The sequence below is a fragment of the Pseudomonas sp. AF32 genome, from assembly GCF_022342325.2.
GTDB lineage: Bacteria > Pseudomonadota > Gammaproteobacteria > Pseudomonadales > Pseudomonadaceae > Aquipseudomonas > Aquipseudomonas uvaldensis.
In genome coordinates this window covers 57672-114676 of sequence record NZ_RQJK02000004.1, presented here as the reverse complement: position 1 = coordinate 114676, position 57005 = coordinate 57672, and the positions used below count along the sequence as shown (strand labels likewise).

The window sequence follows — 57005 nt, the reverse complement described above, 5'->3', positions numbered from 1 at the left end:
GTCCACTGCCCCGTCCAAAGGAGGAACTGTCTGATGCGCGCATTGACCTGGCAAGGCCCCAACAAACTTCAAGTCGACACTGTCGACGATCCGACCATCCTCAATCCCCGCGACGCCATCGTGCGCGTGATGCTGTCCTCGGTCTGCGGTTCCGACTTGCATCTGCTGGGCGGTTACGTGCCGACCATGCAAGCCGGCGACATCATCGGCCATGAATTCATGGGCGAAGTGGTGGAAACCGGAGCGGCCGTCACGCAGCTCAAGAAAGGTGACCGCGTCGTCACGGTGTCGATTCTCGGTTGCGGCCAGTGCGAGCACTGCCAGCGCTCGGACTTCTCCTGCTGCGACAACTCCAACCCCAACCCCACAGCCACGGACATCGCCTATGGCCAACCGGCGTGCGGCATCATCGGCTACAGCCACGCCTTCGGTGGTTTCGCGGGCAGCCATGCGACGTACATCCGCGTGCCATACGCCGACGTGAACCTGTTCACGATTCCCGAGGGTGTGAGCGACGAACAGGCGGTGTTTGTCTCCGATGCGGTGCCTACCGGCTACTTCGCCGCCGATAACGCCAATATCCAGCGCGGCGACACGGTGGCGGTCTGGGGCTGCGGCGGGGTCGGTCTGATGGCGATTGCCAGTGCCTACCTGCTGGGGGCGGAACGGGTGATCGCCATTGACCGCTTCCCTGATCGCTTGCGCCTGGCGGAAGAAAAAGCGGGTGCCATCACACTCAACTACGAAACCACCGACGTGCACGCCGCCCTGCTGGAACTGACCGGTGGCCGTGGTCCGGATCGCTGCATCGATTGCGTCGGCATGGAAGCCCATGGCACCGAAGTCGATTACTACTACGACAAGACCAAGCAGATGATGCGCCTGCACACCGAGCGCGGAACCGTGCTGCGTCAGTCGATCCGCGCCTGCCGCAAGGGCGGCACGGTGTCGGTGGTCGGGGTGTATGGCGGCCTGCTGGACAAGTTTCCGATGGGAGCGATCGTCAACAAGTCCTTGACCGTGCGCTCGGGCCAGCAACCTGGGCAACGCTACGTGCCGAGGCTGTTCGAGCATATCCGCAACGGCCAACTCGACCCTTCCTATTTGCTGACACACCCCATGGGGCTGGAGCAGTCGGTGCAGGGTTACGAAATGTTCAAGGACAAGCGCGAGAACTGTTTGCGGGCCGTATTCCGGCCCGAGTGATGCGTTACAGCATGGGCCCAGGGTTGCCGGGCTGTCGGTCAGCAGCAAGGCAGCCGATGCCCGGCAGGGAATTTCCCGAGGTATTTTTTCCTTGCCAGGATCGACACTCTGTCGGATAAGACACAGCCTCATCCGCCTTCAAGAGTCAGTCCATGTCCCGCGCCGGTATCTCCCAGGGTTCGAGCGTCCGATTACTGGTTTACCTGTTGTTCGCGATCCAACTGGTGTCCATGGGCGCCATGGAGATGAGCGGGCCGTTCTGGCCCGTTCATCTGCGCCAGTTGACCGCTGATGACGCGGTGTTCAGTTTCGCCAGTACTGCGGTGTATGTCGGCCCGATGCTGGGCATCATCCTGACCAGCGCCTTTTGGGGCCGCATCGGCGATCGCTATGGTCATAAACTGATGATGATCCGGGCGTTGGCCGGGTTGTCCCTGACCCAACTGGGCCTGGCGCTGAGCAGTGACGTCTGGGTGATCCTGCTACTGCGCTTCCTGCAAGGTGCGTTCGCCGGTTACATCGCCCCGGCCCAGGCCTATGGCGTAAGCATCGAAGCGCCGTCGAGGCGGGCCCGACTGTTTGCCATCCTGCAGATCTCCACCAACGTCGGCTCGTTGCTGGGCGCGGTGATGGGTGGACTGATCCTGGACCATGCCACTTTTTTCTGGATCAACATCGTTGCGTCCGCCCTCTGCGCGCTGTGCACGCTGGTGGCGGCACTGACCTTGCCGAATGTACCGCCGATCAAGAAGGCCCCCGACACCGAGCGGCCATCCAGCTCACAGCCCGTAAAACGGTACAACCCGGCGGTCATTTCGTTGCTGGGTATCATGGGGCTTCTGTTGTTGGCGCGGATGCTGCCGCAGACGTCGTTTTCGCTGTATGTAAGCTCGACCTTCGAGGTGAGCAACGCGATGGTCGGGCTCTGCTACGGCTTGCTCGCTCTGGGGTTCATTCTTTGCGCCACGGCCTGGTCGCGTTATTTCGAACACCGCAACGCGACACAAACGCTGCATGCCATCACTCTGATCGTCATGGGGTGCATGGTATTGACGGCCGTGGCCGGTCTGACGCGCCAGCCGCTGGTCTTCGCCCTCGCCTATTTCGTCTGGGGCCTGCTGCTGGGCGCTACCACGCCGGTGCTGACGGCGCTCGTGTCCAAGAGCACCGACAACAGCCGCCAGGGCCAGGTGCTGGGGTTGGCGCAAAGCGTGTCGCAGACGGCCTCCATTCTCGGCATTTCCCTGGGCGCGTTGCTCAGCCAGGTCTATGGCCTGCAGTACACCTATCTTTATGTTTGCGTGGCCTATGGTGCTGTCCTGATCCCCCTGGTCCTGCTGCGCCATCGGCCGGCCGGGCTGGCTGCGCGCGAAGCGCGAACGGATTAGAGTCCGTCACTCCAGCCCGCCCCCTCTTTGCAAGAGGATCTTGCGTGAAGCCGAGCGCCTCCACTACCATTGGGAATAATTCTCACTATCAAAAAATCATAACCAGTCATGAGCGATCAAGGGTCAGCGGTCAACGATTGTCATCTGCGCACCGTCGCAGACCTCTACAGCGGTCACCATGGCTGGTTGTACAACCGCCTCTATCGAAAACTGGGTAACGCGCTGGACGCGGCGGACCTGGCGCATGACACCTTCATCCGCATTCTCGCCTCGAAGGTGGCGGTCATCGAAGAACCGCGGGCGTACCTGAGCTGCGTAGCGGGCGGCATCCTGGTCAACTGGTTCCAGCGCAAGGCACTGGAGCGCGCCTACCTCAAGGCGCTGGCGTTGCTGCCCGAGCCTGAAGCACCTTCGCCGGAACGACGCCTGCTGGTGCTGGAAACCCTGCATGAAATCGATGCCATGCTCGACAGCCTTCCGGGGCCGGTCAAGCGGGCGTTTCTGCTGTCACAGATCAGCGGCCTGAAATACGACGACATTGCCAGTCAACTGGGGGTTTCGCTGATCACCGTCAAGCGCTACATGAAACAGGCCTTCCTGCACTGCCTGATGCTGGTGGATTGAATGCTGCGACGCGATAGCCATACCCTCGATCCACACATCCTCAACGAAGCGGCCGACTGGCTGATGCGTCTGAGCGAAGGCAACGTCAACGATGCCGAACGCCATGCCTGGGAGCGTTGGCGCGCCAGCAGCCCGGCGCACAGCGAAGCCTGGGCACGGGCCGAGTTGTTGCTGAGCAAATTGCAAAGCCTGCCCCCAGCCCTTGCGATGCCTGCACTGGATCGTCCCGGCAATCCCGAGCGACGGGCCGCCATGGGCAAACTGGCCGCCCTGCTCGCCCTGGCACCTCTGGCCTGGGGTAGCTGGAGGCTGAACGAGTGGCAACAATGGACCGCCGATTATCGCGCACCGGTGGGTGAACGCCGCGACCTGACACTCAACGACGGCACCCTTGTCACGTTGAACACCGACACCGCAATCGACGTGTACTTCGATTCACACCAGCGCCTGCTGCTGTTGCGCCGCGGCGAGATACTGATCCAGACCGCGGCGGATCCTTCTCCGGTGCCCCGCCCGTTCAAAGTGCAGACCGAGCAAGGCCGGATGCAGGCCCTCGGCACCCGCTTCAGTGTGCGTGAAGAAACCGGGCATACTCGCCTCGCCGTCATGGAAGGCGCGGTGCGCATCGAGTTGAAGGGGCTCGAGGAAAAAGTTGTCAGCGCGGGCCAGAGCAGCGGTTTCACGGCGTTTGCCATCGACGCGGTCAAGCCCGTCGATAAGTCGGCATTGGCCTGGACCCGGGGCATGCTGATGGCGGACAACATGCGCCTGGCCGATTTCGTCAGCGAACTGGCCCGTTATCGCAACGGTGTGTTGCGTTGCGACCCGGCCATCGCCAACCTGCGGATCTCCGGCGCCTTCCCCATCAACGACACCCGCCGCACCTTGAACATGCTGGCCCAGACCTATCCCATCAACGTCACCTCCCGCCTCGGTGACTACTGGATCATGTTGGCCCCGGCGTGACCCTGAAAAAAATAATCACGCGCAGGTGATACTTTTTTCGATCCTGGCTGGCTAGAGAACAAAACCCTCTGAACAGGATCATCGCACCATGCCCGTTGCCCGCCTCCTGCGCTCGGATCGCAAGCTGAATCTGGCGATCCGCAGCGCAATGCTCAGCATTGCCATTTCGACCTCAAGCCCGGTTGTCTGGGCCGCAACGGGCAACACATTGGACAACGTCGCCAGTCAGTCCTACAGCATCCAACCCGGTCCATTGGGGCCGACGCTGTCGGCATTCGCCGTGCAGGCGGGTATCGCCTTGTCGTTCGAACCTTCGCTGACCCAAGGGCTGTCCAGCCCTGGCCTGTCCGGCCAGTTCACCGCGCGCGAAGCGTTTACCCGGCTGCTGGCCGGCAGCGGCCTCGACCTGGTGGCGCGTGAAGATGGCAGCTACACCTTGCAAAAGCGCGGCGCCAATGGCGAGCTGACCCTGTCGGAAACCACCATCAATGCCAGCGAGACACGCCCGGGAGACTTGCAGCCAGTCTACAGTGGCGGCCAGGTTGCCCGTGGCGGTCGGGTCGGCTTGCTGGGCAACAAGGATCTGATGGACACCCCGTTCAGTGTCAGCAACTACACCTCGACCTTGATGCGGGATCAGCAGGCGGTGACCGCCGCCGATGTACTGGAACGTGACTCTTCGGTGCGCTCCACCGGACAGACCGGGGGCATCGTCGATTCATTCTTCATTCGTGGCTTCCCGGTGGGCGAAGGCAACCTCGGCGAGCTGGCGTTCGACGGCGTGTATGGCGTGGCGCCCAACTACCGGGTGTTCACCGAATATGCCGAGCGCATCGAAGTGATCAAGGGTCCGGCGGCACTGCTGTATGGCATGTCCCCCAACAGTGGCGTCGGAGGCGTGATCAACATCGTGCCCAAACGCTCGCTGGACGAAGACCTGACCCGCGTCACCGCCAGCTACGCCATGGATACCCAGGCTGGCAGCCACGTCGATATCAGCCGTCGCTTCGGCGAGGAACGCCGCTTCGGCGTGCGAGTCAACGGCAGTCTCCAGGGCGGCGACACGGCGATCGACAAGCAGTCCCGGGACGTCGGGGTTGGTTCGATTTCCCTGGATTACCAGGGGGACAGATTCAGGACCAGCCTGGATCTGATCAGCCAGGAAGAAGAATGGGACGCGCCTTCGCGACCGTTCGTGATCACCAATGGCGTGGAAATACCGTCTGCCGCCAATGGACGCAGCAACGTCACCCAGGAATGGGCCTGGTCGAAAACCCGCGACAAATCCGCCCTGCTCAGCGGCGAATACGATCTGAACGACAACCTGACGGTCTTCGGTCATGCCGGTGGCGGCAAGTCCGATGTGGCCCGGTTGTCGGACCAGACGCCGATGATCCTCAACGACGCGGGGGACACTCGCTCGACACCCGGCTATTACAAATTCGAGGTGGAACGCTACACCGTGGACGCCGGTGCACGAGCCCGCTTTGACACCGGTCCGGTCAGTCACAGCACGACAGTGCAGGTCAGCCGTTATCGCGATGAACTGCGCCGGGGCATTAATTCCGGGGCCCCGGTGTTCTCGAACATTTACCACCCTGTGGAGCGTGATAAGCCCTCCATTGCCTCGCCGGATGTGGCGAAAGTCTCCGACACCGAACTGTCCGGGGTGGCGTTGGCCGATACGATGTCGATCCTCGACGAGCGCGCTCAGCTGACACTTGGTCTGCGCAAGCAAATCATCGAGTCCAATAACTACAACGCCGCAGGAACCGTTACCACCGCGTACGACGAAAGCGAAATCACCCCGTTGTTCGGCGCGGTCATCAAGCCCTGGGAGCACGTTTCCTTCTACTACAACTACATCGAAGGCCTGAGCAAGGGCGACACGGCACCCGCCACCGCCAGCAACTCCGGGGAGATATTCAAACCCTACATCTCCCGCCAACAGGAAGTCGGGGTCAAGGTCGACTACGGCACCTTCACCTCGACCCTGGCACTGTTTCAGGTCAAGAAGCCCAGCGGCGAGCTGGCCAATGGTGTGTTTTCGGTCCAGGGCGAACAACGCAATCGCGGCATCGAGTTGAACCTGTTCGGCGAAGTTAGCGAAGGCACCCGCCTGTTGGGCGGTGTCACCCTGCTGGACGCTGAGCTGACCAAAAGCGGCACCGCGGCCAATCGTGGCAACAAACCGGTGGGCGTACCGCAAGTGCAGGCCAACTTCTGGGCTGAATGGGACACCCCCTGGGTGCGGGGTGTGACCCTCACGGGCGGCGCGATCTATACCGGCAGCCAGTATGTCGACCAGGTCAACAGCCGGGAGCTCGCCCCCTGGACCCGTTTCGATGCCGGCGCCCGCTACAGCACCGTGCTCGATGGCCGACCCACGACGTTCCGCGCCACGGTGCAGAACGTCTTCGACCGCGAATACTGGTCCGGCGTCGCTTCCTACGGCGCCTTCTCCCAGGGCGCGCCCCGTACCTTATTGCTCTCTGCCACGGTCGATTTCTGAGTGTTCCCGGCCGCCAACAAGGTTTCGTACATGCTATCCAGAACCCGAACACGCTCGTCGTTCATCGCAGGATGCCTGGGGTCCGTTGCCCTGCTGCTGAGCGGCTTTGTCTTTTCCGCCACGGCCCCGGACACCGTGCAAAAAACCACCGTGACCGACCTTCAAGGCCGACAGGTCCAGGTTCGCATTCCCGTCCGACGGGTCATCCTCGGCGAAGGCCGCCAGCTGTATCTGGTGGCGGCCCTGGACACCGACAACCCGATCCGGCGCATCGTCGGTTGGCGCAAGGACATGATCCAGTCCGATCCGGACACCTACGGTGCCTACTTGCGGCGTTATCCGGCCATTGCCCAAATCCCGACATTCGGTGGCTTCGAAGACGGCACGTTCGACATCGAGCAAGCGATCAGCCAGCAGCCGGACGTGATCATCCTCAACGTAGAAGCCCAGCACGCGACCGAGGATGCGCGTTACATCGAGAAGCTCGACGCCCTCGGCATCCCCGTGGTGTATGTGGACTTTCGCAACAACCCGATGCAGAACACCGAACCGACCATGCGCCTGTTCGGGCAGTTGTTCGGTGAAGAAGCCCGAGCCGAGGCGTTCATCGCCTTTCGCAACCAGCAGATTCGTCGCATCACGGATGTGATAGAGGCCAGGCAGCCGCCCAGACCCAAGGTGTTCATCGAGCGCATCGGCGGCTATACCGAAGACTGCTGCCTGAGCTTTGGCAATGAGAATTTCGGTCGCTTCGTCGAACTGGCCGGTGGCCGCAACATCGCCAGCGCCATTATTCCCAACACCTTCGGCCAGTTGAACCCGGAACAGGTGATCGTTGCCGACCCGGAGCAAGTCGTGATCACCAGTGCCAACTGGGAAGCCTTCGCCCCCGGTGGACATTGGGTGGGAGTCGGTCCTGGGGCCGATCTGGCCGAGGCCCGGCGCAAGCTCCAGTGGTATACCCAACGCCCCGCCTACGCCGGTATCAAGGCCCAGCAGACCCAGGGCTTTCACGCGATCTGGCACCAGTTCTATAACAGCCCCTACCAGTTCATCGCCATCCAACAGTTGGCCAAGTGGCTGCATCCGGATCTGTTCGCCGACCTGGACCCCGACGCGACGTTTCGGGAATTCCATGAACGCTTCCTGCCGGTGCCCTACGAGCCCGGTTACTTCGTCAGCCTCAAACCGGCGCAGGCCCAGCCATGAACGGTCGTGTCGAGGTTTCCCTGGGTACGATCTATCGACAGCAAGTCTGGCGAAAGCGGCTGATGCTGGTGGCGTTGACGGTGTTGCTGCTGTTCAGTGTGTTGCTGGACCTGGCCCTCGGCCCAGCCAGCTACGGCCTGGAAGAAGTGCTGACAGCGCTCTTTACACCCGACGCGGCCGCGCCTCAGGTGCGGGTGGTGATGTGGGACATCCGCCTGCCCGTGGCCCTGATGGCCGTTGCGGTAGGCGCCGCCCTTTCCCTGGCCGGCGCGCAGATGCAGACGATCCTCAACAACCCGCTGGCGAGTCCTTTCACCCTGGGACTCTCCGCCGCGGCCAGTTTCGGCGCTGCCCTGGGGCTTGCGTTCGGCGTGGCGCTGCTGCCCGTGATCGCTCAATACATGGTGCCGCTCAACGCGTTCTTGATGGCGATGCTCTCGGCCCTGCTGATTCATGTATTGAGCCTTCGCCGAGGCATGACCAGTGAAACCATCGTGCTGCTGGGCATCGCCCTGGTGTTCACCTTCAATGCATTGCTGGCGCTGGTTCAATTCTTCGCGACCGAGCAAGCCGTGGCTGCCGTGGTGTTCTGGACGATGGGCAGCCTGACCAAGGCCACCTGGCCGAAACTGGGGGTGATCTGCCTGGTCATCCTGGTCACGCTTCCCCTGTTCGCTCGCCGCGCCTGGGCCATGACTGCCCTGCGACTGGGGGATGACAAGGCCGCGAGCTTCGGTATCGACGTGCGCAGGCTGCGTTGGCAGACGCTGGTCATGGTCAGCCTGCTGGCGTCCTTTCCCGTGGCCTTTGTCGGCACCATCGGCTTCATCGGCCTGGTGGGGCCCCACATCGCCCGGATGCTGATCGGCGAAGACCAGCGGTTTTTCCTGCCCTCCTCGCTGCTGACCGGCGCCCTGCTCCTGTCGGCCAGTTCGGTGGTGAGCAAGACCCTGATACCGGGGGCGATTTTTCCCATCGGCGTGGTCACCTCGCTGATCGGCGTGCCGTTTTTCATCTCACTCATCCTTGGCGGGAAGAAGCAGTCATGGTGACCCTTCAATTGGAGCATCTGGGCGCCGGGTATGGCGGCCGATCGATCCTCGACAATGTCAACACACCCTTGTTTTGCGCCGGGGAAGTGGTCGCCGTCATCGGCCCCAACGCCGCCGGCAAGTCCACGCTGTTCAAACGCATCGCCGGTCTTGTACCGGGCCCCGGCCAGGTTCGCCTGGAAGGTTCCGCCAAAGGCCAGGCGGGCATCTGCTATATGCCCCAGAACCTCAACGCCAACGCTCGGTTGACGGTTTACGAATCGGTCCTGCTGGCCCGCAAGCAACAGGCTCCCGGCTGGGTCGTGCAAGCGAACGAACTGCAGGTGGTGGATCGCATCCTCGAATCCCTGGGCATCAGCGATCTATCGTTCCGTAACCTCGGCGAACTCAGCGGCGGCCAGCAGCAACTGGTGTCCATTGCCCAGACGCTGGTACGCGAGCCCGAAGTCCTGCTGATGGACGAACCCACCAGTGCCCTGGACATGCACCGCCAGGTCCAGGTCCTGACGTTCATGCGCAGCCTCGCCCGTCAGCACGGCATGATCGTGTTCATCGCCCTTCATGACCTGAACCAGGCGCTGCGTTTCGCCGACCAGGTACTGGTCATCGCCCGAGGCACCTTGCAAGGCAGTGGTCCGAGCGAAGAAGTGATTACCGAACAGATGTTGCGCAGCATCTACCGGGTCGAGGCAAGGATCGAACAGTGCTCCAGAGGGGAGCGGCACGTGATTGTCGACAGCGTGGTCTGAACCACCGGGCCCGGGCACACCGGCAGTCGCGGCCCACCGCCATTGCAGGTAACATACCGGCCTTCCCCGCAGCCCTCTGCGACCTGCCCAATAAGCCCATCCCATGCCTTTTGAACTCAGCGTCGACCTCACTACCCTCGCCATCCTTGCCATTGTCGCGTTCATTGCCGGCTTTATCGACGCCATCGCCGGGGGCGGTGGCCTGTTGACCACGCCCGCCCTGCTGACCGCCGGCCTACCGCCGCATCTGGTGCTGGGGACGAACAAACTCAGCTCGACGTTCGGTTCGGCAACGGCCAGCTTCACATTCTACAAGCGCAAACTGTTTCACCCGAAACAATGGACCCATGCGCTCGTCGGCACGTTGGTCGGCGCCCTCACCGGCGCCATCGTCGCTCATTACCTGCCCGCCGAATGGCTGAACAAGATGTTGCCGGTGATCGTCTTCGCCTGCGGCCTGTACCTGTTGTTCGGTGGCACGCCCAAGGCACCGCTGGACAGCGACGCGCCGATCAAGAAAACCTGGCAATCATCCCAAGGCTTCAGCCTGGGCTTCTACGATGGCGTCGCGGGGCCCGGCACCGGCGCGTTCTGGACCGTCAGCAGCCTGCTGCTCTACCCCATTGACCTGGTCAAGGCCAGCGGCGTGGCTCGCAGCATGAACTTCGTCAGCAACATCGCGGCGCTGGCGGTGTTCATCTTTTCCGGGCAAGTGGACTGGATCATCGGCCTGAGCATGGGCCTGTCGGTCATGGTTGGCGCGTTCTTCGGGGCTCGCACCGCCATCAGCGGCGGCGCGAAGTTCATCCGCCCGGTGTTCATCACCGTAGTGCTGGGCCTGACCGTGCGCCTAGCCTGGCAGCACTGGTTCAGCGTGGCCTAGACGCCGCGCCACGTAGAGGTCGATCAGGTAACGGGCAATCGAGCGCGAAGCCGGGAGCGGCGGCAGGTCGTGGATGCTGAACCACCGGGCATCCTCGATTTCTTCTTCCTGGCACACGATTTCACCGCCGGCATATTCGGCATGGAAGCCCAACATCATGGAATGAGGGAACGGCCAGCATTGGCTGCCCACGTACTGGATGTTCTTCACCTCGATGCTGACCTCCTCCCGGACCTCCCGGATCAGGCAATCCTCGGCCGACTCGCCCGGCTCGGCAAACCCGGCCAGGGTGCTGTAGATACCGGTGACGAAGCGCGGCGAGCGGGCCAGCAGGACCTCATCGCCCCGGGTGATCAGCACGATCATGCTCGGTGACAACCGCGGGTAATGCCGCAGGTCGCAGGCGTCGCAATACATCGCCCGCTCCAGGGGAATCTGGCCCATGCGCTTGCCGCAACTGCCACAGAAACGATGCTCCCTGGCCCAGGTGCCGATCTGCGCCGCATAGCCCAGCACCTTGTAGAGCGTGTGGTCGTCCTCGAGCATAAAGGCCCGCAGGCCCTTCCAGTTGCAACCGGGAATATCCGAGGGGCTGTGAAGCTCCAGCAGGTAGACCGGCTCGCCGTCCAGGTGGCCGATGCCATGCTCGGCGAGCACCGACAGGTCCTGGCGCTTGAGCCATTGCCGGGGAAACAGCGGGCCGTTGTCGTCGAACAAAAAGCCTTCCGGGCTACGGGCCACGGCCCAACCGCCCGCCAGATCGGTATCGAGTACTGCGGTGCTCCAGCGTGGAATCATGATGGTCAATCCAGAAATTCGGGTTTCTGTTTGCTCATATGGGCGGCCATGGCCACGCGCAGGTCGGTCGATTGCAACATGGCGGCGTTCCAGGTGGCGACGTACTCCAACCCGTCGTCGATGCGGTGATCGCGCATGTAGCTGATCATCTCCTTGGTACCGGTCACCGCAATCGGCGACTTGGCGGCGATGTCCCGGGCAATGCCCATGACGCCGTCAAGCAGGCTGGCGGTATCGCTATAGACATGATTGACCAGGCCGATGCTGCGTGCTTCGTTGGCACCGAACGTACGCCCCGTATAAGCGAGTTCACGCAGCATGCCGTCCCCGATGATCCGGGGCAAGCGTTGCAATGTGCCAACATCGGCCGCCATGCCGATATCGATTTCCTTGATGGAGAATTGGGCGTCTTCGGCGGCATAGCGCATGTCGCAGGCGCTGATCAGGTCGATCGCCCCACCCAGGCAGTAACCCTGGATCGCGGCGAGCACCGGTTTGCGGCAATTGTCGACGGCGTTGAACGAGGCTTGCAGTTGCAGGATCTTGCGCCGCAGCACGCGCGCGTTGCGTCCCACATCCTTGCCCAGTTCGTTGGCCACACCGGCCAGCATCATCAGGTCTATTCCCGAGGAGAAGTGCTTGCCGGCGCCACTCAACACCACCACCCGCACTTCGTCGGTGTCGTCGACCCACTGGAAGATCTCGATGATCTCGCTCCAGAACGCCGCGTTCATCGCATTGATCTTGTCCGGGCGATTGATCTGCACATGGGCGATGTTGTCCGCAAGTTCGACGTTGAACGCTTGGTATTGCGACATGGCAGTGATCCTTTACCAGTGAAATGAGGCCTGAACTATAGCAAGGCATCACGACAGGTCGTAGACAGTGCATCGGCCAAAAACGGGACCTGGCCGCCAGGCAACCAAAGGCCCCTATCCAGATCAGGGTTGTTCCTGTGCCTGTAACTGCCCATCCCACCCCCCACCCAACGCGGCGATCAGTTGCACGCTGGCGATCAGCCGGCTCTGTTGCAGGCTCAGCACACTGCGCTCGTTGCTCAGGGCAGTGGCCTGGACCGTGACCACGTCCAGGTAGGCAATGAGCCCGGCCTTGTACTGGTTCTGGGTCAGGCGCAAGGATTCGCGGGCGGCGTCGAGGGCTTCCTGGCGCACGCGGGCTTCGTCTCCCATCACCTTGAGCTGGATCATGTAGTTTTCCACCTCGCGGAACCCATCGAGCACGGTCTGGCGATAGGTGGCGACGGTCTGGTCGTAGGCCGCGACGGTGCGGTCGACCTCCGCCGAGCGCTGGCCGCCGTCGAACAGGGTCATCGCCAATTGCGGGCCCACCGACCAGAAGCGATTGGGCACGCTGATCCAGTTATCGTAGGTACTGCTGCTGTAACCCCCGCTCAAGCTCAGCGTCAGGTCCGGGTAATACGCCGCCTTGGCTACGCCGATGTTGGCGTTCGCGGCCATGACCGAGCGCTCGGCCGAGGCAATGTCCGGTCGGCGCTCGAGCAATTGCGACGGCAGCGCCACCGGAATCTGCGGCAACGCCGGGATGTCCCGGGTTTCGGCCAGGTTGAATTCAGCCGGCGGCAAGCCCATCAGCACGGCAATGGCGTTTTCGAATTGGGCACGCTGCCAGATCAGGTCGATCAGGTCGCCCTGGGTGGTTTTGAGCTGATTCTGGGCCTGGGCCACCGCATCCTTGCCCGATACACCGGCACGGTACTGGTTCTCGGTCATTTTCAGCGAACGCTGGTAGTTTTCCAGCGTGGCTTGCAGCAGGCGCTTTTGCTCATCGATCACCCGCAATTGCAGGTAGTTCTGTACCAGTTCCGACTGCTGGCTCAGGCGCATGGCGGCCAGATCAGCGTAACTGGCCTGGGCACTGGCTTCGTTGGCCTCCAGGGTACGGCGCAGCTTGCCCCAGACGTCTGCTTCCCAACTCACCCCGGCCTGGGCGCTGTAGGTATCGCGGATACCGCTGGCCGAGCTGCTCAGGCTCGAACTGCTGCTGCCGGTGCCCTGGCTGGAGCGGCTCTTGCCGACAGTCAGGTCCACCGTCGGAAAGAAGGCACCACGGGCACTGCGCGCCAGTGCCTGGGCCTGCCGGTACTGGGCCTCGGCCTGGGCCACGGTCTGGTTGGAAGTGTTGAGCTTTTCCACCAATTCATTGAGTTGTTTGTCACCGTACAGCTCCCACCAGGCACCACGGGCAAGTGCGTCGCTGGGATTGGCCTGGCGCCAGCCCTGAGCCTCTTTGTACTGCGCCGGCTGCGCAGCCGGTGGGCGCTGGTAGTCCGGGCCGATGGCACAGGCGCTGAGCATCGCCACGCACAGCGCCAGGCTCAACGCCCGGGAGCCCCGGGCGGTCGCCAGCGGTGCGACAAGGTTGAAAAGCGAACGGTCGGTCATAGCGGAGTTTCCAGGGCAGCATCGGTACGCACGCCACGCCAGCGGTTGAAACGATGGCGCAACTTGTCGAGATAGAGGTAAACCACCGGCGTGGTGTAGAGAGTCAGGACCTGGCTGAACACCAGTCCGCCAATAATGGTCAGGCCCAGCGGCTGGCGCATCTCCGAACCCTCGGCGCCGCCGATCAGCAAGGGCAAGGCACCGAGGATCGCCGCCAGGGTGGTCATCAGGATCGGCCGCAAGCGCAGCAGACAGGCGCTGCGAATCGACTCCTGCGGCGCCAGACCGCCACGCTCCAGTTGCAGCGCCAGGTCGATCATCAGGATCGCGTTCTTCTTCACTACGCCAATCAACAGGAACAACCCCAACAGGGAGATCAGGCTGAACTCCTCGCCCAGCACATAGATCGACAGCAGTGCACCGACACCGGCCGACGGCAAGGTGGACAGGATCGTCAGCGGATGAATGTAGCTCTCGTACAGCACCCCCAGCACCAGGTACACCGCCAGCAGCGCTCCAAGGATCATGAGTGGCTGGCCCTTCTGGGTGGCCGCGAACGCATCGGCGGTACCGGCCATCTTCGCGATGACGTCTTCCGGCATGCCGAGCCTGGCGATGGCCCGTTCGATGGCCGCCGTGCCCTGCTCCACCGTCACGCCTTCGGCCATGTCGAAGGAAATCCCCTCGGATGCGAACTGGCCCTCATGGCTGACCCGATCGTCTTCCAGGCTGTTTTCATAATGGGCAATGGTCGACAGGGGCACCCGTGCGCCATCGGCGGTGATCACCTGGACCTGCTCGAGGGTGTTCGGGTCCTGGGCATACTTGGGATCGACCTCCATCACCACCTGATACTGGTTCAGGCTGTCGTAGATGGTGGAAATCTGCCGCTGGCTGTAGGCGTTGTTCAGTACGGTGGTCACCATCGCCATGTCGATGCCCAGGCGCTTGGCCTGGTCACGATCCACCACCAGCGTCACCTGCTGGGCACCGCCGCCGTCCCGGGCATCGATGGCGGTCAGTTCCGGCAAGGCCCTGAACGCCGCCACCACCTTGGGATACCACTCGCGCAGGGACGCCAGGTCGGCGCTTTGCAGGATGTAGGAATATTGCGAAGTGGTCTGCTCGCGGCCGCCACCGAACTGCAAATCCTGGTCGGCCATCAGCATCAACTGGGCACCAGGGACCTTGGGCATTTCCTTGCGCAGGCGCTCGATGACTTTCTGGGCAGAAATAGACCGTTCCTTGATCGGCTTCAGCCGCACCAGCATGAAGGCGTTGTTGGTACCGTTGTTGCCGCCGATGAAGCCGGCCACGCTTTGCACCGCATCGTCCTTGAGTACAGCGCGCCGGAAGACTTCCATCTTCGGCTGCATCACCCTGAACGACAGCCCGTCGTCGCCGCGCACGAAACCGATCAATTGGCCAGTGTCCTGCTGCGGCATGAAGGTCTTGGGTACCACCACGTACAGCGCGATGTTCACGCCGACGGTCACCAACAGGCTCAGCAACGTCAAACGACGATGGCGCAGTACCCAGTCCAGGCTCGTGGCATAGCCGCTGACCATCCAGTCGTTGAGACGCCGGCTCGTGCGCTGCAAGCGGTTTTCCTGACCTGGCACATGGGGCTTGAGCCAGCGGGCACAAAGCATCGGCGTAAGGGTCAGGGAGACCACCAGCGAAACGACGATGGCCGCCGCCAGGGTTATGGAAAACTCCCGGAACAGGCTCTCGACGATACCGCCCATGAACAGGATCGACAGGAACACCGCCACCAGCGAGGCGTTCATCGACAACAGGGTAAAACCCACCTCTTTCGCGCCGAGGTACGCCGCCTTCATTGGCGATACGCCTTCGTCGATGTGCCGGGAAATGTTCTCCAGCACGACGATGGCGTCGTCCACTACCAGCCCGGTGGCGAGGATCAATGCCATCAACGACAGGTTGTTCAGCGAGAAGCCATAGAGGTACATCACCGCGAAGGTGCCCACCAGCGACACCGGCACTGCCAGGGTCGGGATCAGCGAGGCGCGAAAGTTGCCCAAGAACAGGTATACCACCAGCACCACCAGGGCCACGGCGATCAGCAGGGTCATCTCCGCTTCGTGCAAGGTGGCCTTGATGACCGGCGAACGGTCCATGGCCAGGTTCAGCTTGACGCTGGCCGGCAACACGGCCTGCAACGCCGGCAGTTGCGCCTTGATTTCGTTGACCGTCTCGATGATGTTGGCCCCCGCCTGGCGGTTGATCACCAACAGCACGGCGGCATCGTCATTGAAGAAGCCGCTGTTGTAGCGGTCCTCGACACCGTCGGTGACTTTCGCCACGTCCTTGAGCCTCAACACCGAGCCGTCCTGGTAACGGATGACCAGGGTTTCGTAGTCCTTGGCCTTTTCCAACTGGTCGTTGGCCTGGACCTGCCACATGCGCTGATCATCTTCGACCGACCCTTTGGGCCGGCGCACGTTGCTGTCGGCGATGGTCTTGCGCACGTCGTCCAGTGCCACGCCGTACTGGTTGAGCAACTGCGGTTCCAGTTCGATCCGCACCGCCGGCAGGGAACTGCCACCGATCTGCACCTCGCCGACCCCCGACACCTGGGACAGGCTCTGGGACAGGATGGTGGACGCCAGATCGTAGAGCTGGCCTTTCTCCAGGACATCGGAGGTCAGCGACAACACCATGATCGGTGCCTGGGACGGGTTGACCTTCTTGTAGGTCGGCATACTGCGCATGCCGCTGGGCAGCAGGTTGCGCGAAGCATTGATCGCCGCCTGAACCTCCCTGGCCGCACCGTTGATATCGCGGTCCAGGTCGAATTGCAGGATCACCCGGGTGGAGCCCTGGCTGGACCGACTGCTCATGGTATTGACCCCGGCGATGGCACCGAAGGATCGCTCAAGGGGCGTTGCCACCGTCGAAGCCATCACCTCCGGACTGGCGCCCGGCAAGTTGGCCTGGACCACGATCACCGGGAAATCCATCTGCGGCAAGGGCGAAACCGGCAACAGCCCGAAGCTCACGCCGCCGAGCAGCATGATGGCGAGGCTCAGGAGCATGGTCGCCACCGGACGGCGGATGAATGGGCCGGAGAGGTTCATCGGTCACCGCTCCAGGCTTCAAGCCACTGGCCGCCGGAAATGGCTGGACTTTTGTGGCGAGGGGATTTATCCCCTCGCCACAGAAAACTGCTCCGTTCCAAGGGAAAAGTCATACCCCCACCTCTTTCGCCTCAGGCCGGGCAAACCGCCGTCCCAACCGATCAAAGGCCAGGTAGATAACAGGCGTCGTGAAGAGCGTCAGCACCTGACTGACCAACAGCCCACCCACCATCACCAGCCCGAGGGGCTGGCGCAGTTCCGCGCCGGAGCCAGTGGCGAGCATCAGCGGCACGGCACCGAACAGGGCCGCCAGGGTCGTCATCAGGATCGGCCGGAAGCGCAGCAACGCGGCCTGGTAGATGGCCGTCTGCGGGTCCACGCCCTGGTTGCGCTCCGCGTCGAGGGCGAAGTCGATCATCATGATCGCGTTCTTCTTGACGATGCCGATCAGCAGGATGATGCCGATGATCGCGATCATGCCCAGGTCATTGCCGCTGAGGATCAACGCCAGCAAGGCACCGATGGCGGCCGACGGCAAGGTGGAAAGGATCGTGATCGGGTGGATGTAGCTCTCGTAGAGCACGCCCAGCACGATGTACATGGTCACCACCGCGGCCAGGATCAGCAGCAAGGTGCTCGACAGCGACGCCTGGAACGCCTGGGCCGCACCCTGGAACTCGGTCTGCACGCCCACCGGCATGCCGATGTCCTGCTGGACCTTTTCGATCACGTCCACGGCATGCCCCAGGGCCACGCCCGGGGCGAGGTTGAACGACATCATCACCGCCGGAAACTGGCCGATATGGGCAATCGCCAACTGCGCTTGACGCTCCTCCACCCGTGCCAGGCTCGACAGGCGCACCTGTCCACCCTCCGTGGTCTTGACGTGGATCTGGTCCAGCGCCTGTGGCCCGATCCGCTCCCCGGCCTGGGCTTGCAAGACCACGCGGTACTGACTGGCCTGGGTGTAGATGGTGGAAATCTGCCGCTGGCCGAACGCGTCATACAGCGCATCGGTGATGTTTGCCACCGACACCCCGAGGCGCGAAGCCGCATCGCGGTCGATCACCAGGTAGACCTGCAAGCCCTTGTCCTGCAAATCGCTGGTCACATCGGTCAGCTCCGGCTGGCCGGCCAGGGCCTCTGCGAGCCGACCGCTCCAGAGAGTGAGCAGTTCGGCGTCCGGCGATGACAGGCTGAACTGGTACTGGGTACGACTGACCCGGTCTTCGATGGTCAGGTCCTGCACCGGTTGCATGAACAGGCGAATGCCCACCAGGTGATCCAGTTGCGGCTGCAAGCGGGCAATGATCTGGCTGGCGCTGTCGTCTCGTTCGCTGTGGGGCTTGAGGTTGATCAGCATGCGACCGCTGTTGAGCGTGGCGTTGTCACCGTCCACGCCAATGTACGAGGACAGGCTCTGCACCGCCGGGTCGGCAAGAATGACTTTTGCCAGTTGTTGCTGGCGCTCGCTCATGGCGGCGAAGGAAATCGACTGCGGCGCCTCGGAAATGCCCTGGATCACGCCGGTATCCTGCACCGGGAAGAACCCCTTGGGCACGGCCAGGTACAGCACCACCGTCAAGACGAGACTGCCCACTGCCACCAGCAGCGTCAGGGGCTGATGCTTGAGGACCCACTGCAACTTGCGGCCGTAGGCGGCGATCAGCCAGTCGATCCAGGCACCGCTGGCTCGATAGAAACGCCCCTGCTCGTGCTCCTTGGATTCACGCTTGAGCAAGCGCGCGCACATCATCGGCGTGAGGGTCAGGGACACCACCAGGGATATCAGGATCGCCACCGCCAGGGTGATGGCGAACTCACGGAACAACCGCCCCACCACGTCCGCCATGAACAGCAGGGGGATCAGTACCGCGATCAGCGACAGCGTCAGGGAAACCAGGGTGAAACCGATTTGTTTCGCGCCCTTGAGCGCAGCCTGCAAGGGACTGTCGCCCTCTTCGATGTAGCGGGCGATGTTCTCCAGCATGACGATGGCATCGTCCACCACGAAACCGGTGGCGATGGTCAGGGCCATCAGCGTCAGGTTGTTGATGGAGAACCCGGCCAGGTACATCACCCCGAAGGTGCCGACCAGCGACAGCGGCACGGCCACGGACGGAATGATGGTCGCGCTGAAACGGCGCAGGAACAGGAACGTCACCATGACCACCAGGGCGATGGCGATCAACAATTCGTGCTGTACGTCGGTGACCGAGGCACGGATGGTCTGGGTGCGGTCGGTCAGCACGGTGACGTCCAGCCCGGCCGGCAGGTTGTCGGTGATGCTGGGCAACAGGGCCTTGATCCGGTCCACCACTTCGATGACGTTGGCTCCCGGCTGGCGCTGGATGTTCAGCAACACCGCCTGGTTTTCGTTGGCCCAGGCGGCAAGCCGCTCGTTTTCGGCACCGTCGACGATCTGCGCCACATCCTTGAGTCGCAACGGCGCGCCGTTGGCGTAGGTCAGGATCAGTTCGGCGTAGTCCTTGGGCGAGGTCAACTGGTCATTGGCATCGAGCATCGAAACCCGCGTCGGCCCGTCGAAGTTGCCCTTGGGCTGATTGACGTTGGAGGCCCCGATCAGGGTGCGCACATCCGCCAGGTTCAGGCCATTGGCCGCCAGAGCCTCGGGATTGACCTTGATCCGCACGGCCTGGCGCTGGCCACCGGCGATGGTGACCATGCCCACGCCGTTGATCTGGGCGATCTTCTGCGCCATGCGTGTGTCCACCAGGTCATTGAGCTTGGGCAGCAGCATGGTCTTGGAGGTAATCGCCAGGGTCAGCACCGGGGTATCCGCCGGGTTGACCTTGTTGTACACCGGAGGTGCCGGCAGATCGTCGGGCAGCAGGTTGGTCGCCGCGTTGATCGCCGCCTGGACCTGCTGCTCGGCGACGTCCATGTTGGTTTCGAGGTTGAAGCGCAGGGTAATCACCGAGGCGCCACCGGAGCTGGTGGAAGCCATCTGCGTCAGGCCCGGCATCTGCCCGAACTGCCGCTCCAGCGGCGCGGTCACCGCGCTGGTCATCACGTCGGGGCTGGCGCCGGGGTACAGGGTCATTACCCGGATGGTCGGATAATCGACCTGGGGCAATGCCGATACCGGCAGCAATCGATAGGCGATCAGGCCGGCCAGGACGATGGCCAGCATGCTGAGGGTGGTAGCGACCGGGCGAAGGATGAACAGCCGCGAGAGGTTCATGCGGCGCCCTTGTTCGCCTTGTCGGCGGCTACCGGCTCAGCCGGGGCTGCGGCGGGTTTGCCCTGCAGATGCTCGGTCGGCGTGGTCGGCACATCCTTGCTGTCGTTGACCACCTCCACTTCGCTGCCCTCCTTCAGACGGTCAGTGCCTTCGAGCACCACCCGGTCGCCGGCGGCGAGGCCCTCGGTGACCACGGTGTTTTCACCGTCGCTGGGACCGATCTTCAACGACTTGATGGTGACTTTCCTGTCGCCGTCCAAGGCATAGACGAAGGTGCCATTGGTGCCGAATTGAATGGCCGCGGCCGGCGCCAGGACCACGCCCTTGAGGGTGTCGGCCAGCAGGCGGACGTTGACGAACTGGTTGGGAAATAACGATTGCTCGCGGTTATCGTAACGAGCCTTGAATTTCAGGGTGCCGGTGGTGGTGTCGATCTGGTTATCCAGGCTCTGCAGCACGCCGCTGGCCTGGAGCTTCGCATCGCCACGGTCCCAGGCCTCGACAGGCAGTTTCGCCCCGCTGCGGTAACGGGCGAGCACGGTATCGAGACTGTTTTCCGGCAGGGTGAAGACAACGCTGATCGGTTGAGTCTGGGTAATGACCGCCAACGCCGTGGTGTCGTTAGCCGCCACCAGGTTGCCGACGTCCAGCTGCCGCAAGCCGACGCGACCGGAAATCGGTGCGCGGATTTTGGTGAATTCAAGGTTGAGCCTGGCGTCGTTGACCGCGGCCTGATTGGTCTTGACAGTGCCCTGGTATTGGCCCACCAACGCAGCGGCGGTATCCAGCGTCTGCTTGGCGATGCTGTCTTCGGCATACAGTCCACGATAGCGTTCGAGATCGACCAGGGCGTTCTTGAGCTGTGCCTGGTTCTGCAACAGCGTCCCTTCGGCCTGGAGCAAGGCGTTCTGGTACGGACGCGGATCGATTTCGGCCAGCAGGTCCCCGGCCTTGACCATCTGCCCTTCTTCGAAGGCGATCCTGACCAGTTCACCGCCCACCCGGCTGCGCACGTTGATGGTATTGAGGGCCGTGACCGTGCCCAGCGCCTTGTAGTACAGCGGGAAGTCACCCGTAACCGCCGGCGCCACCCGGACCGGCACCGGCCCCGTAGCGCCGCCAAAGCCGGGACGCATACTGCCTGAACGCCCCGTGTGCCCCTGCGCGGCTTTCTGCTCCGCCCCATGCTTGGGATCCGTGCCGGCGGGCCAGAACTTCCAGGCCAGCACCGCGACGACCAATACGATGAACAGACTGAACAGCCAGCGGCGGGAATTGCGGGGAGCAGAGGATTGCATGGAATGATCGACCATTGGACGCGTGGGCTTCTTTTACAGGAGGCTGAACGATAAGCACTGGCAGGGATTTAGCAAAGCGCCTTTACCGGCAATTTACCTTCGGCTTACGTATCGCTTTGTGACGCTAAACTCTTGAAGTACAAATGAAAACGGCCTGGACTTGGCCAGGCCGTCAACAATTGTAATAAATACCTTACTTCAGGACAGCCAGCGCAGCGTCGTAGTTGGGCTCTTCGGCAATTTCCTTGACCAGTTCGCTGTGCAGCACCGTGTCATTTTCGTCCAGTACCACCACGGCGCGGGCCGTCAGGCCTTTCAGCGGGCCGTCGGCAATGGCTACACCGTAGTTCTGGATGAATTCAGCACCCCGCAGGGTGGACAGGTTCTGAACGTTCTCCAGGCCTTCGGCGCCGCAGAAACGCGCCTGGGCGAACGGCAGGTCGGCGGAGATGCACAGCACGACGGTGTTGTTCAGTTCGTTGGCCTGGGCATTGAACTTGCGCACGGAGGTGGCGCAGGTCGGCGTGTCGACACTCGGAAAGATGTTCAGCACTTTGCGCTTGCCGGCGAAATCCTTGAGGGAGACGTCGGACAGATTGCCGGCAACCAGGGAAAAGGCTGGCGCCTTGGTACCGGCTTGGGGCAGCTCGCCGTTGACCTGGACCGGGTTGCCTTTGAGGGTGACTTGAGCCATGAACGGTTTCCTTCTGACAGGTTTGAAAATGGTGAGGCCGGAGTTAACCACGAATCGGGCGCCGGACCTATGGCTGGACATGAAAAGTCATGATCCCGCAACTTTTGTGGAAGCGAGCCTATGGGAGCCAGGCTCGCCACAAGGAGATCTATTTCGCCTTGAGCTTGAGGAACGACTGGTGTAAATCCGAAGCCCACCCGTCAATGACCCCTTTGACATCATCGGGTTTCATCACCTGGGATTCGTTGGACAACGGCTTGCCTGTCCCCTTGCGCACCACTTGGGCCACCACCGCATTGTTGCCTCCGTCGAGAATCACCGCTTCGGTACCCAGGGTGGTTTCCTGATCGCGGATGCCGCTGGCGGTACTGACCGCAGCCGCCACCAGCGCAATCGGCACCACCTCGTACGGCTTCAGGCCTTCCGTCTTGCTGCTGACCGCGGTGATGGCCGCACGCATCACCAGCACGCCGGGGCCCGGACTGGTCGCCAGGGGCAAGGACTTCCCGGCTTCCCGCTTGAGCGCCTGATCGTAATACCCCGTGATGCCGGACAACGTGGTCTGGGGGATCTTCACCGTCGGCTGCGGTTTGGGATACAGCTGCGTCGGTTCGATGTAAAGGTGGGTGTACTTGTCGGGGTCGATCTTCGGATCGATCCACCGCATCACCACGGCCCCCGACGGTGATTTCTCCTCCTTGAGCCGGCTGTAGTCGCCCAGGAATCCGGAGTATTCCTCAGGCTGGGTGACTTTGCTCGAACACCCCGCCAAAGCGAGCGTGGCGATGCAGACAGAGCCAATCATTGACGCGAACTTCATGCCTTCACTCCTGTAAGCCACACGAGACGGGGCCGGAACTACAGGTATAGCCAAAGGCCAGGTTTTTGCCTGTTTGCCAAATCGGAAAACCTTTCTGGCATGGCGGGGCCGCTACCGGCAAATCCGATGAATGGAAGCGCTTATGCCTGGGTTTTCCACCCCACCTGTCAGGAATGACAGTAGTCAAAGTCGCACGTGGAAGGTTTCATGAAATGACCGCCGGGACGGTAGACCGCCGATGCCTGACAACCGGAGAACGCGACATGACCAGTCAGCCCCTAGACAGTGAAATAGTGCAAATCGACCCCGTCATCATCCTGGGCATGGTGTCGGTTGAACACCCTGCGTCCCCCCACGGCGGCGTCCCGCTTCGCTTGCTCATCAACGGATCGTTACCCCTTCTGGTGGAACCCTGGACCTCGCAGGCGCCCTTTGATGACGCACGCATATTGTTGGGCACTTCCGATATCCCCGTCATGAACAAGACCATCATGCCGGGCGAAGAAAATGTATCGTTCACCCTGAATCTGCCGGGTGCCCTGCTTAACAATGGCATCAACCAGATTCGCCTGAGCGTACTGCGTGTGGGTCAGTCAATTCCCGAGACTTCACAGCCATTGAACATACTCTTCCACCGGCCACAACCGGGAGGCGAAGTCTCTACCCCAGGCGACAATCCCAACCTCACCCTCGGCCTGCCTGCCGATGTCATTGCCAACGGCGTGGATGCGGCGGCGGCCAACCAAGGGGTGATACTGACCGTTCGCTATCCGTATATGAGGGACAAAGATGTCATCACACTGGATCGTGACAGCCAGGAAATGCCGCGCCCCGTCAGCGCTGCCGAAGCCGCAGCCGGTAGTGTGGACATCATTCTGAGGACGGCCGACTTCTGGCAAGACAATCCCAGATTCGCCTTGCGGTACAGGGTCACTGACTTGTTGGGCAACTCCAGCGGCCCACAGGCGATATGGTCGAGAACCACCTACATCGACGTGCATATTCGCCAACCGACACTCGACCTCACCAAACCCAAGGTACTGGAGGCCAGGGAACTCAATGGCCAGCGTCTGAACTTCGAAAACGATTTCTACGACGCTCAATTCGCCAACGTCGAGGTGAATTACATCGGGTCGGCTCCGGGACAAACCGTAAAACTGTATTGGCTGGGACGCAGCTCGACGTGGGGCAGTGAGCCCCAGACCGTTTCGGTCGCAGGTCAAACCTTGAGATTCCAGGTACCCCGAAACGAGGTGGTGGATTGCATCGGTACCGGAGCGGAGGTCAGCTACACCGTCCGCCTGCCCGGCACCGCCACGGACATTCCATCGAAGGACCTGGACCTGACCGTCACACCACAAAAATACACATTACGGGAACCCACCCTGGACGGCAGCAAAACCAATCTCAGGGCTTACCATCCTGCCCTGTTCACGGCGCACAAGGCACGGCTAGCCCTGTTTGGGGTGACGACCCGCTACGGCGAGGAAATCCCAATGACCGCCGGGACCACCCAGACCGACCTGGCCGTCCCCCCCGCCTGGATAGCGGAAAACCGGGGCAAACCCATCATGATCAACTGGACACTCAGGGAAACCGGCAACAACGCGCCGATTATCTTTTCCTGGTTTCTGAGACTGATTGCCTGACCCGTCTTTTCCACCGGGCCACAGCTCTGATCCACACCTGACGCTGCTTTTCTAAAGTAGGAGGATGTAATCGTGCGTGATTTAATGGGCGTTCTGTTAATGACGTTGATGGTCGGTTGCGCCCAGGTCACGACAGCGCCGCCTGCCCCCATCACGATCAATGGGGTTCAGGTACTCGACGGTCCGGCCACCGCCGAATCCCTGACGACGCTTTATCACCGGAAATTTCCCAACTGCAACACCTCCGACTCGCAACCCGCATTCCTTTGTTCGGGCGTCACCTTGAGGGTGACGGTCAAGGACCCCGCAGAGCAATACAAAGTCTGGGATCCCAGCCCAACCTCAATAGCCAACGGCGGAGTGTCATTCTCCTACCTACGCGCCGACGCCAATTTCGGTAGGCTGGCATGGGGATATGGCAACGGTTATATCCTCTATCCCATCTTTGGCGCACCGCATGACAAGATTGACCTGGACTATCTGTGCTCGTATCCGATGGATGCCTGGTCTTGGCATCGAACAACACCCTGTGGTCACTCCAACGACTACCCTGCGCTAAGCCAACCCTGCCATCTGGCCGGCGTGACTACCGCACCACAATGGTTGGGCGTGTGGACGATGCCAGGGGGCACTCCATACCTGCGCCAATGCGGATTCGACGTCAACGATGACCGCAATCAGCTGGCGGGGCCTGCATTTTACCAATCTGTGCTGAGCAAGGGTCTGCTAGGGCAGCCCGGATTCGACGGGCATAACGAAATCATTATCAAGACCTGGACGCCCGGACGGCCGAACACGTTTCCGATCATGGCGTTTTTCTTTGTCGCCGGGGGCACCAACGAAGGGTTGGCCGATGCCCGATACAACCAGCGCGACTTCTATAACTCCACCAATCCGAAAATCATCGTACCGATCATTCGTTTGACACCCGCTAACACTGCCGCCGGAAGTGCCACGTTTACCTATGTGGCAGCCGATCAGGCGGTGGCGCAATGACGTGTTGGTTGTTTATGGGCAAAGCGTTGCGACGGCTGATATTGGGATCAGCAGGCCCGCTGTTGATCGGTTTGATGGGCAGCTGCACGCAGCTTGCGACTGAACCGCCTGAGATCATGCATATCAACGGTACTGAAATACTGGATGGACCGGGGACCGCCGCTTACTTGACGACGCTTTACAATCGCAAATTCCCCAACTGCAATCGAGTCGACTCTCAACCTGCATTCCTTTGTTCGGGCATTACCCACAGGCTCACGGTAAAAGACCCCGCTAACCTTTACAAAGTCTGGGATCCCAGCCCTATCTCAGAATCCAATGGTGGGGTGTCTTTTTCCTATATGCGGGCGGATACCAACTTCAGTGCTTTTGGCGGCAATTACCAGAACGGCTATATCATCTATCCGTTTCTCGAGGCGCCTGCGGGCAAGATTCAGTTGTTTTATATGTGCTCCTATCCGATGGACGGATGGACCCAAAGCCGGATTCAGGTTTGTGGTCCTCATGCCGATTACCCCCACCATAGTCATCTGTGCCAATACCATAACGTGACCATAGCCGAGCAATGGGTCTATGTTTGGACATACCCAAATCCGAGTGCCGAACTTCATCGCCAGCAATGCGGGTTCGACGTCTCCGACGACCGCAATACGTTAGCCGCGCCGGCATTCCATGAATCCTTGCGAGCCAGGGCACTGTTGGCTGCGGTCCATCCAAGCTATGCGGCCCAGGTTTTCCGCGAGCATAACGAAATCATCATCAAGACGTGGGCGCGAGGGCAGCCCAACAATCTTCCAATCCTGGCGTTCTTTTATGTCGCGGGATATCCCCTTGGTTTGGCCGAGGCCCAATATAACCAACGTGACTTCTACGACTCGACCAACCCAAAAATCCTGCTACCGATCATTCGCCTGACACCCGCAGCCAGCCTCAGCCAGAGCGCCTCTTTCGCCTATGTCACGACCGATCAAGCGGTGAGGCCCTGAATACCGCCCCTTAGCATCGACTCCGGGAGCCAGTACCAACCACAGCCGATCCAGGCACCATTACACCTGCCACCAAGATGAGCGCAACAGTTGATCTTGCGCTGGCATCCGTTCATCGACGAATAGAGACTCCAGGCAGGCCTGCCTTGTCGGCACAGGCCATTGTCTGAGGATTGACGAATGCGCACCATTGGCCTGATTGGCGGCATGAGCTGGGAATCCAGCGCCGAATACTATCGCCTGATCAACCAAGAGGTTCGAGACCGACTCGGGCCGTTGCGCTCGGCGCAGTTGTTGATGCACAGCGTTGATTTCGGCCCGGTGGAACAGGCCCAGCATGCCGGGCGCTGGGACGACGCCGCCGCGATTCTTGTGGATGCCGCCCGCCGCCTGGAGGCTGGCGGCGCCGAGTGCGTGGTGCTGTGTACCAACACCATGCACAAGGTGGCGGCGCAGATCGAAGCAGCCATTTCGATTCCGTTCCTGCACATTGCCGAACCCACGGGCCAGGCTGCCCTTGAGGCGGGCACCGTGACGGTCGGACTGTTGGGCACCGCCTTCACCATGGAACAGGACTTTCTCAAGGATCGACTGGGCGCACAGGGTTTGAACGTCCTGATACCCGACACCCGGGAGCGCCAGGCGGTGCATCGCATCATCTATGACGAGCTCTGCGTGGGCGTGATCAGTCCGGCATCGCGCCAGGTCTACCAACGCGTCATCGACTCCCTGGCCGAACGCGGCGCACAGGCAATCATCCTGGGTTGCACGGAAATCGGCCTGCTGATCAAACCCGAACACAGCCCCCTTCCCCTGCTGGATACCACCCACCTGCATGCCCGTGCGGCGGTGGCGTTTGCGCTGGGGGATTGACCGACGCTTTTTACTCCAGGGCTCGCACATAGCAACCACGCTCCGCCAGCAGCGCCGCGAACCATTGTGTAGGCTTGCTCGCGATAGCGGCGGCTCATCCAGCATTACCGGCTCAGGCAGACCGCTATCGCGAGCAGGCTCGCTCCCACAGGGAACTGCGGTCCGTCAGGTGTACCGCGAACCACTGTGGGAGCGAGCCTGCTCGCGATGATGGCGGCGCATTCAACATCGTTATGCCTGGAACCAGTCCCCGCGCTCGTCCAGTGTGTGGCGGATCAGCTCGACGAGCATCTGCACCTGTGGGACGTGCCGGGGCTGGGTGCCGACGGCCATCCACAAGTGGCGTTGCATCGGCACATCGAACAGCCCCGGCAAGGCGATCAAGCCACGGTCGAAGTGGCTCATGTACTGGGGCAGCAAGCCGATGCAGGCGCTGCAACGGATCATCTCCAGCATCAATTCGTAGGACTGCACTTGCACCACGCCAGCACGGCGTTGCTCGATCAGGGCGTTCCAGGGGGCGAAGCTGTCCACCTGCCGGTCCGCCTGCCATTGCACCAGCATGTAGTCGTTCAGGTCGCCCAGGCAGCCAGGCCGCGTGACGGGCCTTGAATAGCGTTTGGCGATATGGGGCAGATAGTCCAGGCGCGCCAGCCGTTCCGCTGGTTGCGTGGGGAAACTTGGCCCTGCCACCGAACCGAGCGGATTACTCAACCACAGCACCAGGTCGGCACTGACGGCTTGCAGCGCCATTTCGCTGTCCAGCGTGATGATCTGCAGGCGCACACTGGCATTGCGGCGTAATAACGCGATCAGGTCACGCCCCAGGATGTCATGCAGGATCGACTCGGCCACGGCCAGGCGGATCAGTGGCTGGTCGAGCATGGGTTGCGGGCCGCCATCGGCCAGTGCGATCAGCCGCGACTGCAACTGGCGCCCCTCACGGCTGAGGGTCAAGGCGCTCCCCTGGAAACTGAACAACGAACGTTCCAGTCGTGCTTCCAGATGCGCCAGTTGCTTGCGCAGCCAGGTCGTCTTGACGTTGAGGCTGCGGGCTGCCTGCATGAAGCAGCCGCAACGGGCACTGACCAGAAAGCACTGCGCCACTTGGGGTTCGATGTCCACGGCCAGCGCCAGCCAGGGTTCGGGGGCACGCGACGGTGCATGGTATGGAATGGCGGCCTGGCGTCCTGCGGGCTCGATGAAGGTCATGGATGACTCCCTGTCGGTTGTACAAATAAGCGGGAAACGCGCGAGACTCCAGCCAGCACATTCCCCCGCCACGGGCAGACGCTGGCTTAATGAATCTCCTCCAACACCTGGCTCAGCTGCGCCCCATCGATGCTCAAGGTCGCCGTATCGAGCATGCCATCCAGGTAGGCCTTGGCAATCTGCTCCTGACGCTGGGCACGCAGGGCCTGGGTCAGTTGAGCGCGCATTTCGTCCAGGGTGGCTTCCCGAGCCGGTTGTTGCTCGGTGAGTTTGATCACATGGAACCCCGCCGCGCTCTGCACCGGTTCCGAAACGGCGCCTGGTTTCAAACGCGCTACCGTCTCACGCACCTGCGGCACGAATTGCTGCAGCGGTTGCATGCCGCTGTCCCCACCCCGCTCGGCACTGGCGCGATCCTGGGAGAAGCGGCTCGCCAGCGCCGCGAAGTCTCCCGGCGATGCCTGGGCTTTGCGGCTCAATTCGACAGCTTGCCGGCGTACCCCTTCCACCGTTTGCGGCTCGGTGGCCGCCAGGAATATCTGGCTGACCCGGTACAACGTCGGCGTCGTCCAGTTGGCTTTCCCGGCCTCGTAGGCCTGCTTCAGTTCCTCTTCACTGGGATAACCAGCCGGCACCTGACTGACCGACTGCAAGTAATCCCGGAACACAATCTGCTCGGTCGCCGCCCGGGTCTGGCGCTCCACGTCCGGTCGCTGTCGCCAGCCCTGGGCATCGGCCTGCTCCAGCACAGCTTTTTCCGCCAGTCGCGCCCGGATCCAGCCTTCCAGTGCCGCCCGGTTGCCACGCAGCTGTTGCCGCAGGTCTGGCGCCATTGCGTTGAATAACGCCTTCAACTCATCAGGACTGACGGATTGGTTGCCCAATCGCGCCAGGCTTGGCGATTCGACCGAGACGGCATTGGCGGTCTGCACGGCGGCCACCGGATCATTTCCCGGCCGCAGACCCAGGACCACTGCCACCACCAGCAGGCCTGCCGCCGCTGCGCTAAAGACAACCGTCGGCTTTTTCACGATGCAGCAACCTCCTCCACCGGGGCCTGTGCCTGGGCCTGCATACGCGTGGCGTTCTGGCTGTATTCGCGCAGGTAGACGATGAATTCCTGCAACAGACGGTCCCACAGTTCAAGGTTGCTGCGTAGATGGTCGGCGCTGACACCCGCGGCCACCACCACATCCATCTCCATCACCAGGAATTCACCCTGCACCGACAACCGGGCAAAGCGCCGGGAGGCATTCCACAATTCGGCCAACCCGACCGGTAACTCACCTTGCACCCGCAGGGCGCAGCTGAACGTGAAGTCCAGATAGTCGCCAGCCGTTGGCGTGGGATTGCCGAAGCGCACCGCGAAACCGATGCCCTGGCTGGCACTGAGCAATTGCACGATACCGTTTTGATCGGTTTCGTTGACCCGGTAGCCAGCAGCCTGTAGCAGCTCGGTCAGGGATTTTGGGGAGACGTGTTCGATCAATGAAGTCATGCTCGGTTCATCCTTGCTGTCAATGGGTAATCGAGGCTTGGGGCGCATCGAAACGGTTCTTGTAGAGTTCGTCGCCAATGCCCTGGGCCAGCTCTTCGAAACGCACCCGGGCCTTGGCGGCGAACGGCTGACGGATCTTCATGACATCAGCCACATCGATGGTTTCGTAGGCGTGCAACAGGGACTGGGCCACTTCGTACATCTGCTGATTCTTGACCGAACATTGCTGCACTTGTGTGTCACGCTCGGTCAATTGCGCCTCCAGGCGGGCCCGTTCGGCCTCCTTGCCCCGGGCCAGAACGAGCAGTTCGTCGTAGGCTTTCTTGAATTTTCCGATCTGCTCATTGCTGGCCGCCACCTGGGCCTGAGCCTGGTTCTGCAGGCTTTCCTGGCGCCCGGCCAGTTGTTCAGCCAGGGCCTGGGCCTTGGTCAACTGCGCGGTCAATTGCTTGATCTGCGCCTGGGCGTCTCTGGCCTGGCTTTCGGCAGCCTGTCGGGCAGCGCTGGCCTGGGCCTGTTCACTTTGCAGGGCCTGCAACTGCGCGGTGGTGCTGCGCAGTTGCGCCCGCAGGCGTTCCTCCAGGCCTTCGCCGTGGGCACTGGCATTCAAGAACAGGCCCAGCACCAGCAACGCAACGGGATAAGGATGATTGGCTCGCCTTTTCATGAGGCCTCCCTGCGCTTAGAAGCGCGTGTTGATTTCAAGCTGCATCACGTCGATGTCATACGGCGCGCCGTACACCGCTTCGGAACTCAGCCAGCGACCGGTGGCGAAGACGTTGCTCGCCAGGCCATAGTTGCCGCCCAGGAAATAGCCCTTGGCGTTGGTGCCGCCCAGGTGGAACGACGAGTCGTTGAAGCCGTCCGGCAAGGCGTCCGGCTGGATGTACTTGTAGCCGGCGAACAGGTTCCAATCGCCCTCTCGCTTGAGCTCCAGCGCGTTGCCCAGGGTGAACTGGAACATCCAGGCGTTGGCGCCGCTCTCCAGCTCCCCGTTCTCGTCGAGGTTGTTGGCGAACTGGCCTTCGGAACGCTTGCGCATCTCGCCTTCGTCGTAGCCCAGGTTGTGCACGTAATGCGCCTGGCTGCGCAACTTCAGGTCCGAGGGCAAATCGGTATCCAGCGCCAGGTTCAGGTCCAGCAGGTTGAACTCCGAAGCCAGGCCGACGTACTGCGGCTGTGGCGTGGTGGACGGATTGAGGGGATTAGGCGTGATGTCCCGCAGCAGGAATACCGTGTTGCCCTTTTGCATGAAGGCCACGCGGGAGCCGTCGCTGTCGCAGCCCGGATCACCGGCCCAAGGCTGGCACGGCGAAGAGCGCCGGCCTTCGATGTCATCGAAGCGATAATAGGCCAGCGCCCCCTTGATCCGGTTGCTGTCGTTGATCGCCCAGTTCGCCCCCAGTTGTGCGCCGTAGAGCCACTTGTTGTCGCTCTCCTCCTTGTCGGTCCCATTGCTGGTACTGGTGTCGTTGGTGTATTCCACCGGGAACGCACCGACGGTGCCGAACAGCCCCCAATCCTGATTGAGTTTGCGATTGAAAATCGCCGCCACGCCGTCGAAGTTCAAGTCACCGGAATACAACAGGTCGGTGGAGAAAAACGGATTGGCGAAACGCCCACCGGTCAGGGTCAGTTCATCCGACGGCTTCCAGGTCAGGTAACCCTGATCGAGCCAGATGTCCTTCTTGCCGAAGCCGCCGCCCAGGGTCTGGGTGGTGGACACCGGGTTGTTGTCCGAACCGGTACCGATGCGGATGCCGGCGGTCCATTGCGGCGCGATCACGGCTTTCATGCCCAGGCGCGCCCGCAAGCGGAACAGGTTTTCCCGATCTTCGCGGGTGTTGAGCAACGGCGGCAGGCTGGAGCTGCTGTTGGGGTTGACGTCGTACGGGCCCTTGTCATTGAGCCGGGCGAAGTCGACGATCTCGTTGCTGTTGGTGCCCGAGTAGTAGCGCGACTCATCCCGCAGGCGAATATCGCCATCGAAACTGATACGCGACACCCAATCCGGAAAGGTGTTGGGCTGGGCCCAGTTTTCCTGTTTGGCGGTGGCCATGACTTCCGCCTTGACCTGGTCGCGGATCTGCTCGCGCACGATGTTCGGCACATACTGCACCCGTACGTCCCCCGGTGCTCCAGCGGGTGCTGCGGCAACCGCTGCCGAGGCCTGGCGGGCCTGCACCGCTTCGCGTTCGGCCTGGGCGATCAAGCCATCGGCCTGATCCTGTTTCAGCACGCCCTGCTGCACCAGCAGTCGGATCAGATTGATCGTGGCGTTTTCCGAAGGTGCCGGGGCGGCGGCCGCATGCCCGGCCAGGCTCAGGACCACCAGGCCGACCGCCCACGACAATCGATTCACATTGGAAATCATCTGCACACAACTCCTGTTGGCAAACTTTCAAGCATTCGGTTAACCCGGACGCCGTCCCTGCAAGGACAGGCGCACAGGCAAAGTCAGGGAAGCCGGCGGTCGCTCACTCAAATGGGGTGAGGCGCGCAGGGCCGAGATCACTTGTTCATCCACTTGCGGGTTACCGCTGGACTTGACCAGCTCGACCCGGGTGATCTCGCCCACGGCGCTCAGCCAGACGTCGGCCTGCAGCGAAAACGCCAGGCTGCGCAGGTCAGGGTTCTCCCGCAGCAGGCGCTGGAAGGTGAACGCCAGGAACTGGCTGTAAGTGCCATTGCCCAGGCGCCCGCCTCCGGCGCCGGCCATGCCGCCGCCCTTGCCGGCGCCGATGTTGAACGCGTCGTTGCCGGACTGGGCCTCGCCATCCATTTGCATCGGGTTCGCCAGGTCATCCACCGGCGACGGCGGCGCTTCTTCTTCGGGCTTGACCTCTTCGGGCTCAGGGGTCGGCTCGGGCTCGACCACTTTCTCCTCGACCTGGGGTTCCGGCTCCTTGGGTTTCTCCGGCGGCGGCGGTGGTGGCGGAGGCGGCAATGGAATGATGGTGGGCACCTTGGGCGCTTCACGCCGCACGCCGCTCATGTCGTTGGCCCATTGCCACAGCAGCCAGGCCGCCACGGCGCCCAGCACAAGGCCTGCGGCCCACTTGAGCAGGCGCAGCGGCGAAGGCTTCACCGGCGGCGGGTAGATGGGAAGTCTGGCGGTCATGGTCAGCCCTGGCTCGGTTTGCCGGTCACCAGACCGACCTGGGACAATTCCAGACGCCGCAGAAGGTCCAGCACTTCGATGACCTTCTGGTACTGCACCGTGGCATCGCCGCGCACGATCACCGGAAAATCAGGGTTCTGGGCCTTCTCGATGCGCAGGCGCTCTTCCAGTTCCGCCAGGGTCACCGGATAGGCATCGAGAAACACCTGGCCGCCGTCGTTGACCGAAATCGCCTTGGTCTTGGCTTCGGACAGCGATACCGAGGCGCTGGCCTTGGGCAGGTTGATCTGGATGCCCGACACCTGCGCCGTGGCGGTGAGGATGAACATCACCAGCACCACCATGAGCACGTCCACCAGCGGCGTGATGTTGATGCTGTCCACCGCGGCGTCATCGTCGTCATCGTGCGAAGCATTTACGCTAGCCATCGCGATTTCCTCAGGCCGGTACGGAGGTTGGGTGGTGATGATCGCGGCGGTGAGTCGCTTCGCCGGACTGCCCTTCACCGTGCATCTCCGCCAGGCGGGTGATGAACTCATCGACGAACACCCGCATGTCGGCACTGACTTCCTTGTTTCGGGTGATCAGCCGGTTGTAGCCAAACAGCGCGGGAATCGCGACGAACAACCCCATGGCGGTGGCGAGCAATGCCGCGGCCATGCCGGGAGCGATGGCGTTGATGTTCACGTCGCCGGCCATGGCCGTGCCCAGAAACACCACCATGATCCCCAGCACGGTGCCGAGCAGGCCAATGTAGGGCCCACCGGCGATGGCGTTGGACAAGGTCGAGAGTTTCGAACTGAGTTGCTGGTTTTCCCGGGTGCGCACGCCGTCCATGGAGCAGCGGATCGCTTCGATAGTCGCGGCCGACACCGATGAGGTATCGGCGCCCTGCTCGCGACGGGTACGGATTTCCTTGACCGCCACCAGGTACAAGCGCCACAGGGACGAATGTTGCAGGCGCTGGGCCAGGTCCTGGTCGTCGGCGAACATCTCCAGGCGTGTGCCGACCCGGGCGAACTGTTCGCGAAAGGCTTCGTTGGCCGAGCTGACCCGACTGACCATGCGGTTCTTGCGGATCATGATGACCCACGATTGGACCATCATCAGCACCAGTATCGAGATGATCACCCAAGCGTCCATCGGCACAGCGTTAAGCAAAAAGCCCAGGCTGCCGAAGCCGAAGCCGGACTGCTCTTCATCGACCCCGTAGGCCACCAGTTTCGATTCGGCGCCCTGAGCGTTGGCGTCGGCCAACAGCAGCGGTGCCGGGCGGGCTACCTTGGACAGGCGGGCCTCGTCCAGGGCACCACTGAACGGTGCGAAGGACCCGGTGGAGACATCGGCCCCCAGAGCAATGGGCGTATTGAACGCCGGCATCGCCACCGCAAGGCTCGCGGTTTCACGGCCGTTGACGTACAGCACCACCCGGTCTCCCGAAGCGGTCACCGCCAGATGTTGCCATTGGCCGGGGTTCAGCGGTTGGGTGGAGACGGCGCGTTGATCGTTGACTGCCAGGAACGGCACGCCCTGGTTGACGCCGACCAACAGGCTGGCAGTGGTTTCGCGGCGAGCCAGGATGACCTGCTCACCGCTGGCCTGGTCCTGACGCAACCAGGCGCTGAAGGTGAATGCCGCGCCGGCGTTGTGTTGCAACGACGGGCTGGCGGGCAGCAGCAGCGGCTGGCCGTTGAACTGCAAGGCGCGGCCGATCACGCCATCGATGCTGGTGCCGGCGGCGCCTTGGGCATTGTTGCCGTAGGCCGTGGTGTCCCGGGGTGGTACACCGGTTGCTCCGTCAAAGTGATACAGCGCGGTGTAGTCCGGGTCGAAGGTCAGTTGACCGCTGGCAGTGGCCGGTGCCTTCTGGTTGCCGTAATACATCCAGAAATCCTGGCGCTGGCCGCCCTCCACGCTCGGCACATCGACCCAGATCAGTGCCATGCCCATCAACGGGTCGAAGCTTTCGATCTGGTGATTGAACACCGTCTTGTCATCGGCACTGACGAAACGCAGGTCCGAGCCGTCCTCCTTGACCCCGTCGAAGGTGAAATTGCCGGTGTGCAGGCGCACCAGCAACGCGGTGCGGCCGAGGGCCTGGGCAATGGCCGCGCCTTGGGGTGTGGTGTCCACCGAAATCTGTTTGCGGTAGTGCCAATCGTCCTGCCACCAGGCATTGGCTGTCGCCGGAAGGACCAGCCCCAGGCAGATCAACAGGGATAACAATAAGCGTTGCATGGCATGACTCCTGGGTTCAAAACGTCGCTTGCAGGTTGAGGTGCAGGCGTGATTCCTGTTTCGTGGTGTTCGGACCGTCGAGCAGCGGATAGCCCCAATCGAGGCTGCCCGACAGCCATTTGCTCAGGCTTGCGCGGGTGCCGAGGCCAACGCTGGCCAGGCTGTAGTCGGCTTCCTGATCGGGCAATTCGTCACGCAGGTACAACTGCGCGCCTTCGGCAAACGCGTAGAACCGCCATTCCTGGACGTAGCTGCCGACGAACCTGGCGAGAGAGGGTGTGCGCAACTCCTGGGACAGCAGGTAGCCGTCGTCCCCGGTGCGTTCGGCGGCCAGGTAGCCGCGTATGGAGGTGGCACCACCGGCGGAGAACTGTTCGTTGGACACCAGCGGCCCGGACGCCAATTGGAACGCGGCCTTGGACGCGCTCTGCCAGTCGTTGCCGAAGGTGAAGGTGTAATTGCCGTCGCCCTTGAGCACGGCAAAGCTGGGGCTGGCGCGGTAGCGCTTGTAGTCGAACTCTTCGTCCGAACTTCCGTAGCCCAGCAAGCTTCGCGTCCCCGCCACCAGACTCAGGCCAAGGCCCAGCTGGCTGCTTTCGGTATAGCGATACCCGCTATAGGCAAAGGTGAAGGGTGCGTACTTGAGCGGGGCCTTGTCGCTGGAACCGCCCAGGCTCAACTCTTCATCGAAATCCTTGAAATCCACGCCGGCGGACAAGGTATTGGACCAGGCGCCACTGGAGGGCAGGCTGTAGATCGCCGAGACCCCGTAGGAATGCCCCTTGCCCAGCACGTTGCTACCACCGACGGTCGCCACGTTGCTGTCGGATTGGTAGCCGGAGAACTGCACGCTCCAGCGTTCATTCAACGGCGCGGTGTAGGACCCCGACCAGACCTTGGCGTTGTCAGTGTCCTGGGGCGCAGTGAAGAAGGTCAGCGAAACGCTATGCCCCAGTTGCCAGAGGTTGTTGTAGCCCAGGCTGGCGACGGTACGCAGCTTCTCGGTGTCGGCACTGTAATCGTTGTTCAGGCCGAGACTGGCCTGCCAGGGGTTCTGGTCCTCGACCTGCAGATCCACGTCCATGGTCCCGGGCCGCTGGCCTTCGCGGACCAGGGGCATCACCTGGCGCCCCGGGGTCTTGTTCAACTGCGCCAGTTCGGCCTGGACCTGGGCAAAATCAGGCACCTCGCCTTCCTTGAGCGCCGGGACGTCCTCGCGGATTTCCAGTGGCGAATAATGCTTGGCGCCGACGACCCTGACCCGGCCGACCTTGGTTTCGCTGACCTGCAGATAAACGATGCCGTCTTCGACCTTTTGCTCCGGCAGTTCGACGAACACCGATTGATAGCCCCGAGCCTGATAAGCCTTCTGCAGGGCATCGCGGGCTCCTTCGATATCGCTCATCGCTTTCTGCGGACCGAGGAACGGGTACACCGCCTCCTCGATGGCGCGGGCGTCGAGCACGGTGTTGCCGCGCACGAAATACTCGTTCACGTCCACCAGACGGGCCGCCGCCGGGGCCTCGGTCCCTTCCTGCGCGGCGAGGGCCGACGGGCCGCCGACTGTCAGCAACAGCCAGCCCCACAGCGCCGGCCGTGACTTGAAGAAATGCTCCACACCACCCCCTGAATTCAAAGTACCGCTCAATTGCCGGTCGTCGCTGTCGTGGCGTGCCGCGCCAGCCAGGTGTGCAACAGCGCGAAGTTCAAGGAGAACTCCGGCATTTGCAGCAAGGCGCCACAGAACACTTCGCCGATGATTTTCTGGATAAGTCGCACGGCACGCACATCGCCCAACAACGTGGCGAGGTCCCTGCTCAAGATGTCGTAGCTCCAGACCTTCTGATTCAGCTCCAGGCCGACGAACCAGCGGAACAGCAGGTTGTAATTGAGCTGCTCGTAGAGTTGCTGCTCGCTGGGCACCGAATAGAGCAGTTGCAGCAAAAGAATGTGCATGGCGGTCTGCGGCGCAATCCGCATCCCGGCGTCGTTATCGAGGGCTTGCAGTACGTTGCGATGCTCGTTCAGGAGGTCGTCGATTTGCGGACGCAGCAAGACCAGCGAGTGGCCCTGCGGGATGTAACTTGACACTTCCTTGAGCGCGCCCTGCCAGTCATCCTGGGAAACGATCCAGACCCATGGCGCGCCATAGCGATACACCGAGACCGGCTGCTTGCGCGCCGCCTCGACGATCTTCGACAGCCGCTGATCGAGCTCCTGCATGCCCACTTTCGAATAACGTTCCATAGTCCCCATCGCCTCACTCCCGGCTTTGCGCCCCGGTTTCGAAAGACCTCGAAGGTCTCCTCGAACGCGTCACACAGGCATGACGGGAATGGCGATGTGCTACCGAACTTTTGTCATGAAAGCTTCATGTGGTCTTTCCGGAACAGGGCTCCCTCTTCCGAGGTAGGCCTGCCGAGGCATAGGCCGGCGAGGGTTGGAGCCCTACCATGGCGGTACGCGGAGGTACGCCATGTTGACCCACCCTTCTATCGTTCTACTGTTGCGCCGTCATCATCTGTTCAGCCAGTTGCCGGAGCGTGTCTTCGAAGAGGTGTGCGGATTGGCTGTGCTCAAGCGCCTGGCTTGCAACGGCACGCTCATGCACCAGGGAGACCCGGCCAAGCGTTTTTTCCTGTTGATCAGCGGCCAGATCAAGTTGTTCCGGGTCACCGGCGAAGGCCAGGAAAACCTGGTGGAAATCATCCAGCCGGGGCAGACCTTCGCCGAAGCCCTGCTGTTCAGCCAGGCCCGCTGCTATCCGGTGAGTGCGTCGGCGCTCAAGGACAGCGTGTTGGTGAGTATCGAGGGCGCCCATTACCGCAAGGCCCTGGAAGACCAGCCCAAGGTCTGCCTGGCGATCCTGGCGAGCATGAGCGTGCACTTGCACCAACGCCTCAGGGACATCGACAACCTGACCCTGGCCAGCGCCAGCCGGCGCGTGATCAATTTCCTGCTGCAAGAACGTGATCCACGGGACGGCCAGGTGGTATTGCAGGTATCCAAGCGCCTGGTGGCTTCCAAGCTGGGGATCCAGCCGGAAACCTTCTCGCGGATTCTTCATCGCCTGGTGGACGGCGGCCTGATCACCATGGAGCGACGCAACATCCGCATCCTCGCCGAAGCGGAGCTGGCGGATTACCAGCAATGATGTGCTTGAACCTGTTTGGTCCGTGGCATGGTTAACACCTGTGGCGAGGGGATTTATCCCCGCTGGGACGCGGCGCGTCCCCCAAAGCTGTTATCGGTGAGTGCCAAATAAATCGAACAACGCGTTGGGGCCGCTGTGCAGCCCAGCGGGGATAAATCCCCTCGCCACAGGTGAGTGATCGATCCTTCAATGTTCACTCGCGTCCGTAGCGATCAGGGGCAGCAAATGCCCAAACAACGCCTCCCCTTCCTCTTCCGTGCAATCCACACCAAAACGCTTGCGCAAGCCCAACTGGTTCAGGATCACATGCACGTCCGCCGCCAGATCATGTTGTTGCAGGCAGGCCTGGACGCACTGCAACGCGCAACCGTCCAGTGCAATGATCCGCCGCCCCGAGCGCGCCTTGTTGACCAGGGGCGTCACGTGCCCGCCCACCCCGACGATGCAGGACATCTCGGCCAGGCCGGCCCGGTCCAGGCGTAAGGCAACCGAGTTGGCCAGTTGCGCGACGTTGGAACAACCGGAACAGGAATACACCAGGGGTAGTTCGTTCGAGACTTTCATCACGCTGAAGCCAATCCCTTCCCCGCCCGTTCCAGATTGCGCCATAACCACGGCGGCAGTACGTCCGGGTCAAGGCTGTCGATCAGGTTCTTCACCGCCAGGCCCAGTTCGGTATCACCCTCGATGACCAGCCGGCGGCGGAAGAACAAGGTATCGGGGTCTTCCTGACGGCTGGCCAGCAACAGGAATTCACGCCAGTTGCCGCTGATGGTGACCTGGGCGTCGGCCCGTTCGGCAATGCGCAGCCCATCGCGCGCCAGCGTCAGGTACCAGCACAATTTCAGGTCGAGCACCCGCAGACACAACCAGCGACCGCGCAGCACATCGAATCCGCCCTCGCGCAGCGGTTCGGCGAGGCAGCGATTGAGGGCCTGCTGCAAGGCCAGGCGCTGCACCACAAAAGGCACCTTGCCCACCAGTGGCAGCAAGCGATCGGCGCCCTTGAGCACCCATTTCTTCGGACTCAGCACAGGCCAGCCTCCTCGACTTTCAGCATGCCGGCCTGACCGTGCCAGTAGCCGTTGCACCCCTCGACGAACAGCGGCGGCGCCTCGCCCCGCCGGACGTTGTCGAACGCGGTCACCACTTCGGCCATGCCCTGGGCCCGTGGACTGAGGCGCAGCACATCCGCACCGCAGGCCATCAGTGCGTTGTAATCGGCCAGCAGATTGGTCGGCTCCCCGGACATCGTCTGGATGCCATTGAGGGTGAATAATGACTGACCTTCCTGGCTGCTCAGCGCCAGGCCATCGGGGTAGTTGATGCAGCAGAACTGACAATCATCCTTGGGCCGGTTTTCCGCACGCGCGGTAAAGCAACGTGCCGAATAGGCCAAGGGCAGATGCCCGTAGGAAAAGATTTCCACCTCCGGCACCTCACGGTCCATGTCCCGCACCTGCTCCAGCACATCGGCGATCAGCGCGGCCGAGCACTCCACCGGCGGCACCCAGCGGATCATCCCGCTGTCGAGCAGTTGCGCCAGGGCATGGCCGTTATAGAGGTTCAGCGCCGGACCGCCCACGAATGGCAGCTTGCGCTCGGCAAGGAAGTGCACCGCGCCCATGTCGTTGGCTTCCACCAGCAACTGACCGTTGTCGCACAGCCGACGCAACGTGGACAGCTCCGATGCGGCCTCGATCAGCGTCAGACTCGACAATACGATTTGCGCCTGGCTGCAAGCCTGAAGCTCACGCCCAAGGCCCAGCCATTGATCCAGCGAGAAGGCCCGGCGTTTCGAGCATACGGTTTCTCCCAGGTAGATCACGTCCAGCGGCAATGCCGACATGTCAGCGTAGAAATTCCCCAGTTGTGTTTTGTCCCAATAGAACAGGACCGGTCCCAGGCTGAGTTTCATCAGGCTTCCCTCATTGCCATGATCGATGGTAGGCACCCAGGGTGGTCTGGCTGCCTTCCGACAGACCGGCCAACACCTGGCGCCATTCTTCCCGCACCCGGAACCGTTGCGGCGCGGACCGGTGTGTATCCAGTGCCGCACGCCAGACCCGGGTCACCTGCTCGACATAAGCCGGGCTGCGTTGGCGACCTTCGATCTTCACCGCCTCGACGCCAACCGCCGCCAGCTCCGGCAGCAAATCGAGGGTGTCCAGGCTGGTGGGTTCTTCCAGTGCATGGAAACGCTTGCCACCCACCAGGAAACGGCCCTTGCACAAGGTCGGATAGCCGGCCGGTTCTTCAGGGGTGTAGCGGTCGATCAGCACTTCGCTCAAGCGTGCGCTCAAGCCCTGGGCGTCTTCGCTCCAGCGCACCGCCTTGGCAGGCGAGCAGACACCGCACAGGTTCGGTGATTCCCCTGTGATGTAGGAAGACAAGTGACAGCGCCCCTCGGCCATGATGCACAGGCTGCCGAAACCGAAGACCTCAATGGGCACGGGGCTGTTCGCCGCCACCTGGCGCACCTGGGCCAGGGACAGCACCCGAGGCAGCACGGCACGGCGAATGTCATAGCGCTGAGCGTAAAAGGACAGCGCCGCCGCGTGGGTCGCCGAGCCCTGTACCGACAGATGCAGCGCCAGGTGTGGATGGCGCTGACTGGCGTAGCCGAGCACGCCGGGGTCGGCGGCGATCAGGGCATCCACGCCGAAATCGGCGGCTCGATCCACTGCCCGCTGCCAGCGCTCCCAGCCCTTGGGTTGCGGGTAGGTATTGACCGCCACGTAGAGCTTGCGTTGGTGCTGGCGGATATGCGCGACCGCGGCATCGAATTGCTTATCGTCCATATTCAGCCCGGCGAAATGCCGGGCATTGGTGTCGTCGCGAAAGCCGACATAGACGGCATCGGCGCCTTGGCGCACGGCCGCTTTGAGGGCAGGCAGATTCCCTGCCGGGCAAACCAGTTGCATGGGGCATCCTCATGGAAGAACTAACAGCGCCGCCCAGTCTAGCCAGCCACCGGGCGAGCACCTTGACGGCAATCAATTGCCGTCAATGCATCAATGCGGTGAACGGCACATACATCACCCGGTCGTGCTTGTGCACCAGGGTGTCCCGTTCCACCACCGCCAGCCCATCCGCCCAACACGCGGCACTCAACATCGCCGAACTCTGCTGGGGATGCAGCTCCACGCACAAATGACCATTGGCATCCGGGACGAGTCTGGCGCGCAGGTACTGCCGACGCTTGTTGCGCTGCAGCCAATCGAAACCCGCCGGCAACGGCAGCGGCACGGGCAGCACATCGACCATGCCCTGAGCCCGAAGCAGGAACGGCCGCACCACGACCAGCGCCGTCACCAGCGCCGCCGACGAATTGCCCGGTAAACCGATCCACGGCTTGCCCATCACATCACCAAACGCCAGGGGCTTACCCGGCTGGATCGCCAGGCGCCAGAGGTCGATATTGCCCAAGGCTTCGATGGCCTGCTTGAGGTGGTCTTCCTCGCCCACCGACACACCGCCCGAAGTCAGCAGCAGGTCACACTCGCCAGCAGCCAGGCCCAACGCTTGCCGGCTGGCCTGCAACCGATCGGGCATGACGCCAAAATCGTGCACCTCGACCCCCCAGCCACGCAGCAGCGCGGCGAGACTCTGGCGGTTGCTGTTGTAGATCTGCCCGGGCGCCAGCGGCTCCCCCGGTTCGCGCAGCTCATCGCCGCTGCTGAGCAGTCCCACCCGCAACGGACGATACGCCTCCACGTGCGCAATCCCGGCACCGGCGAGCAACCCCAACTCCTGGGCACGCAGGCGTGTGCCGGCGCTCAGCAAGCGTGCGCCCTGGCGCAGTTCTTCACCTTCCTTGCGTACATGATCACCCGGCTGAATCGACACAACCCACACGCGCTCGCCTTCCACCCGACAGCTTTCCTGGGGCACCACCGTGTCAGCACCCGGCGGCAGTGGTGCGCCGGTGAAAATCCGCACCGCCTGCCCTTCTTGCAACGAAGCGCCGGGGCCGTCGCCCGCGGCGATTCGTCCACTCACCGTCAGGTAGCCGCCGACGCTCGGCACGTCGGCGGCGCGCAGGGCGTAACCGTCCATGGCGCTGTTATCCCAGGCCGGCAGGTTCATGGGGCAGATGACATCGGCGGCCAGCACCCGGCCCAGGGCCTGGCCCAGGGCAACCGACTGTACGAACGGTGGCGGCGGCGCCTGGTCGAGCAGATGACGAATCGCCTCGTCCACGGGCATCAGCGCACCGCTGTCACAGGCCGAACCGCATCCACGGCTGCTCATGACCGTGTCTCGCAAGCGACCGGGGCGACGCCCGCCTGTGGCTTGAGATGGGGAGTGAAGTTGCAGGGGCCGGTGCGACTGTCCAACTGCGAGGCCAGGACCTGTTCCCAACCGGTCCGGCACGCGCCGGGCGAACCCGGCAGGCAGCACACCAACACGCCATTGCTCATACCGGCCAACGCCCGGGATTGCAGGCTGGACATGCCGATTTCCGCCAGCGAGACCTGGCGGAACAGTTCACCAAAACCGTCCACTTGCTTATCCAGCAAGGGCAGGACCGCTTGTGGTGTGTTGTCCCGTGGCGTGAAGCCGGTACCGCCGGTCATCAGCACCACTTGCACGTCGGGCGCGGCGATCCACTGCGAGACCTGGGCGCGGATCTGGTAGATGTCGTCCTTTACCAGCCCGCGGTCGACCAGCACATGACCGGCCGTTTGCAGCAAATCGATAAGCGTCTGCCCGGAGGTGTCGGTGTCGAAACTGCGGGTATCGCTGATGGTCAAGACCGCGATATTCAGCGGTTGGAAGAGGCGTTGCGTCAGATGGGCCATGGTTTCAGCCGTCCTGTCAGAAAAGATGGCCCAGCCTGAACTGCAATCCTCCCCCGGCCTATTCCTCCATGGAGGTACCTCCCCTGGTGCTCAGGGCGCCAGACGACTGCGCTGCCAGATACCCGCCCGCAAGCGGTAGTCGAGGCGATCATGCAGACGGTCAGCGCGGCCCTGCCAGAACTCCAGCCGCTCGGGGCACAGGCAATAGCCACCCCAGTGCTCGGGACGCGGCACCGGTTGGTCCGGGAAACGCTGTTGGACCTGCGCCAGCGACACCTCCAGCGCAGCCCGCCCCTCCACCGGAGAACTTTGCGGCGACGCCCAGGCACCGAGGCGACTGGCCACGGGGCGGGAGTTGAAATAGGCATCCGACAGCGCCGGGGCGAGCCGGTGGACCTGCCCTTCGATGCGCACTTGTCGTTCCAGTCCCGGCCAGAAAAACGTCATGGCCGCCCAGGAATTGACCGCCAGGTCCCGCCCCTTGGCGCTGTCATAGTTGCCGAAAAATACAAAGCCGTTCTTGTCGAAGCCCTTGAGCAACAGCACCCGGGCATGGGGCCGACCCTGTGGGTCGACCGTCGCCAGGACCATGCTGTTGGCTTCCACCGGCGGGCTTTCGGTGGCGCGGGCCTGTTGCATCCAGCGCTCGAACAGGGCCAACGGCTCGTCCGGCGCCTGGGCTTCGTCGAGGCCATCGCGGGTGTATTGGCGGCGCATATCGGCCAGGGATAGGGGCATGGCAATGAGCTCCACGTTGGATTTGGCCCAGTGTGGATTTTGTGGCCTGGGGAGGCCTTGATCGTTGTCAATGCCGGCTTATCTGTTGAATGTGCCGGCCTCTTCGCGAGCAAGCCCGCTCCCACAGTCGACCGTGTTCGCCTGTGGGAGCGGGCTTGCTCGCGAAGGCCGCACCCCGGTTGCACGGGGTTACTTAAGCCCCAACCGCCGCGCCAGCTTGTGCAAGTTGCTCGGATCGATCTCCAGCAGCCGCGCCGCGCCGGCCCAGTTCTGCCCGCAACGCTCCAGGGCCTTGAGGATTGCCTGGCGCTGGCAGGCGTCGACGGTTTCATTCAGAGACAGCAACGGTGCATCGTCTGGCGCCACAGGCGAGTCCTGCCGCGCTTGCACCGCGTTGGCATTGACGTCCAGGTCAAGCACCTGGGGTTCCAGGGTCATGATCAGGCTGCGACTGGCGCCCCGACTCAATTGCTTCAACGCGGCGCGGCTGATGACATGCTCCAGCTCCCGCACGTTACCCGGCCAACGGTAGGCCAACAGGGCCTGCTCGGCCGCCGGCGACAGGCGCAGCCCGCGCAGGCCCAACCGCGTGCGGTTCAATTCGAGGAAATGCCCCGCCAGCATCAGCACATCGTGACCACGCTCGCGCAGCGGTGGAATCGGCACCGGATAGACCGAAAGCCGATGATACAGGTCGGCGCGAAACAGCCCGTCGCGAATGCTGTCAGGCAGGTGCCGATTGGTCGCGGCAATAATGCGCACGTCCACGTGCAGCGGCTTGTCCGCCCCCAGCCGCTGGATTTCGCCATTTTGCAGGGTGCGCAGCAGTTTGGCCTGCACGCTCAACGGCAGCTCGCCCACCTCATCGAGGAACAGCGTGCCGCCATTGGCCGCGTCGAAGCGTCCGGCGCGATCCGTCGTCGCCCCCGAGAACGCCCCCTTGACGTGACCGAACAGCTCGCTTTCGGCCAGGGATTCCGGCAATGCCGCGCAATTGACCTGGATCAGCGGCTTGTGACCACGCCGGGACAGACGATGCAGGCGCCGGGCAAACAGTTCCTTGCCCACGCCGGTTTCGCCCAGCAACAGCACCGGAAGTTCGGAATCGGCCAGTACGTCGAGCTCGTTGAGCAACTGCTCCAGTCCCTCGCTGCGTCCGATGATCTCCCCCTCCTCGGCCGGCACGCGCAAGTCCGACGGGTCGCTGCGCGACGCCCGCAGGCTGCGGTTCTCCTGTTCGAGCCGGGTCACCCGCACCGCTGCCTCGATCTGCAGAGTGCAGCGCTTGAGCTCCTCGCGGGCCCGACTGTCGAAGGTGCCTGCGTGCAACGCATCCAGGGTAATCGCGCCCCAGAGGCGCCCCTCCACGTACAGGCTCACCCCCATGCAGTCGTGCACCGGCAGCGGTTCACCGACATGGTGATCGAGCAGGCCGTCGTAGGGGTCCGGCAGGCGGCTGTCGGGCTCGAACCAGGTGGGTTCACGCGAGGCCATGATCGCCGCCAGACGTGGGTGTTGGGCGATCACGAAGCGCCTGCCCAACGCCTCATGGACCAGCCCCACGGTCGCCACGGGTCTCAGGCTGTCGTCGTCCAGGCGCAGTAAACCCACGGCGCCACTGTTGAAGTATTCGCGCAGGGTCTGCACCAGACGCTGCAACCGTACGGCATTGGGCAGCTCGACGATCAGGTCGGCGGCCAGGCTTTCACGCAGCATGGTAATGAGTACCCTCCAGGGTTCGTTTGACCCCTTCCGGCCAGGGTAGGAATCACCCCGACGTAGAAATATTCGTTGCTTTTCAAGCAGTTGAATCTGGCATGCGGGCTGCAGAGTCCGGTTATCCGTCCCATCCGGGATTCAACCCAAGGAACCACGATGAGCCTCGATCTGCTGGAACAAAGCCTCGGCCAGTTGGCCTGCGACATCCCCGGTGCCACCCGTACCTTCCATCACTACAACCTCGACTTCTGTTGCGGCGGGCAAAAGACCCTGCGCGAAGCGGCGCTGAACAAAGGGCTTAACCCACTGCTGATCGCCGAAGCCCTCGGTACGCTGCAAGCCACCGGAGAACCGGGCCATGACTGGCGCAACGAACCCCAGGGACGGTTGATCGCCCACATCGTGGAACGCTACCACGCCCGCCACCGCGAACAACTGCCGGAACTGATCCGCCTGGCCCGTCGCGTCGAGCACGTACATGGCGCACGCGCCAGTTGCCCCAACGGCCTGGCCAACCACCTGGAAGACATGTACCAGGAACTCGAAGGCCACATGCTCAAGGAAGAACAAGTGCTGTTCCCGATGCTGCAACACGGCCTGGGTGAACGAGCCTCGGCGCCGATCCAGGTGCTGCGCTACGAACACGACCAGCACGGCGAAGCCCTGGAAATCATGCTCACCCTGACCAACCAGATCACCCCGCCGGCCGATGCCTGCAACACCTGGCGCGCGCTGTATCGCGGTCTCGCGGAACTGCGTGACGACCTGATGGAGCATATTCACCTGGAGAACAATGTGCTGTTCATCAATGCGATGAAGGCAGCCCACTGACCCAGACACAGCACCGCTCCTCTGTGGGAGCGGGCTTGCTCGCGAAAGCGCTGTGTCAGGCGGCATTGATGCCAGCTGTTCCACCGCTTTCGCGAGCAAGCCCGCTCCCACATCAAGATTGGCAGGGCTCGTCCACCTTCAAAACTGCCAATAGAACATCGCCTTCGCCAACACCACGATCAGCACCATGTGCCCAAGAATGCTGCGCCGCAACCAGCAGGCCCACCCCGGACTCAACCGACCTTGGGTCAGCCAGTAAGCCAGCAACAGATAGTGCCCGATGATGCTCAACGCCAGCAGAATTTTCAGGCTCAGCAGCAGGCCAAAGCTGTTGCTCAACGGCTGGCTCAACGCACCGCGATGCTGCCAGGCCAGTCCGATCCCGGCGCAGTACAACACCAGCACCACGCCATGCAGCACATGCCGCGACCGCTTGGCGATGGACTGGTCGGCCGCCTCACGGGCGTCCTGGGCCAACGGCCTGCGGGCGGCATGCCAGATAAACACTTCGAAAAACAGCGTGCCGATGAAGGCGATCGCCGCCAACAGATGCATGACCAGCAAAATCCCGTACATCATCGATCACCTGCGGGCAGTCGGTTCATCCCGGATGTCCATCCACTCGTGACTTCACCAGCATCGGACCGTACCGCCAGGCATAGAGCCCGAACGCCAGCGTCCAGCACACCCCTGCCAGCCACAACGCGGCCAGCGGGAAGACCATCACCAGCAGTACGCGACTCAGGCAGGCCAGGTTAAGCAGGATGAACGCCAGGGTCATGCCCGCCGGCGGTTCCAGCGGTCGCCCGGTGTGGCCCAGGCTGACGCGGGCGATCATTGCCAGGATGAGGCCGGCCATGGCGCCAATGGTCAAGCTGTGCACGGCCAGGCTCGGGTTCAACGGCGCACCGAAATGCCAGAGCGCCATGCCCAGGCAAGCCAGCACCAGCCAGGCGTACGCCAAGTGCAGCGACCACAGCAACGGCACACGCCACAGATCGCGATCATGCCAACGCACCAGCCGGATGCCATGCCCCAGCGCCAATGCGGCGAACAGCAGGCCGCATCCAAGGTTGGCGGTCAACGCTGGCCCAAACGCGTACAACAACGCCACCGCCGCCGAACCCGCCAGCAACAGCCGGTCGAGCCATGGCCAAGGGGCAACGCCCTCTACCCGGCCAAGACCGCGCTGGGTGAAGAACGGGATCACCCGGCCGCCGATCAGCCCCATCATCGCCGCCACCAGCCACAGGCCAGTCAGCACGCTCTGGCGTTGCAAGCCTTCGTCGTGCCGCACCAGCCCGTAGACGGACAAGCCATCCGCCGCGGCCAACAGCAGCAAGACCAGCACAATCGGATAATTTCGCTTCTGCCGCACACGCCACAACGTGACGCCCATGGCCACTGCGACCGCCAGGGCGAACCCCAACTCCAAGACCATCAGCAACGCCCACGGTGCATTGACCAACCAGGCCAGCCGCGCCCCCAGCCACAACAGCGCCAACGCCGCCAGGCGCCTGCCACTGAGCCCCGGCGTACCGGTCCAGGTCTGCACGGCCGTCAACAGGAACCCGGCGATAATCGCCAGGCCGAAGCCGAACAACAATTCATGACGGTGCCAGGCGAGCCAGCCTCCCGCCGGTTGCCAGGCAGACAGTTGACCACTGAACACCGCCAGCCACAGCGGGATGACCGACACGGCAAGCACACAGCCAGCCAGGAAAAACGGCCGGAACGCCAGGCGCCACAGCGGCGGGATGGCCATGGCCTTGCGACGATCGAGCACTTGCATACCTCACTCCTTTACCGCTTCACGGTGCCGTCCTGTCGATGAAGATCAACAGGATCCGAATGATCGGCTATCGATGCGAACAGGCCTTGTCTCAGATCAAGCAAGCCCATCGGCGGATCGCCTTGCATGGAGCCTTGCAAGGGGCTTGCCGAAACGCGTCGCAAAACATCCGGCCCTTACCCCTGTAGGAGCAAAGCTTGCTCGCGATAGCGGTGGGGCATTCCCATCGACGTCTAATGTGCCACCGCAATCGCGAGCAAGCTTTGCTCCCACAGGCCCTACACATAGAGGCATTGGGGTACTTATTACCCTTTTATGGTGATTATCACCCTGTTTTGCCAAGGTCTTTAATACCCTGATCGGCCGCAGACGCCCAAACATAAGGGCCTCAGCCATGGCCCAGCTCTTGCTCTGGCAGGAGAACACGATTCTTTCCCACGGGGTTGCCATGAAAGTTGCCATGAAACACGTCGTCTTGCCGCTTACCTGGTTCGTTCTGCTGTCCTGCGTCGTGGCGCTGGCGAGCAGCCTGTCCCTGAGCCTCGTCTGACCCCTTTTCCCTTTGCCCACACAAGGATCCACGCCATGGTGCTCCACCGCGTCCATCACCAGATTCTGCGCAGCCATCACTTATTCGAACCGCTCAACGAAGAACAGCTCGACGAACTGATGAGTACCAGCCAACTGCTGAACATCGACAAGGGCGATCCGCTGTTCCGCCAGGGCGAACCGGCCCAGGCGTTTTACTTCGTGATCGCCGGGGCGGTGAAGATCTACCGGCTGACGCCGGACGGCCAGGAGAAAGTGTTCGAAGTGATCGGCGAGCGCCAGACCTTCGCCGAAGCCATGATGTTGATGGACACGCCCAACTACGTGGCGTCGGCCGAAGCCGTCGGCCCGACTCAGTTATATCGCTTGTCCAATGCCACGTACTTGCGTCTCCTGCAGAGCAACAGTCGGCTGACCTTCGCCCTGCTCGGCAAGCTGTGCGTGCGCCTGCACCAGCGGGTCAACGAGATCGAAACCCTTTCGCTGAAGAACGCCACCCACCGCGTGGTCCGCTACCTGCTGACGCAATTGGTGCGCCTGCAACCGGTGGAAAGCCAATTCGAACTGCCAATGGCCAAGCAGTTGATCGCCGGGCACCTGTCCATCCAGCCGGAAACCTTCTCGCGGATTATCCGGCGCCTGATCGACGAGAAAATCATCACCCAGGACGGTCGCCAGATTGCCATTCTCGATCGCCCGCGCCTGGAGCAGTTCGAATGAGTCCGCAGCCCACCTGCCTGTACTGCCAGCAGACCAATCCCGTGAGTGAAACCCAATGCCGCCAGTGCGGCATGCCCCTGCCGACCGAAGCGGCACAGGCGCAGGAACGCCGGCTGCGACGCTTCACCTGGTTCTGTGTGGGGCTGACGGTTTTCTGCGTCGTGATGTTTTTCTGGTTGCCGCGCAGCATCGCCTGACCCTCTCAGTCCTGCGTCAGTTGCCGGTACAACTGCGGCAACCGCAGCGGTAACTGCTCGGGCTGACGGATCAAGGTGTAACCGTTGGCCCCGAACATGTAAGGCAGATAATCCCCCGCTTCGCGATCGATGGTGATGCAGAACGGCGTCAGCCCCTGGCGCCGGGCTTCCAGCACCGCCTGGCGGGTGTCCTCCACACCGTAGCGCCCCTCATAGCGATCCAGGTCGTTGGGCTTGCCATCGCTGAGCAACAGCAACAACTTACGCCGCCGCTTGCAGCTCGCCAACTGCTGCGTGGCCTGGCGGATGGCCGCGCCCATGCGCGTGTAGTAACCGGGCTTGAGCCCCTGGATGCGGCCGCGGGTGTGGTCGTCATAACGCTGCTTGAACGCCTTGAGTTCGTGCATGCGTACCTGCTGGCGCCGCAAGGACGAAAACCCGTACAGGGCGAAATCATCCCCAAGTACCGATAGTGTTTCGGCGAACAGCAACAGGCTGTCGCGGATCACGTCGATCACTCGGTGTTCGTCGTTGAGGTGGGCGTCGGTGGACATCGACAGGTCCGCCAACAGCAGGCAGGCCAGGTCGCGACGAGTCTGGCGCTGCTCCATGAACAGGCCGCGCTCACTGCACGGGCCTTGCTGGCGTTCGACGTGAAAGTCCAGCCAGGCTTGCAGATCCAACTCCGAACCCTGGGTTTGCTGACGCAGCCACTGACGGTCGTTGCGCAGGTGCTCGAACTGGCGACGCAACCGCTGGGCCGGAGCACGCAGGCGTGGCGGAAGGGGCTGGGGTTCGCAGTCGCGAGGAATGAAGGTCTGCAAACTGACGAAGTCCGCCTGGAGGCGTTGCTTGCGGTAGTCCCATTCCGGCAACAGGATGCCCTCGCCCAACGGGATGTCATCCACGTCTGCGGGCGGCAGATCCAGGTGCAGTTTCAACCCGCCACCCTTGCGCAATCGGGTGCGCGATAGGGTCAACTGGTCCAGGTCTTCGGCCACCCGGGCGGCATCCGGATCTTCGCTGTCGTCCGACCAGCGATCCAGATCCACGTGCTCGGTCCAACTGAACAGGTTCTCCAGGCGAACGATGAGCAACCCACCGTCACGGGTGGTTTCCTCGATACGCTCGGCGCGCTTGCGACCGCCCCGCTGCTCGCCCGGTGGCGTCGCGAGGTATTGCTCGGACTCCTCGAGGCTGGCCGCCTGGGGGTTGCTCAAGTGACGGGGCGGATACAGCCATAGCGGCAAGGGCCAGGCGGCACGCTCGCTACGGGGAAAATGCTCGACACTGCCCGGCTCGCGCAGGGCCTGGCACAGCGCTCGCTCCAACGCGGCTTCGGCCGGGCTCAGCGAATCAGGATCGGGGCGCAGGGACAAATGCGCGTCCACCAGCCGTCGATAGCGCGGACGCAGCGCGGGGTAGCGCCGCAACAGTGCCAGGGTCCAGCGCTGGTTATCACGCCCCCAGTGCTTCATGGGCCCCGATTGCGCCGCCAGCAAGGCGAGCCAGCGATAAAGTTCCTCGTTCAGCCCGACATCGGGAAACGCCGCCAGGCTCGCCGGCAATCGCAAGTTGTCGCCATCGCACCAGGCCAGTGGTACCTGCTTGCAGGTACCGGCGATCTGCTGCAACAGGTTACGGCGCAGCAACAGTTCACGATCACTGACCGCTTCCACCCCCAGGTGCCGGGCACCGCCGGTGGCGCGAAACAGCACTTGCAAGGCGCGTTGCCGGGGGATCAGCTCCACCCGTGCTTCAGGGAAATCCGCGCTGGCACGCCGGGTGATGAAACGGTGCCAGACACTGCCGACCCATTCTTCCAGCTCCAGGGTGAAAGCCATGGTTATTGTCCTCCTCGGTCCCGCCTGAGCTGATATGGCGAGAGAGCTTGCTCCCTCGCCACACGTCAGCGTTCTCACCACAAAGATACCGGCGTCAGCGATCACTCACGACGGCACCACCGCGGCAGGCACACGTTGGGCTGCACGGCCGCGTTGACGGAAGCTCAAGAGGTAGCAGAGCAACCCCAGCAGGAACCCGACACCGCTGAGCAAACGTGCCCAGAACAACGGTTTCAAGTGATCCATGGTCGCCATGAAGGGCATGGCACTGCCATCCGCCGCCCAACGTTGCAGCCATACCTGGACCACGCCGGCCGCGGTGAGGAACAGGGTGATCATCACCATCGACAGGGTCATCAGCCAGAAGCCCCAGATTTCCAGTCGCTGGGAACGCTCGTCCGCTGCCTCGCCCAGACCGCGCAAACGCGGCATGGCGTAGCTGATCAGCGTCATCACGATCATCGCGTAAGCGCCGTAGAACGCCAGGTGGCCGTGGGCCGCCGTCAGTTGCGAGCCGTGGGTGTAATAGTTGACCGGTGCCAGGGTGTGCAGGAATCCCCAGACGCCTGCACCGAAGAACGCGGTGACCGTAGTGCCTTTGGCCCACAAGGTGGCGGCACGGTTGGGGTGCTGCCGACGGCGGTTCTTCACCATGCTGAAGGCGAATACCACCATCGCCAGAAACGGCAGCGGTTCCATCGCCGAGAAGATCGAGCCAACCCACAACCAGACCTCGGGCGCGCCGATCCAGAAGAAGTGGTGACCGGTGCCGATGATCCCGGTAATCAGCGCCATGGCGATGATCACGTACAACCATTTTTCCACCACTTCGCGGTCCACGCCGGTGACCTTGATCAGCACGAAGGCCAGCATCGCGCCCATGATCAGCTCCCAGACGCCTTCGACCCAAAGATGCACCACCCACCACCAGTAGTACTTGTCGCGGGCGAGGTTTTCCGGGTTGTAGAAGGAGAACAGGAAGAACACCGCCAGACCGATCAAGCCGGTCATCATGACCATGCTGACGGTGGTCTTGCGGCCCTTGAGCAAGGTCATGCCGATGTTGTAGAGAAAGCCCAGGCACACCACCACAATGCCCATTTTGGTGATCGTCGGCTGCTCCAGGAACTCACGCCCCATGGTCGGCAATAAGTCGTTTCCGGTCACTTTCGCCAGCGTGGCATAGGGCACCGAGAGGTAGCCCAGGATGGTCATCACCCCGGCCGCCGCGAATACCCAGAACAACAGCAGCGCCAGTTTCGGGCTGTGCAGTTCGCGGTCCGCCTCCTCCGGCACCAGGTAGTAGGCCGCGCCCATGAAGCCGAACAGCAGCCAGACGATCAACAGGTTGGTGTGGACCATGCGGGCCACGTTGAAAGGGATCAGCGGAAACAGGAAGTCGCCGACCACGTATTGCAGCCCCATGATCAAGCCGAACAACACCTGCCCCAGGAACAGCATCAGGGCGAACACGAAGTACGGTTTGGCGACGGCTTGCGAGGCGAATTTCAGATGCGGGTTAGCCATGCTCATCTCTCAGCCCTCCTTGTTTGGCGGCCAGCCATTGGTGTTGATTTTCGAGCTCCACTTGAGGAACTCGGCAATGTCGTCGACCTCCTGCTCGCTCAGGTTGAATTGCGGCATGGCCCGCCGTCCCGGTACGCCCAGGGGCTGCATTTTCATCCAGGCCTGGAGGAAAGGCTTGAAGGCTTCCTCGCCGCCGCGACGGTTGACCACGTTGCCCAGCTCCGGCGCAAAGTAAGCGCCCTCGCCCAGCAGCGTATGGCACCCGATGCAGTTGTTGCGCTCCCAGACGCCCTTGCCGCGAATCACCGATTCGGTCAACTGCGCCTGATTGCTGCGGTCTGGAAAGGTCTGTTCCGTGTGGTAGGTCAAGGCCAGGAATATCAGGAAAAAGAACACGCTTCCCCCGAAATAAATATTCCTGGCCATGCCTTTGGTGAAGGTATCTGACATGGTCACTTCCTCATTGCTTGGCGTGTTCATTCTAGGAAGCGAGGGGGTTGGAACCGCTTGATGGCGATCAAGAATTTCCGATGGTTTTGGTGGGTTGTTCCAGGAGCACCGCTGTTCCCCTGCGGCGAGGGGATTTATCCCCGCTGGGGCGCGAAGCGGTCCCCGACATTCGGTCTGACACACCGCGCAAGCACACACATTTGGGGCTGCTTCGCAGCCCAGCGGGGATAAATCCCCTCGCCACAAGGGTTTTATGTTCAGGGTTCAGATCGTGAGCAAGATTCCGATCGCGACCGCCAGCACCACCGCCCAGCTCAACACCAACCGTCGCCACAAGCGCGGCGCATGGCGCAGTTCCATGAAGCCGTCGGCGATCACCCAGGCCTTGGCCACGGCGACCGTCAATAAGGTGAAGGTGACCCATCCGGTGGCGTTGGCTTGCCCCAACGCCACGGTGCCGGCGCTGAGCATCGCCAGGGCTATCCAGCAAACGATCAGGACACGGCAAGTCGACATGTTGAACTCACTCAATCGAGGATGTAGACCAGCGGAAACAGCACCACCCACACCAGATCCACCATGTGCCAATACAACACGCCGGACTCCAGCCCACTGCACCGCTGGGGCCCGTAGCGACGTCGACGGCAACCCTCGGCCAGCCAGCCCAGGATCACCATGCCCAGCAGCACATGCAGGAAATGGAACGCCGTGAGAATCCAGTACAAGGTGAAGAAGGTGCTGTGTTCCAGGCCCAGGCCGCTGGCCGAGAGGTGGGCATACTCCGTGAGCTTGATGGCGACATAGCCACTGGCCGACAGCAGCGCCAGGCACAAGCACAACGCACCCCGGCGAGGTCGGTCCAGGCGCACCTGTTCCTGGGCCAGCGCCGCGAACAACCCGGCGGTCAGCAGGCTGAGGGTCATCGCCAGGCCAGTGGAGCGGTCCAGCCACTGCCGGCCTTCGCTGAAGGTCTGCGGATACAATGCCTGGGCAACCGTGAACGCCAGCATCAGCAAGGCGAACACCGACAGCTCGGCGAGGATGAAAAACCACATCGCCAGGTCACCCGGCAGATGTCGCCGGGTATCGATCGTGGTGTCAGCCGAAGTGGACATCGACCACATCCATCAACGCAGCAACCGTCTGCGGGTCGTCACTCAAGGGCTCGGCCAGGCACGCCAGGCAGGCCTGGCGCGGATCCATGCCGGCGCCGATCATGCGCGCCGCGAAGATCAGCAAGCGAGTGGAAGCGACTTCCTCCAGGTCATGCTGATCGAGCCGACGCAGCGCCTGTCCGAGCCGTACCACCTGGGCCGCCAGGGCCATGTCCACGTTGGCCTCGCGAGCCACGATACGTTCTTCATCGGCCGCCGCCGGATAGTCGAAGCGCATCGCCACGAAACGTTGGCGGGTGCTGGGTTTCATGCCTTTGAGCAGGTTCTGATAACCGGGGTTATAGGACACCACCAACATGAAGGACGGTGGCGCCTGGAGCACTTCGCCGGTGCGCTCCAGATACAGCTGACGACGGTCGTCCGCCAGCGGGTGCAATACCACCGCCGTGTCCTGACGCGCTTCGACCACTTCATCCAGATAACAGATACCGCCCTCGCGCACCGCCCGGGTCAATGGCCCGTCCTGCCACCAGGTGCCCTGGGCACCGATCAGGTGCCGACCGACCAGGTCGGCGGCGCTCAGGTCATCGTGGCACGCCACGGTGTACAGCGGCAGCTTCAGGCGGTGAGCCATGTGTTGGACAAAACGGGTTTTCCCGCAGCCCGTCGGGCCTTTGATCAGCACCGGCATGCCGTGGCGCCAGGCCTGCTCGAACAGCGCCGGCTCGTTGTCCTGGGGCTGGTAGAAGGGTTCGTCCGGCTGCTGGAGAGAAAGACTTGGGTTCATTGAATGACCTTCGCGAGCAATACGATTGCCGCTCACGCTACGGTGCCCTGCGACAACCTGGCAAGGCGCTCGGCGGGCAAACTTGATCGACGTCAAGCGGGTTACCAGCGACCAGGGAATAGCCTTGCATCGCACCCGGAACCTGCGCGCCGAACCTCCATTACAGCGCAGCGCGGGTCATGCCTGAGGAGAAATGGAATGCTGATCAGCCACAAAAAATCGTGGGTCTTGAGTGTCACGGCGCTGTGTACCGCGCTGGCTGCACCCCACGCCTTCGCCGACCAACCCGCCGCCCCGGAACAGCCCCGCATGGTCAAGACCGAAGGCGCGCCGGACCTGAGCCAGGCCGATTTCGACGCGGCCAAGGAAATCTACTTCCAGCGCTGCGCCGGCTGTCACGGCGTGCTGCGCAAGGGCGCAACCGGCAAGCCATTGACGCCCGACATCACTCAGGCGCGCGGCCAGGCCTATCTGGAAGCGCTGATCACCTACGGCTCGGCCGCCGGCATGCCGAACTGGGGCACCTCCAATGCCCTGACCAAGGACCAGATCACGGTCATGGCCAAGTTCATCCAGCACACCCCGCCGACGCCACCGGAATGGGGCATGGCCGAAACCCTCAAGACCTGGAAAGTGCTGGTCAAGCCGGAGGACCGGCCGAGCAAGCAACTCAACTCCCTGAACCTGCAAAACCTGTTCTCGGTGACGCTGCGTGACGATGGCAAGATCGCGCTGATCGACGGCGACAGCAAGAAGATCGTCAAGCTGATCGACACCGGTTATGCAGTGCACATTTCCCGCATCTCGGCCTCGGGACGCTACCTGCTGGTCATCGGTCGCGACGCCAAGATCGACATGATCGACCTGTGGCCGAAAGAACCGACCAAGGTCGCGGAGATCAAGGTGGGCATCGAAGCCCGCTCGGTGGAGACCTCCAAGTTCAAGGGCTATGAAGACAAATACGCCATTGCCGGCTCCTACTGGCCGCCGCAGTTCACCATCATGGATGGCGAGACCCTGGAGCCCAGGCAGATCGTGTCCACCCGCGGCATGACCGTCGACACCCAGCAGTACCACCCTGAACCACGGGTCGCCGCCATCATCGCGTCCCACGAATGGCCGGAGTTCATCGTCAACGTCAAGGAAACCGGCAAGGTGATGCTGGTCAACTACCAGGACATCAAGAACCTCACCATCACCAGCATCGACGCGGCGCCGTTCCTCCATGACGGCGGTTGGGACAGCAGCCACCGCTACTTCATGACGGCGGCGAACA

General features: G+C 62.5%; 54 protein-coding genes (2 of these 54 cut by a window edge). 20 read left to right on the top strand and 34 right to left on the bottom strand.

The window, feature by feature from the left end:
• The 10 genes from EGM97_RS05500 to EGM97_RS05455 all read left to right on the top strand — a co-directional run.
• A protein-coding gene (locus EGM97_RS05500) for an SRPBCC family protein (protein WP_238962951.1) crosses the window boundary here: on the top strand, positions 1 to 34 show its final stretch. It extends 788 nt beyond the left edge of the window; only the last 34 of its 822 coding nucleotides appear in the window; its start codon lies beyond the left edge, outside the window; the stop codon is at positions 32 to 34.
• Positions 34 to 1206, top strand: a complete 1173-nt coding sequence (locus EGM97_RS05495; RefSeq protein WP_238962950.1) for a zinc-dependent alcohol dehydrogenase — start codon at positions 34 to 36, stop codon at positions 1204 to 1206. The genes EGM97_RS05500 and EGM97_RS05495 overlap by 1 nt, the downstream gene beginning before the upstream one ends.
• Before the next feature lie 152 nt (positions 1207 to 1358).
• The gene (locus tag EGM97_RS05490; protein WP_238962949.1) at positions 1359 to 2594 is read left to right on the top strand and encodes an MFS transporter; all 1236 of its coding nucleotides are present in this window, start codon (positions 1359 to 1361) and stop codon (positions 2592 to 2594) included.
• Positions 2595 to 2702: 108 nt separating this feature from the next.
• The gene (locus tag EGM97_RS05485) at positions 2703 to 3218 is read left to right on the top strand and encodes a sigma-70 family RNA polymerase sigma factor (protein WP_053150972.1); all 516 of its coding nucleotides are present in this window, start codon (positions 2703 to 2705) and stop codon (positions 3216 to 3218) included.
• On the top strand, positions 3219 to 4184 hold the full coding sequence (locus EGM97_RS05480) for a FecR domain-containing protein (protein ID WP_238962948.1): 966 nt from the start codon (positions 3219 to 3221) through the stop codon (positions 4182 to 4184).
• A gap of 88 nt (positions 4185 to 4272) precedes the next feature.
• Complete coding sequence (locus EGM97_RS05475) at positions 4273 to 6696, top strand: TonB-dependent receptor (protein WP_238962947.1); 2424 nt, start codon at positions 4273 to 4275, stop codon at positions 6694 to 6696.
• Positions 6697 to 6726: 30 nt separating this feature from the next.
• Complete coding sequence (locus tag EGM97_RS05470; protein ID WP_238962946.1) at positions 6727 to 7905, top strand: ABC transporter substrate-binding protein; 1179 nt, start codon at positions 6727 to 6729, stop codon at positions 7903 to 7905.
• Positions 7902 to 8957 carry a FecCD family ABC transporter permease gene (locus EGM97_RS05465; protein ID WP_238962945.1) on the top strand — a complete coding sequence of 352 codons (1056 nt, stop codon included), beginning with the start codon at positions 7902 to 7904 and terminating at the stop codon, positions 8955 to 8957. Before EGM97_RS05470 ends, EGM97_RS05465 begins: the two co-directional genes overlap by 4 nt.
• A complete protein-coding gene (locus EGM97_RS05460) occupies positions 8951 to 9706 on the top strand; it encodes an ABC transporter ATP-binding protein (RefSeq protein ID WP_238962944.1) in 756 nt (251 codons plus the stop codon). Before EGM97_RS05465 ends, EGM97_RS05460 begins: the two co-directional genes overlap by 7 nt.
• Before the next feature lie 103 nt (positions 9707 to 9809).
• Positions 9810 to 10589 carry a TSUP family transporter gene (locus tag EGM97_RS05455; protein WP_238962943.1) on the top strand — a complete coding sequence of 260 codons (780 nt, stop codon included), beginning with the start codon at positions 9810 to 9812 and terminating at the stop codon, positions 10587 to 10589.
• Here EGM97_RS05455 and nudC read toward each other — a convergent pair.
• The 8 genes from nudC to EGM97_RS05415 form a co-directional block, all read right to left on the bottom strand.
• A complete protein-coding gene (gene nudC, locus EGM97_RS05450; protein ID WP_238962942.1) occupies positions 10557 to 11387 on the bottom strand; it encodes an NAD(+) diphosphatase in 831 nt (276 codons plus the stop codon). The two genes, EGM97_RS05455 and nudC, sit on opposite strands and share 33 nt — an antisense overlap.
• 5 nt (positions 11388 to 11392) lie before the next feature.
• The gene (locus tag EGM97_RS05445) at positions 11393 to 12205 is read right to left on the bottom strand and encodes a crotonase/enoyl-CoA hydratase family protein (protein ID WP_238962941.1); all 813 of its coding nucleotides are present in this window, start codon (positions 12203 to 12205) and stop codon (positions 11393 to 11395) included.
• 123 nt (positions 12206 to 12328) lie between these two features.
• Complete coding sequence (locus EGM97_RS05440) at positions 12329 to 13810, bottom strand: efflux transporter outer membrane subunit (protein WP_238962940.1); 1482 nt, start codon at positions 13808 to 13810, stop codon at positions 12329 to 12331.
• Positions 13807 to 16911: an efflux RND transporter permease subunit gene (locus tag EGM97_RS05435; RefSeq protein ID WP_238962939.1), complete on the bottom strand. Its 3105-nt coding sequence runs from the start codon at positions 16909 to 16911 to the stop codon at positions 13807 to 13809. Before EGM97_RS05435 ends, EGM97_RS05440 begins: the two co-directional genes overlap by 4 nt.
• A 109-nt stretch (positions 16912 to 17020) precedes the next feature.
• Positions 17021 to 20116: an MdtB/MuxB family multidrug efflux RND transporter permease subunit gene (locus EGM97_RS05430; RefSeq protein ID WP_238962938.1), complete on the bottom strand. Its 3096-nt coding sequence runs from the start codon at positions 20114 to 20116 to the stop codon at positions 17021 to 17023.
• The gene (locus tag EGM97_RS05425) at positions 20113 to 21429 is read right to left on the bottom strand and encodes an MdtA/MuxA family multidrug efflux RND transporter periplasmic adaptor subunit (protein WP_238962937.1); all 1317 of its coding nucleotides are present in this window, start codon (positions 21427 to 21429) and stop codon (positions 20113 to 20115) included. The genes EGM97_RS05430 and EGM97_RS05425 overlap by 4 nt, the downstream gene beginning before the upstream one ends.
• 178 nt (positions 21430 to 21607) lie before the next feature.
• Complete coding sequence (gene tpx / locus EGM97_RS05420; RefSeq protein WP_238962936.1) at positions 21608 to 22108, bottom strand: thiol peroxidase; 501 nt, start codon at positions 22106 to 22108, stop codon at positions 21608 to 21610.
• A 148-nt stretch (positions 22109 to 22256) separates the two neighbouring features.
• Entirely contained in the window at positions 22257 to 22928 is a 672-nt protein-coding gene (locus tag EGM97_RS05415) for a DUF3313 domain-containing protein (RefSeq protein WP_238962935.1), read from the bottom strand.
• A 263-nt stretch (positions 22929 to 23191) separates the two neighbouring features.
• On the opposite strand from EGM97_RS05415, the gene EGM97_RS05410 reads away from it, so the two are divergent.
• From EGM97_RS05410 to EGM97_RS05395, 4 genes are all read left to right on the top strand, one after another.
• The gene (locus EGM97_RS05410; protein WP_238962934.1) at positions 23192 to 24577 is read left to right on the top strand and encodes a hypothetical protein; all 1386 of its coding nucleotides are present in this window, start codon (positions 23192 to 23194) and stop codon (positions 24575 to 24577) included.
• 72 nt (positions 24578 to 24649) lie between these two features.
• Positions 24650 to 25573, top strand: a complete 924-nt coding sequence (locus EGM97_RS05405) for a halovibrin HvnC (RefSeq protein ID WP_238962933.1) — start codon at positions 24650 to 24652, stop codon at positions 25571 to 25573.
• Positions 25570 to 26559: a halovibrin HvnC gene (locus EGM97_RS05400; RefSeq protein ID WP_238962932.1), complete on the top strand. Its 990-nt coding sequence runs from the start codon at positions 25570 to 25572 to the stop codon at positions 26557 to 26559. The genes EGM97_RS05405 and EGM97_RS05400 overlap by 4 nt, the downstream gene beginning before the upstream one ends.
• A gap of 180 nt (positions 26560 to 26739) precedes the next feature.
• Entirely contained in the window at positions 26740 to 27432 is a 693-nt protein-coding gene (locus EGM97_RS05395) for an aspartate/glutamate racemase family protein (protein WP_238962931.1), read from the top strand.
• A 231-nt stretch (positions 27433 to 27663) separates the two neighbouring features.
• Here EGM97_RS05395 and EGM97_RS05390 read toward each other — a convergent pair whose 3' ends face one another.
• The 10 genes from EGM97_RS05390 to EGM97_RS05345 all read right to left on the bottom strand — a co-directional run bounded on the left by EGM97_RS05390 (position 27664) and on the right by EGM97_RS05345 (position 37748).
• Positions 27664 to 28644 carry a LysR family transcriptional regulator gene (locus EGM97_RS05390; RefSeq protein ID WP_238962930.1) on the bottom strand — a complete coding sequence of 327 codons (981 nt, stop codon included), beginning with the start codon at positions 28642 to 28644 and terminating at the stop codon, positions 27664 to 27666.
• An 86-nt stretch (positions 28645 to 28730) separates the two neighbouring features.
• Entirely contained in the window at positions 28731 to 29675 is a 945-nt protein-coding gene (locus EGM97_RS05385) for a peptidylprolyl isomerase (RefSeq protein ID WP_238962929.1), read from the bottom strand.
• The gene (locus EGM97_RS05380) at positions 29672 to 30142 is read right to left on the bottom strand and encodes a YbjN domain-containing protein (RefSeq protein ID WP_238962928.1); all 471 of its coding nucleotides are present in this window, start codon (positions 30140 to 30142) and stop codon (positions 29672 to 29674) included. The genes EGM97_RS05385 and EGM97_RS05380 overlap by 4 nt, the downstream gene beginning before the upstream one ends.
• A 19-nt stretch (positions 30143 to 30161) precedes the next feature.
• On the bottom strand, positions 30162 to 30809 hold the full coding sequence (locus EGM97_RS05375; protein ID WP_238962927.1) for a DNA repair protein: 648 nt from the start codon (positions 30807 to 30809) through the stop codon (positions 30162 to 30164).
• 15 nt (positions 30810 to 30824) lie between these two features.
• Positions 30825 to 32516: a putative porin gene (locus EGM97_RS05370; RefSeq protein ID WP_238962926.1), complete on the bottom strand. Its 1692-nt coding sequence runs from the start codon at positions 32514 to 32516 to the stop codon at positions 30825 to 30827.
• 39 nt (positions 32517 to 32555) lie between these two features.
• Entirely contained in the window at positions 32556 to 33263 is a 708-nt protein-coding gene (locus EGM97_RS05365; RefSeq protein WP_238962925.1) for a TonB C-terminal domain-containing protein, read from the bottom strand.
• A gap of 2 nt (positions 33264 to 33265) precedes the next feature.
• On the bottom strand, positions 33266 to 33691 hold the full coding sequence (locus EGM97_RS05360; protein ID WP_053150914.1) for an ExbD/TolR family protein: 426 nt from the start codon (positions 33689 to 33691) through the stop codon (positions 33266 to 33268).
• A gap of 10 nt (positions 33692 to 33701) precedes the next feature.
• Positions 33702 to 35501, bottom strand: coding sequence for a DUF2341 domain-containing protein (locus tag EGM97_RS05355; protein ID WP_238962924.1), 1800 nt, complete (start codon positions 35499 to 35501; stop codon positions 33702 to 33704).
• 16 nt (positions 35502 to 35517) lie between these two features.
• Positions 35518 to 37119, bottom strand: coding sequence for a ShlB/FhaC/HecB family hemolysin secretion/activation protein (locus tag EGM97_RS05350; protein WP_238963019.1), 1602 nt, complete (start codon positions 37117 to 37119; stop codon positions 35518 to 35520).
• A gap of 26 nt (positions 37120 to 37145) precedes the next feature.
• Entirely contained in the window at positions 37146 to 37748 is a 603-nt protein-coding gene (locus EGM97_RS05345) for a transposase (protein WP_238962923.1), read from the bottom strand.
• Positions 37749 to 37977: 229 nt separating this feature from the next.
• Here EGM97_RS05345 and EGM97_RS05340 point away from each other — a divergent pair, with 229 nt between their 5' ends.
• The gene (locus EGM97_RS05340) at positions 37978 to 38655 is read left to right on the top strand and encodes a Crp/Fnr family transcriptional regulator (protein ID WP_238962922.1); all 678 of its coding nucleotides are present in this window, start codon (positions 37978 to 37980) and stop codon (positions 38653 to 38655) included.
• 186 nt (positions 38656 to 38841) lie between these two features.
• Here the strand turns inward: EGM97_RS05340 and EGM97_RS05335 are convergent, their stop codons facing one another.
• The 8 genes from EGM97_RS05335 to norR form a co-directional block, all read right to left on the bottom strand.
• On the bottom strand, positions 38842 to 39219 hold the full coding sequence (locus tag EGM97_RS05335; RefSeq protein WP_238963018.1) for a putative zinc-binding protein: 378 nt from the start codon (positions 39217 to 39219) through the stop codon (positions 38842 to 38844).
• Entirely contained in the window at positions 39219 to 39689 is a 471-nt protein-coding gene (gene ubiT / locus EGM97_RS05330; RefSeq protein ID WP_238962921.1) for a ubiquinone anaerobic biosynthesis accessory factor UbiT, read from the bottom strand. The genes EGM97_RS05335 and ubiT overlap by 1 nt, the downstream gene beginning before the upstream one ends.
• Positions 39683 to 40573, bottom strand: a complete 891-nt coding sequence (locus EGM97_RS05325) for a U32 family peptidase (protein ID WP_238962920.1) — start codon at positions 40571 to 40573, stop codon at positions 39683 to 39685. The genes ubiT and EGM97_RS05325 overlap by 7 nt, the downstream gene beginning before the upstream one ends.
• A gap of 10 nt (positions 40574 to 40583) precedes the next feature.
• The gene (ubiU, locus tag EGM97_RS05320) at positions 40584 to 41579 is read right to left on the bottom strand and encodes a ubiquinone anaerobic biosynthesis protein UbiU (RefSeq protein WP_238962919.1); all 996 of its coding nucleotides are present in this window, start codon (positions 41577 to 41579) and stop codon (positions 40584 to 40586) included.
• Positions 41580 to 41661: 82 nt separating this feature from the next.
• Positions 41662 to 42909, bottom strand: coding sequence for a molybdopterin molybdotransferase MoeA (locus EGM97_RS05315; protein WP_238962918.1), 1248 nt, complete (start codon positions 42907 to 42909; stop codon positions 41662 to 41664).
• On the bottom strand, positions 42906 to 43460 hold the full coding sequence (moaB, locus tag EGM97_RS05310; protein WP_238962917.1) for a molybdenum cofactor biosynthesis protein B: 555 nt from the start codon (positions 43458 to 43460) through the stop codon (positions 42906 to 42908). The genes EGM97_RS05315 and moaB overlap by 4 nt, the downstream gene beginning before the upstream one ends.
• A gap of 90 nt (positions 43461 to 43550) precedes the next feature.
• Positions 43551 to 44198 carry a pyridoxamine 5'-phosphate oxidase gene (pdxH, locus tag EGM97_RS05305; RefSeq protein ID WP_238962916.1) on the bottom strand — a complete coding sequence of 216 codons (648 nt, stop codon included), beginning with the start codon at positions 44196 to 44198 and terminating at the stop codon, positions 43551 to 43553.
• A gap of 189 nt (positions 44199 to 44387) precedes the next feature.
• The gene (gene norR / locus EGM97_RS05300; RefSeq protein WP_238962915.1) at positions 44388 to 45914 is read right to left on the bottom strand and encodes a nitric oxide reductase transcriptional regulator NorR; all 1527 of its coding nucleotides are present in this window, start codon (positions 45912 to 45914) and stop codon (positions 44388 to 44390) included.
• A 159-nt stretch (positions 45915 to 46073) separates the two neighbouring features.
• Between norR and ytfE the strand changes: the two genes are divergently transcribed.
• On the top strand, positions 46074 to 46748 hold the full coding sequence (ytfE, locus tag EGM97_RS05295; RefSeq protein ID WP_238962914.1) for an iron-sulfur cluster repair protein YtfE: 675 nt from the start codon (positions 46074 to 46076) through the stop codon (positions 46746 to 46748).
• A gap of 138 nt (positions 46749 to 46886) precedes the next feature.
• On the opposite strand, the gene EGM97_RS05290 is transcribed toward ytfE, so the two are convergent.
• Positions 46887 to 47327, bottom strand: coding sequence for a hypothetical protein (locus EGM97_RS05290; RefSeq protein ID WP_238962913.1), 441 nt, complete (start codon positions 47325 to 47327; stop codon positions 46887 to 46889).
• Positions 47328 to 47349: 22 nt separating this feature from the next.
• Entirely contained in the window at positions 47350 to 48540 is a 1191-nt protein-coding gene (locus EGM97_RS05285) for an NnrS family protein (protein WP_238962912.1), read from the bottom strand.
• Between the two features lie 394 nt (positions 48541 to 48934).
• Here EGM97_RS05285 and EGM97_RS05280 point away from each other — a divergent pair, with 394 nt between their 5' ends.
• The 3 genes from EGM97_RS05280 to EGM97_RS05270 are packed head-to-tail and all read left to right on the top strand — an operon-like array spanning position 48935 to position 50006.
• On the top strand, positions 48935 to 49090 hold the full coding sequence (locus EGM97_RS05280) for a hypothetical protein (protein WP_238962911.1): 156 nt from the start codon (positions 48935 to 48937) through the stop codon (positions 49088 to 49090).
• A gap of 35 nt (positions 49091 to 49125) precedes the next feature.
• Positions 49126 to 49809, top strand: coding sequence for a Crp/Fnr family transcriptional regulator (locus EGM97_RS05275; RefSeq protein WP_238962910.1), 684 nt, complete (start codon positions 49126 to 49128; stop codon positions 49807 to 49809).
• On the top strand, positions 49806 to 50006 hold the full coding sequence (locus EGM97_RS05270) for a protein DnrP (protein ID WP_238962909.1): 201 nt from the start codon (positions 49806 to 49808) through the stop codon (positions 50004 to 50006). Before EGM97_RS05275 ends, EGM97_RS05270 begins: the two co-directional genes overlap by 4 nt.
• A 5-nt stretch (positions 50007 to 50011) precedes the next feature.
• Here EGM97_RS05270 and EGM97_RS05265 read toward each other — a convergent pair whose 3' ends face one another.
• The 6 genes from EGM97_RS05265 to EGM97_RS05240 form a co-directional block, all read right to left on the bottom strand.
• Positions 50012 to 51850, bottom strand: a complete 1839-nt coding sequence (locus EGM97_RS05265; RefSeq protein WP_238962908.1) for a nitric oxide reductase activation protein NorD — start codon at positions 51848 to 51850, stop codon at positions 50012 to 50014.
• A 105-nt stretch (positions 51851 to 51955) separates the two neighbouring features.
• Positions 51956 to 53383 (bottom strand): cbb3-type cytochrome c oxidase subunit I, encoded by a 1428-nt coding sequence (locus EGM97_RS05260; RefSeq protein ID WP_238962907.1) that lies wholly within the window; start codon positions 53381 to 53383, stop codon positions 51956 to 51958.
• Positions 53384 to 53386: 3 nt separating this feature from the next.
• A complete protein-coding gene (locus EGM97_RS05255; RefSeq protein ID WP_053150849.1) occupies positions 53387 to 53827 on the bottom strand; it encodes a c-type cytochrome in 441 nt (146 codons plus the stop codon).
• Between the two features lie 264 nt (positions 53828 to 54091).
• Positions 54092 to 54343, bottom strand: coding sequence for a cytochrome C oxidase subunit IV family protein (locus EGM97_RS05250; protein WP_238962906.1), 252 nt, complete (start codon positions 54341 to 54343; stop codon positions 54092 to 54094).
• Between the two features lie 11 nt (positions 54344 to 54354).
• Positions 54355 to 54942 carry a cytochrome c oxidase subunit 3 family protein gene (locus tag EGM97_RS05245; RefSeq protein ID WP_238962905.1) on the bottom strand — a complete coding sequence of 196 codons (588 nt, stop codon included), beginning with the start codon at positions 54940 to 54942 and terminating at the stop codon, positions 54355 to 54357.
• Positions 54926 to 55729, bottom strand: a complete 804-nt coding sequence (locus EGM97_RS05240) for a CbbQ/NirQ/NorQ/GpvN family protein (protein ID WP_238962904.1) — start codon at positions 55727 to 55729, stop codon at positions 54926 to 54928. Before EGM97_RS05240 ends, EGM97_RS05245 begins: the two co-directional genes overlap by 17 nt.
• Before the next feature lie 198 nt (positions 55730 to 55927).
• Here EGM97_RS05240 and EGM97_RS05235 point away from each other — a divergent pair, with 198 nt between their 5' ends.
• Positions 55928 to 57005, top strand: the 5' portion of a protein-coding gene (locus tag EGM97_RS05235) for a cytochrome D1 domain-containing protein (protein ID WP_477788780.1). 602 nt of this gene lie beyond the right edge of the window; only the first 1078 of its 1680 coding nucleotides appear in the window; its start codon is at positions 55928 to 55930; the stop codon falls past the right edge of the window.

Excerpts from the sequence above, each read along its gene's own strand:
- EGM97_RS05345 (WP_238962923.1), bottom strand. The coding sequence starts at position 37,748 with ATGGAACGTTATTCGAAAGTGGGCATGCAGGAGCTCGATCAGCGGCTG.
- EGM97_RS05260 (WP_238962907.1), bottom strand. The coding sequence starts at position 53,383 with ATGAGCATGGCTAACCCGCATCTGAAATTCGCCTCGCAAGCCGTCGCC.
- EGM97_RS05265 (WP_238962908.1), bottom strand. The coding sequence starts at position 51,850 with ATGGCTTTCACCCTGGAGCTGGAAGAATGGGTCGGCAGTGTCTGGCAC.
- EGM97_RS05315 (WP_238962918.1), bottom strand. The coding sequence starts at position 42,909 with ATGAGCAGCCGTGGATGCGGTTCGGCCTGTGACAGCGGTGCGCTGATG.
- EGM97_RS05340 (WP_238962922.1), top strand. The coding sequence starts at position 37,978 with ATGTTGACCCACCCTTCTATCGTTCTACTGTTGCGCCGTCATCATCTG.
- EGM97_RS05255 (WP_053150849.1), bottom strand. The coding sequence starts at position 53,827 with ATGTCAGATACCTTCACCAAAGGCATGGCCAGGAATATTTATTTCGGG.
- EGM97_RS05400 (WP_238962932.1), top strand. The coding sequence starts at position 25,570 with ATGACGTGTTGGTTGTTTATGGGCAAAGCGTTGCGACGGCTGATATTG.
- EGM97_RS05280 (WP_238962911.1), top strand. The coding sequence starts at position 48,935 with ATGGCCCAGCTCTTGCTCTGGCAGGAGAACACGATTCTTTCCCACGGG.
- EGM97_RS05360 (WP_053150914.1), bottom strand. The coding sequence starts at position 33,691 with ATGGCTAGCGTAAATGCTTCGCACGATGACGACGATGACGCCGCGGTG.
- EGM97_RS05470 (WP_238962946.1), top strand. The coding sequence starts at position 6,727 with ATGCTATCCAGAACCCGAACACGCTCGTCGTTCATCGCAGGATGCCTG.
- EGM97_RS05445 (WP_238962941.1), bottom strand. The coding sequence starts at position 12,205 with ATGTCGCAATACCAAGCGTTCAACGTCGAACTTGCGGACAACATCGCC.
- EGM97_RS05355 (WP_238962924.1), bottom strand. The coding sequence starts at position 35,501 with ATGCAACGCTTATTGTTATCCCTGTTGATCTGCCTGGGGCTGGTCCTT.
- EGM97_RS05415 (WP_238962935.1), bottom strand. The coding sequence starts at position 22,928 with ATGAAGTTCGCGTCAATGATTGGCTCTGTCTGCATCGCCACGCTCGCT.
- EGM97_RS05485 (WP_053150972.1), top strand. The coding sequence starts at position 2,703 with ATGAGCGATCAAGGGTCAGCGGTCAACGATTGTCATCTGCGCACCGTC.
- EGM97_RS05475 (WP_238962947.1), top strand. The coding sequence starts at position 4,273 with ATGCCCGTTGCCCGCCTCCTGCGCTCGGATCGCAAGCTGAATCTGGCG.
- pdxH (WP_238962916.1), bottom strand. The coding sequence starts at position 44,198 with ATGCCCCTATCCCTGGCCGATATGCGCCGCCAATACACCCGCGATGGC.
- EGM97_RS05395 (WP_238962931.1), top strand. The coding sequence starts at position 26,740 with ATGCGCACCATTGGCCTGATTGGCGGCATGAGCTGGGAATCCAGCGCC.
- EGM97_RS05375 (WP_238962927.1), bottom strand. The coding sequence starts at position 30,809 with ATGAAAAGGCGAGCCAATCATCCTTATCCCGTTGCGTTGCTGGTGCTG.
- norR (WP_238962915.1), bottom strand. The coding sequence starts at position 45,914 with ATGCTGCGTGAAAGCCTGGCCGCCGACCTGATCGTCGAGCTGCCCAAT.
- EGM97_RS05325 (WP_238962920.1), bottom strand. The coding sequence starts at position 40,573 with ATGAAACTCAGCCTGGGACCGGTCCTGTTCTATTGGGACAAAACACAA.
- EGM97_RS05455 (WP_238962943.1), top strand. The coding sequence starts at position 9,810 with ATGCCTTTTGAACTCAGCGTCGACCTCACTACCCTCGCCATCCTTGCC.
- EGM97_RS05495 (WP_238962950.1), top strand. The coding sequence starts at position 34 with ATGCGCGCATTGACCTGGCAAGGCCCCAACAAACTTCAAGTCGACACT.
- EGM97_RS05465 (WP_238962945.1), top strand. The coding sequence starts at position 7,902 with ATGAACGGTCGTGTCGAGGTTTCCCTGGGTACGATCTATCGACAGCAA.
- ubiU (WP_238962919.1), bottom strand. The coding sequence starts at position 41,579 with ATGCAACTGGTTTGCCCGGCAGGGAATCTGCCTGCCCTCAAAGCGGCC.
- ytfE (WP_238962914.1), top strand. The coding sequence starts at position 46,074 with ATGAGCCTCGATCTGCTGGAACAAAGCCTCGGCCAGTTGGCCTGCGAC.
- EGM97_RS05245 (WP_238962905.1), bottom strand. The coding sequence starts at position 54,942 with ATGTCCACTTCGGCTGACACCACGATCGATACCCGGCGACATCTGCCG.
- EGM97_RS05440 (WP_238962940.1), bottom strand. The coding sequence starts at position 13,810 with ATGACCGACCGTTCGCTTTTCAACCTTGTCGCACCGCTGGCGACCGCC.
- EGM97_RS05390 (WP_238962930.1), bottom strand. The coding sequence starts at position 28,644 with ATGACCTTCATCGAGCCCGCAGGACGCCAGGCCGCCATTCCATACCAT.
- EGM97_RS05480 (WP_238962948.1), top strand. The coding sequence starts at position 3,219 with ATGCTGCGACGCGATAGCCATACCCTCGATCCACACATCCTCAACGAA.
- EGM97_RS05240 (WP_238962904.1), bottom strand. The coding sequence starts at position 55,729 with ATGAACCCAAGTCTTTCTCTCCAGCAGCCGGACGAACCCTTCTACCAG.
- tpx (WP_238962936.1), bottom strand. The coding sequence starts at position 22,108 with ATGGCTCAAGTCACCCTCAAAGGCAACCCGGTCCAGGTCAACGGCGAG.
- EGM97_RS05250 (WP_238962906.1), bottom strand. The coding sequence starts at position 54,343 with ATGTCGACTTGCCGTGTCCTGATCGTTTGCTGGATAGCCCTGGCGATG.
- EGM97_RS05275 (WP_238962910.1), top strand. The coding sequence starts at position 49,126 with ATGGTGCTCCACCGCGTCCATCACCAGATTCTGCGCAGCCATCACTTA.
- EGM97_RS05370 (WP_238962926.1), bottom strand. The coding sequence starts at position 32,516 with ATGATTTCCAATGTGAATCGATTGTCGTGGGCGGTCGGCCTGGTGGTC.
- EGM97_RS05290 (WP_238962913.1), bottom strand. The coding sequence starts at position 47,327 with ATGATGTACGGGATTTTGCTGGTCATGCATCTGTTGGCGGCGATCGCC.
- EGM97_RS05285 (WP_238962912.1), bottom strand. The coding sequence starts at position 48,540 with ATGCAAGTGCTCGATCGTCGCAAGGCCATGGCCATCCCGCCGCTGTGG.
- EGM97_RS05435 (WP_238962939.1), bottom strand. The coding sequence starts at position 16,911 with ATGAACCTCTCCGGCCCATTCATCCGCCGTCCGGTGGCGACCATGCTC.
- EGM97_RS05270 (WP_238962909.1), top strand. The coding sequence starts at position 49,806 with ATGAGTCCGCAGCCCACCTGCCTGTACTGCCAGCAGACCAATCCCGTG.
- EGM97_RS05425 (WP_238962937.1), bottom strand. The coding sequence starts at position 21,429 with ATGGTCGATCATTCCATGCAATCCTCTGCTCCCCGCAATTCCCGCCGC.
- nudC (WP_238962942.1), bottom strand. The coding sequence starts at position 11,387 with ATGATTCCACGCTGGAGCACCGCAGTACTCGATACCGATCTGGCGGGC.
- EGM97_RS05335 (WP_238963018.1), bottom strand. The coding sequence starts at position 39,219 with ATGAAAGTCTCGAACGAACTACCCCTGGTGTATTCCTGTTCCGGTTGT.
- moaB (WP_238962917.1), bottom strand. The coding sequence starts at position 43,460 with ATGGCCCATCTGACGCAACGCCTCTTCCAACCGCTGAATATCGCGGTC.
- EGM97_RS05365 (WP_238962925.1), bottom strand. The coding sequence starts at position 33,263 with ATGACCGCCAGACTTCCCATCTACCCGCCGCCGGTGAAGCCTTCGCCG.
- EGM97_RS05460 (WP_238962944.1), top strand. The coding sequence starts at position 8,951 with ATGGTGACCCTTCAATTGGAGCATCTGGGCGCCGGGTATGGCGGCCGA.
- EGM97_RS05490 (WP_238962949.1), top strand. The coding sequence starts at position 1,359 with ATGTCCCGCGCCGGTATCTCCCAGGGTTCGAGCGTCCGATTACTGGTT.
- EGM97_RS05380 (WP_238962928.1), bottom strand. The coding sequence starts at position 30,142 with ATGACTTCATTGATCGAACACGTCTCCCCAAAATCCCTGACCGAGCTG.
- EGM97_RS05410 (WP_238962934.1), top strand. The coding sequence starts at position 23,192 with ATGACCAGTCAGCCCCTAGACAGTGAAATAGTGCAAATCGACCCCGTC.
- EGM97_RS05430 (WP_238962938.1), bottom strand. The coding sequence starts at position 20,116 with ATGAACCTCTCGCGGCTGTTCATCCTTCGCCCGGTCGCTACCACCCTC.